48 protein-coding genes, 1 tRNA gene and 2 pseudogenes are annotated in these 54,870 nt (G+C 70.1%); 21 read left to right on the top strand and 30 right to left on the bottom strand.

Annotated elements, in window-relative coordinates; all coding sequences use genetic code 11:
• Positions 1 to 190: 190 nt before the first annotated feature.
• From J7E87_RS33705 to J7E87_RS33695, 3 genes and pseudogenes are all read left to right on the top strand, one after another.
• Positions 191 to 313 (top strand): annotated as a pseudogene (locus tag J7E87_RS33705) (EamA family transporter); the annotation flags it as partial.
• 125 nt (positions 314 to 438) lie between these two features.
• A complete protein-coding gene (locus J7E87_RS33700; RefSeq protein WP_215098461.1) occupies positions 439 to 1,212 on the top strand; it encodes a DUF817 domain-containing protein in 774 nt (257 codons plus the stop codon).
• A gap of 20 nt (positions 1,213 to 1,232) precedes the next feature.
• Positions 1,233 to 1,340 carry a VOC family protein gene (locus J7E87_RS33695; protein ID WP_374195256.1) on the top strand — a complete coding sequence of 36 codons (108 nt, stop codon included), beginning with the start codon at positions 1,233 to 1,235 and terminating at the stop codon, positions 1,338 to 1,340.
• 38 nt (positions 1,341 to 1,378) lie between these two features.
• On the opposite strand, the gene J7E87_RS33690 is transcribed toward J7E87_RS33695, so the two are convergent.
• From J7E87_RS33690 to J7E87_RS33670, 5 genes are all read right to left on the bottom strand, one after another.
• Positions 1,379 to 2,146 carry an SDR family NAD(P)-dependent oxidoreductase gene (locus J7E87_RS33690; protein ID WP_215098466.1) on the bottom strand — a complete coding sequence of 256 codons (768 nt, stop codon included), beginning with the start codon at positions 2,144 to 2,146 and terminating at the stop codon, positions 1,379 to 1,381.
• 8 nt (positions 2,147 to 2,154) lie between these two features.
• Positions 2,155 to 3,318, bottom strand: a complete 1,164-nt coding sequence (locus tag J7E87_RS33685) for a serine hydrolase domain-containing protein (protein WP_215098465.1) — start codon at positions 3,316 to 3,318, stop codon at positions 2,155 to 2,157.
• 307 nt (positions 3,319 to 3,625) lie between these two features.
• Positions 3,626 to 4,393, bottom strand: a complete 768-nt coding sequence (locus J7E87_RS33680; RefSeq protein WP_215098460.1) for an energy-coupling factor ABC transporter ATP-binding protein — start codon at positions 4,391 to 4,393, stop codon at positions 3,626 to 3,628.
• Positions 4,381 to 5,142 (bottom strand): cobalt ECF transporter T component CbiQ, encoded by a 762-nt coding sequence (cbiQ, locus tag J7E87_RS33675; protein WP_215098459.1) that lies wholly within the window; start codon positions 5,140 to 5,142, stop codon positions 4,381 to 4,383. Before cbiQ ends, J7E87_RS33680 begins: the two co-directional genes overlap by 13 nt.
• Before the next feature lies 1 nt (position 5,143).
• Positions 5,144 to 6,220, bottom strand: a complete 1,077-nt coding sequence (locus J7E87_RS33670) for an energy-coupling factor ABC transporter permease (protein WP_215098458.1) — start codon at positions 6,218 to 6,220, stop codon at positions 5,144 to 5,146.
• 155 nt (positions 6,221 to 6,375) lie between these two features.
• Here J7E87_RS33670 and J7E87_RS33665 point away from each other — a divergent pair, with 155 nt between their 5' ends.
• Positions 6,376 to 6,720: an SsgA family sporulation/cell division regulator gene (locus J7E87_RS33665; RefSeq protein WP_215098457.1), complete on the top strand. Its 345-nt coding sequence runs from the start codon at positions 6,376 to 6,378 to the stop codon at positions 6,718 to 6,720.
• A gap of 150 nt (positions 6,721 to 6,870) precedes the next feature.
• On the opposite strand, the gene J7E87_RS33660 is transcribed toward J7E87_RS33665, so the two are convergent.
• Together J7E87_RS33660 and J7E87_RS33655 are read right to left on the bottom strand one after the other, a co-directional pair.
• The gene (locus J7E87_RS33660) at positions 6,871 to 9,036 is read right to left on the bottom strand and encodes an MMPL family transporter (RefSeq protein WP_215098456.1); all 2,166 of its coding nucleotides are present in this window, start codon (positions 9,034 to 9,036) and stop codon (positions 6,871 to 6,873) included.
• 98 nt (positions 9,037 to 9,134) lie between these two features.
• Positions 9,135 to 9,707 (bottom strand): TetR/AcrR family transcriptional regulator, encoded by a 573-nt coding sequence (locus J7E87_RS33655; protein ID WP_215098455.1) that lies wholly within the window; start codon positions 9,705 to 9,707, stop codon positions 9,135 to 9,137.
• 134 nt (positions 9,708 to 9,841) lie between these two features.
• Between J7E87_RS33655 and J7E87_RS33650 the strand changes: the two genes are divergently transcribed.
• Positions 9,842 to 13,153 carry a S41 family peptidase gene (locus J7E87_RS33650; protein ID WP_215098454.1) on the top strand — a complete coding sequence of 1,104 codons (3,312 nt, stop codon included), beginning with the start codon at positions 9,842 to 9,844 and terminating at the stop codon, positions 13,151 to 13,153.
• Positions 13,154 to 13,259: 106 nt separating this feature from the next.
• On the opposite strand, the gene J7E87_RS33645 is transcribed toward J7E87_RS33650, so the two are convergent.
• From J7E87_RS33645 to J7E87_RS33630, 4 genes are all read right to left on the bottom strand, one after another.
• Positions 13,260 to 13,457 (bottom strand): hypothetical protein, encoded by a 198-nt coding sequence (locus tag J7E87_RS33645; RefSeq protein ID WP_215098453.1) that lies wholly within the window; start codon positions 13,455 to 13,457, stop codon positions 13,260 to 13,262.
• A gap of 98 nt (positions 13,458 to 13,555) precedes the next feature.
• Positions 13,556 to 14,446, bottom strand: coding sequence for an SDR family oxidoreductase (locus J7E87_RS33640; protein ID WP_215098452.1), 891 nt, complete (start codon positions 14,444 to 14,446; stop codon positions 13,556 to 13,558).
• Entirely contained in the window at positions 14,443 to 15,321 is an 879-nt protein-coding gene (locus J7E87_RS33635) for an alpha/beta fold hydrolase (RefSeq protein WP_215098451.1), read from the bottom strand. Before J7E87_RS33635 ends, J7E87_RS33640 begins: the two co-directional genes overlap by 4 nt.
• Complete coding sequence (locus J7E87_RS33630; protein ID WP_215098464.1) at positions 15,318 to 16,886, bottom strand: NAD(P)/FAD-dependent oxidoreductase; 1,569 nt, start codon at positions 16,884 to 16,886, stop codon at positions 15,318 to 15,320. Before J7E87_RS33630 ends, J7E87_RS33635 begins: the two co-directional genes overlap by 4 nt.
• 167 nt (positions 16,887 to 17,053) lie before the next feature.
• Here J7E87_RS33630 and J7E87_RS33625 point away from each other — a divergent pair, with 167 nt between their 5' ends.
• The 3 genes from J7E87_RS33625 (at position 17,054) to J7E87_RS33615 (ending at position 19,060) form a co-directional block, all read left to right on the top strand.
• A complete protein-coding gene (locus J7E87_RS33625; protein ID WP_215098463.1) occupies positions 17,054 to 17,704 on the top strand; it encodes a MerR family transcriptional regulator in 651 nt (216 codons plus the stop codon).
• 118 nt (positions 17,705 to 17,822) lie between these two features.
• Positions 17,823 to 18,338 carry a Pycsar system effector family protein gene (locus J7E87_RS33620; protein ID WP_215098450.1) on the top strand — a complete coding sequence of 172 codons (516 nt, stop codon included), beginning with the start codon at positions 17,823 to 17,825 and terminating at the stop codon, positions 18,336 to 18,338.
• 17 nt (positions 18,339 to 18,355) lie between these two features.
• Positions 18,356 to 19,060: a Crp/Fnr family transcriptional regulator gene (locus J7E87_RS33615; RefSeq protein ID WP_215098449.1), complete on the top strand. Its 705-nt coding sequence runs from the start codon at positions 18,356 to 18,358 to the stop codon at positions 19,058 to 19,060.
• 11 nt (positions 19,061 to 19,071) lie between these two features.
• On the opposite strand, the gene J7E87_RS33610 is transcribed toward J7E87_RS33615, so the two are convergent.
• The 7 genes from J7E87_RS33610 to J7E87_RS33580 form a co-directional block, all read right to left on the bottom strand.
• Entirely contained in the window at positions 19,072 to 20,745 is a 1,674-nt protein-coding gene (locus J7E87_RS33610; RefSeq protein WP_215098448.1) for a hypothetical protein, read from the bottom strand.
• A complete protein-coding gene (locus J7E87_RS33605) occupies positions 20,742 to 22,031 on the bottom strand; it encodes a protein phosphatase 2C domain-containing protein (protein ID WP_215098447.1) in 1,290 nt (429 codons plus the stop codon). The genes J7E87_RS33610 and J7E87_RS33605 overlap by 4 nt, the downstream gene beginning before the upstream one ends.
• Positions 22,032 to 22,207: 176 nt before the next feature.
• Positions 22,208 to 22,882 (bottom strand): hypothetical protein, encoded by a 675-nt coding sequence (locus J7E87_RS33600; RefSeq protein WP_215098446.1) that lies wholly within the window; start codon positions 22,880 to 22,882, stop codon positions 22,208 to 22,210.
• Positions 22,883 to 22,895: 13 nt separating this feature from the next.
• On the bottom strand, positions 22,896 to 24,659 hold the full coding sequence (locus tag J7E87_RS33595) for a hypothetical protein (protein WP_215098445.1): 1,764 nt from the start codon (positions 24,657 to 24,659) through the stop codon (positions 22,896 to 22,898).
• Positions 24,634 to 26,901, bottom strand: a complete 2,268-nt coding sequence (locus J7E87_RS33590; RefSeq protein WP_215098444.1) for a hypothetical protein — start codon at positions 26,899 to 26,901, stop codon at positions 24,634 to 24,636. Before J7E87_RS33590 ends, J7E87_RS33595 begins: the two co-directional genes overlap by 26 nt.
• Positions 26,898 to 27,704 (bottom strand): hypothetical protein, encoded by an 807-nt coding sequence (locus tag J7E87_RS33585; RefSeq protein ID WP_215098443.1) that lies wholly within the window; start codon positions 27,702 to 27,704, stop codon positions 26,898 to 26,900. Before J7E87_RS33585 ends, J7E87_RS33590 begins: the two co-directional genes overlap by 4 nt.
• A 219-nt stretch (positions 27,705 to 27,923) precedes the next feature.
• Positions 27,924 to 28,721, bottom strand: coding sequence for an exodeoxyribonuclease III (locus J7E87_RS33580; RefSeq protein ID WP_215098442.1), 798 nt, complete (start codon positions 28,719 to 28,721; stop codon positions 27,924 to 27,926).
• Between the two features lie 61 nt (positions 28,722 to 28,782).
• On the opposite strand from J7E87_RS33580, the gene J7E87_RS33575 reads away from it, so the two are divergent.
• The gene (locus tag J7E87_RS33575; RefSeq protein WP_215098441.1) at positions 28,783 to 29,268 is read left to right on the top strand and encodes a GNAT family N-acetyltransferase; all 486 of its coding nucleotides are present in this window, start codon (positions 28,783 to 28,785) and stop codon (positions 29,266 to 29,268) included.
• A gap of 110 nt (positions 29,269 to 29,378) precedes the next feature.
• Positions 29,379 to 30,341, top strand: a complete 963-nt coding sequence (locus J7E87_RS33570; protein ID WP_215098440.1) for a serine protease — start codon at positions 29,379 to 29,381, stop codon at positions 30,339 to 30,341.
• 33 nt (positions 30,342 to 30,374) lie between these two features.
• Here the strand turns inward: J7E87_RS33570 and J7E87_RS33565 are convergent, their stop codons facing one another.
• Together J7E87_RS33565 and J7E87_RS33560 are read right to left on the bottom strand one after the other, a co-directional pair.
• Positions 30,375 to 32,660 (bottom strand): MMPL family transporter, encoded by a 2,286-nt coding sequence (locus tag J7E87_RS33565; protein WP_215098439.1) that lies wholly within the window; start codon positions 32,658 to 32,660, stop codon positions 30,375 to 30,377.
• 301 nt (positions 32,661 to 32,961) lie between these two features.
• On the bottom strand, positions 32,962 to 34,224 hold the full coding sequence (locus J7E87_RS33560; RefSeq protein ID WP_215098438.1) for a PQQ-binding-like beta-propeller repeat protein: 1,263 nt from the start codon (positions 34,222 to 34,224) through the stop codon (positions 32,962 to 32,964).
• A 113-nt stretch (positions 34,225 to 34,337) separates the two neighbouring features.
• Between J7E87_RS33560 and J7E87_RS35725 the strand changes: the two are divergent.
• Positions 34,338 to 34,790 (top strand): annotated as a pseudogene (locus J7E87_RS35725) (tyrosine-type recombinase/integrase); the annotation flags it as partial.
• A 153-nt stretch (positions 34,791 to 34,943) separates the two neighbouring features.
• Here J7E87_RS35725 and J7E87_RS33550 read toward each other — a convergent pair.
• From J7E87_RS33550 to galU, 7 genes are all read right to left on the bottom strand, one after another.
• A tRNA-Ala gene (locus tag J7E87_RS33550) sits at positions 34,944 to 35,017 on the bottom strand.
• An 80-nt stretch (positions 35,018 to 35,097) separates the two neighbouring features.
• Positions 35,098 to 36,186, bottom strand: coding sequence for a gephyrin-like molybdotransferase receptor GlpR (gene glpR / locus J7E87_RS33545; RefSeq protein ID WP_215098437.1), 1,089 nt, complete (start codon positions 36,184 to 36,186; stop codon positions 35,098 to 35,100).
• A 136-nt stretch (positions 36,187 to 36,322) separates the two neighbouring features.
• Positions 36,323 to 36,934 carry a GNAT family N-acetyltransferase gene (locus J7E87_RS33540; protein WP_215098436.1) on the bottom strand — a complete coding sequence of 204 codons (612 nt, stop codon included), beginning with the start codon at positions 36,932 to 36,934 and terminating at the stop codon, positions 36,323 to 36,325.
• A gap of 17 nt (positions 36,935 to 36,951) precedes the next feature.
• Complete coding sequence (locus tag J7E87_RS33535; RefSeq protein ID WP_215098435.1) at positions 36,952 to 37,611, bottom strand: MogA/MoaB family molybdenum cofactor biosynthesis protein; 660 nt, start codon at positions 37,609 to 37,611, stop codon at positions 36,952 to 36,954.
• Positions 37,608 to 38,087: a cyclic pyranopterin monophosphate synthase MoaC gene (moaC, locus tag J7E87_RS33530; protein WP_215098434.1), complete on the bottom strand. Its 480-nt coding sequence runs from the start codon at positions 38,085 to 38,087 to the stop codon at positions 37,608 to 37,610. Before moaC ends, J7E87_RS33535 begins: the two co-directional genes overlap by 4 nt.
• A gap of 73 nt (positions 38,088 to 38,160) precedes the next feature.
• Entirely contained in the window at positions 38,161 to 39,462 is a 1,302-nt protein-coding gene (gene glp / locus J7E87_RS33525) for a gephyrin-like molybdotransferase Glp (protein WP_215098433.1), read from the bottom strand.
• A 4-nt stretch (positions 39,463 to 39,466) separates the two neighbouring features.
• The gene (galU, locus tag J7E87_RS33520) at positions 39,467 to 40,369 is read right to left on the bottom strand and encodes a UTP--glucose-1-phosphate uridylyltransferase GalU (RefSeq protein WP_215098432.1); all 903 of its coding nucleotides are present in this window, start codon (positions 40,367 to 40,369) and stop codon (positions 39,467 to 39,469) included.
• Positions 40,370 to 40,463: 94 nt separating this feature from the next.
• Between galU and J7E87_RS33515 the strand changes: the two genes are divergently transcribed.
• Positions 40,464 to 41,084: a 5-formyltetrahydrofolate cyclo-ligase gene (locus J7E87_RS33515; RefSeq protein WP_215098431.1), complete on the top strand. Its 621-nt coding sequence runs from the start codon at positions 40,464 to 40,466 to the stop codon at positions 41,082 to 41,084.
• Here J7E87_RS33515 and J7E87_RS33510 read toward each other — a convergent pair.
• The gene (locus J7E87_RS33510; protein WP_215098430.1) at positions 41,074 to 43,806 is read right to left on the bottom strand and encodes a penicillin acylase family protein; all 2,733 of its coding nucleotides are present in this window, start codon (positions 43,804 to 43,806) and stop codon (positions 41,074 to 41,076) included. The two genes, J7E87_RS33515 and J7E87_RS33510, sit on opposite strands and share 11 nt — an antisense overlap.
• Before the next feature lie 220 nt (positions 43,807 to 44,026).
• Here J7E87_RS33510 and J7E87_RS33505 point away from each other — a divergent pair, with 220 nt between their 5' ends.
• The 6 genes from J7E87_RS33505 (at position 44,027) to mscL (ending at position 49,908) form a co-directional block, all read left to right on the top strand.
• A complete protein-coding gene (locus J7E87_RS33505; RefSeq protein ID WP_215098462.1) occupies positions 44,027 to 45,538 on the top strand; it encodes a potassium/proton antiporter in 1,512 nt (503 codons plus the stop codon).
• A 300-nt stretch (positions 45,539 to 45,838) separates the two neighbouring features.
• Complete coding sequence (locus J7E87_RS33500) at positions 45,839 to 47,134, top strand: MFS transporter (RefSeq protein ID WP_215098429.1); 1,296 nt, start codon at positions 45,839 to 45,841, stop codon at positions 47,132 to 47,134.
• 69 nt (positions 47,135 to 47,203) lie between these two features.
• On the top strand, positions 47,204 to 47,554 hold the full coding sequence (locus J7E87_RS33495) for an FmdB family zinc ribbon protein (RefSeq protein ID WP_215098428.1): 351 nt from the start codon (positions 47,204 to 47,206) through the stop codon (positions 47,552 to 47,554).
• A 76-nt stretch (positions 47,555 to 47,630) separates the two neighbouring features.
• Positions 47,631 to 48,509: an S-methyl-5'-thioadenosine phosphorylase gene (locus tag J7E87_RS33490; RefSeq protein ID WP_215098427.1), complete on the top strand. Its 879-nt coding sequence runs from the start codon at positions 47,631 to 47,633 to the stop codon at positions 48,507 to 48,509.
• Positions 48,510 to 48,717: 208 nt separating this feature from the next.
• A complete protein-coding gene (locus tag J7E87_RS33485) occupies positions 48,718 to 49,311 on the top strand; it encodes an RcpC/CpaB family pilus assembly protein (protein WP_215098426.1) in 594 nt (197 codons plus the stop codon).
• 132 nt (positions 49,312 to 49,443) lie between these two features.
• Positions 49,444 to 49,908, top strand: coding sequence for a large conductance mechanosensitive channel protein MscL (mscL, locus tag J7E87_RS33480; RefSeq protein WP_215098425.1), 465 nt, complete (start codon positions 49,444 to 49,446; stop codon positions 49,906 to 49,908).
• A 16-nt stretch (positions 49,909 to 49,924) separates the two neighbouring features.
• Here the strand turns inward: mscL and J7E87_RS33475 are convergent, their stop codons facing one another.
• Positions 49,925 to 50,131 (bottom strand): hypothetical protein, encoded by a 207-nt coding sequence (locus J7E87_RS33475; RefSeq protein WP_215098424.1) that lies wholly within the window; start codon positions 50,129 to 50,131, stop codon positions 49,925 to 49,927.
• A 718-nt stretch (positions 50,132 to 50,849) separates the two neighbouring features.
• Between J7E87_RS33475 and J7E87_RS33470 the strand changes: the two genes are divergently transcribed.
• The 3 genes from J7E87_RS33470 (at position 50,850) to J7E87_RS33460 (ending at position 54,182) form a co-directional block, all read left to right on the top strand.
• Entirely contained in the window at positions 50,850 to 52,061 is a 1,212-nt protein-coding gene (locus J7E87_RS33470; RefSeq protein ID WP_215098423.1) for a low temperature requirement protein A, read from the top strand.
• A 70-nt stretch (positions 52,062 to 52,131) separates the two neighbouring features.
• Complete coding sequence (locus tag J7E87_RS33465) at positions 52,132 to 53,223, top strand: P1 family peptidase (protein WP_374195255.1); 1,092 nt, start codon at positions 52,132 to 52,134, stop codon at positions 53,221 to 53,223.
• 185 nt (positions 53,224 to 53,408) lie between these two features.
• Positions 53,409 to 54,182 carry a DUF6227 family protein gene (locus J7E87_RS33460; RefSeq protein WP_215098421.1) on the top strand — a complete coding sequence of 258 codons (774 nt, stop codon included), beginning with the start codon at positions 53,409 to 53,411 and terminating at the stop codon, positions 54,180 to 54,182.
• Between the two features lie 89 nt (positions 54,183 to 54,271).
• Here J7E87_RS33460 and J7E87_RS33455 read toward each other — a convergent pair whose 3' ends face one another.
• Positions 54,272 to 54,742 (bottom strand): hypothetical protein, encoded by a 471-nt coding sequence (locus J7E87_RS33455; RefSeq protein ID WP_215098420.1) that lies wholly within the window; start codon positions 54,740 to 54,742, stop codon positions 54,272 to 54,274.
• Positions 54,743 to 54,870: the final 128 nt, after the last annotated feature.

Below are 54,870 nucleotides of genomic sequence, written 5' to 3'. Positions count from 1 at the left end.
GCCCCGACGAGGAACTGACGCACCAGCAGCAGAAGTCACACAACTACTAACGATCAACTACTGGCGCAGGACACTAGCCCCCGTCGTGACGTGGCCACCGGTCCTGATGCATCTGTTGGCCCCGCCGCCGACTGATCAGCGTTCAACCCTGCGCTGACCAGGGAACTAATTACTGCTTCAGCAAGAGTTGACTTCGATCATCGTTGGCGCGGCGATCGGGGCGCTGTTCTTCAAGGAGCGCTTCGGTGGTCCGAGGATCGCGGCGGCGGGGCTGATGGTGGTGGGCATCGGCCTGATGCTGCGCGCGAATTGACCCGACCGGACCGCCGGTCGAACCCGGGGCCCGATCCGCGGTCGACCTCGCCGCCCGAACCTCGCCCGAAACTCGATCGAACCGCCGGTCGAACCGCGGGGCGTGCTCCTGGCGTCCTCCCCGGCATGGGGATGATCACGCACTGGACACGCCAGCTGCTCCGCTTCGGGCACTTGCAGGCCCGCTGCTGTGCCTTCGCCTTCGCGCTCGTCGGCGGCATCGCGGTCTCCGGCCTGCTGCCCGACCTGCCGATCGCGCGCTACGACCTGGTGCTGCTGTACGGAATCCTGCTCGCGGCGCTGGCCAGGAAGCTCGGCTGGGACAGCGCGCGCGACACCGCCGTGATCGCCGGATGCCATCTCATCGGGCTGCTCTTCGAGCTGGTCAAGGTGCGGATGGGGTCCTGGAGTTACCCCGAGGAGGCGCTGACGAAGATCGCCGGTGTGCCGCTGTACGGCGGATTTCTGTACGCGGCTGTGGGCAGCTACGTCTGCCGCGCCTGGCATCTGTTCGACCTGCGCCTGGACGGTTACCGGCCACGGATCATGACGGCGCTCGCCGGTGCGGTCTATCTGAACTTCTTCAGCCACCACTGGCTGCCCGACCTCCGCTGGGCGCTGGCCGCCGCGCTGCTGTGCGCGACCGCAGGAACCTGGGTGCGCTACCGCGTCGGGGCGCAGGAGTACCGGATGCCGCTCGCCCTGTCGTTCGTGCTCATCGGCTTCTTCCTCTGGGTCGCCGAGAACATCGCCACGTACGCGGGCGCCTGGAGCTATCCGGACCAGCTCACCGGCTGGCAGCCCGTGTCCGTGGCGAAAGTCGGGGCGTGGGCGCTGCTGATCTCGGTCACCTTCGTGCTGGCGGCCGGGCAGCGCCGTGCAGAGCCTCGGCTGTTATAGGCGGGCAGTACGGTCCAGTCATGGCAGTCCGGATCGATTTGACGCTCGACTGTACGGACGCGCAGCTGCTCGCCACCTTCTGGAAGCAGGCGCTGGGGTACATCGACGAGCCACCGCCCCCGCCATGAGTTCTGCGTGGCCGCGGGACCGGCGCGCTCAATGCGGGTCACTCCCCCGCTGCGGCCTCGCCGAACACCGTGTTCACCGCCAGCAGTCCGCCATCGACCCGCAGCGTCGTGCCCGTGATCCAGGCCGCGTCGCGCGAGGCCAGGAAGGCCACCGCGGCCGCGATGTCCTCCGGTTCGCCGATCCGGCCCAGCGGGTAGAGGCGGCTCACCGCGTCGAGCTGTGCCTCGCGCCCGGACCAGGAGGGAGTACGGACCGTGCCCGGGTTGACCTGGTTGACGCGGACGCCGCGCGCCGCCGCGTCGCCCGCCAGGGTGCGGGTCAGCGAGGCCAGGCCTGCCTTGGCCGCACTGTAGGCATGGTTGCCGAAGTCCTGCTCGCCGTTGACGGAGCCGATGTTGACGATCGCGCCGCGGCCCGACGCGGCGAGGTGGGGCAGCGTGGCGCGGGCGCACCGGAAAGCGCCGGTCAGGCTGATGTCCAGGTCGCGATGCCAGGTGTCGTCCGGCTGATCCTCGAACTTCGGGGTGTCGAGGCTGCATGAGAAGGCGTTGTTGACCAGCACATCCAGGGTGCCGAAGTGCTCGACGGCGTACGCGACGGCCGCTTCGACCGCCGTACGGTCGGCCACGTCACAGCCGAGGGACGCGGCCCCCCGAATGTCCCCCGCGGTCTTCGCGGCGCGCTCGGCGTCCACGTCGGTGACGAGGACCCGGGCTCCTTCGGCGGCGAGCCTGCGCGCGGTCGCCGCGCCTATGCCGCGCCCCGCCCCTGTGATCAGTACGCCGTGCCCCTCGAAACGTCTCATCTGGCTGCTCATATCGCTGAACGTACCGCCCTGATCAGCGCCTGCGCCCGCGGATCCGCGGTAACTCCCTTGCGCATGCCGTTGGTTGCGTAGGCGAACGCGATGCCCGACTCGGGATCCGCGAAGCCGAGCGAGCCGCCGCGGCCGGGGTGGCCGAAGGAGCCGGGGCCGAGCAGCGGGGCCGCGGCGCCGTGCAGCATGAAGCCGAGTCCGAAGCGGGTGGGGACGACCAGGACGCGGTCGGGGCCCGCCGATTCCTCGGTGCGGGCCAGGGTGAGGGTGGCCGGGGCGAAGAGCCGGGGTCCGCCGTCGACCGCGCCGATCGTCGACGCGTAGAAGCGGGCCAGCGCGCGGGCGGTGGAGATGCCGTTGGAGGCGGGGAGTTCGGCGGCGCGGAACGCCGGGTCGTTCTCGTCCGGGGCCGGGTCGATCGCCCCGAAGGCGCGGCGGGTGAGGGACTCCGGGTCGCGGTAGGCCTCGGAAACGGCGCGCTTGGGGCGCAGTTTGAGGCCGCCGCCGTCGGGCGCGGCGGGTTCCTCGACCGGACCGATGCGGCCCACCCGGCGCGCCTCGTCGTCGGGCAGTCCGATCCAGAAGTCGAGGCCGAGCGGGCGGGCGATCTCCTCGGCGACCCAGCGGCCGATGGTGCGGCCGGTGACGCGGCGGACCAGTTCGCCGAGCAGCCAGCTGTACGTCTGCGCGTGGTATCCGTGGTCGGTGCCTGGCTCCCAGACGGGGCGCTGTGCGGCAATCCTCGCCGGGCCGGTTGTGCCGTCGGCCGCCTCGGCCGGGGTGAGCGGGCGGTCGAGGACCGGCAGCCCGGCGCGGTGCGAGAGCAGTTGGCGTACGACGACCCGCTCCTTGCCGGCCGCCTTGAACTCCGGCCAGTACGTGCCGACCGGGCCGTCCAGGTCGATCTGGCCGCGCTGGTGGAGCAGCAGCACGACGGCCGCGGCGACGCCCTTGGTCGCGGAACGGACGATCTGCGCGGTGTCCACGGCCCACGGCTCGTGCCCGTCCACACCCCGGGTGCCGGCCCACAGGTCGACGACCTTGCGCCCGTCCCGGTAGACGGCGAGTGCCGCGCCGCGCTCGCCGCGCTGCTCGAAGTTGCGTACGAAGGCGTGCCTGACCGGCTCGAAGCCGGGTACCACCGTGCCCTGGACATCCATACCGGACACAACCTCCACGCCTGCGGGTCTCATCCCTCCATGGTGCGGGTGGGGGGTGCGGCGGACGCCGCGGGGGGTGGAGCTGGGGGCAAGCCCCCAGACCCCGTAGGACCTTCCGGCCTGTCCTCAATCGCCGGACGGGCTTGAATTTCCACCGGACCGGCGAGAATCAATCCCGTGGGGGTCCCCCCGGACGAAGTCTGGGGAAGATTGAGGCGCGGGGTCCGGGAGGGAGCCCCGAACCAAGCCCCGTGGGGGTCCGGTCCCCCCGGACGAAGTCTGGGTGAGATTGAGGCGCGGGGCCCGGTCAGGCAACCGCTCGCGGGTTGAAGCCGAACGGCAGCTCCAGGCGGTGCGCCCGCATCAGGTCGTCGTCGGCCAGCAGCTCCCGCGTAAGCCCGTCCGCCGCGATCACGCCCTCGCTCAGGACCACCGCCCGTGGGCACAGCTCCAGCGCGTACGGCAGGTCGTGCGTGACCATCAGCACCGTGACGTCCAACGACCGCAGGATGTCGGCCAGTTCGCGCCGGGAGGCCGGGTCGAGGTTGGACGAGGGCTCGTCGAGTACGAGGATCTCCGGCTCCATTGCGAGAACCGTCGCGACCGCGACCCGACGGCGCTGGCCGAACGAGAGATGGTGCGGCGGCCGGTCCGCGTACTCCGCCATGCCCACCTGGGTCAGGGCCGATACGACCCGCGCCTCCAGCTCCGCGCCGCGCAGCCCCGACGACGCCGGGCCGAAGGCCACGTCCTCCCGGACCGTCGGCATGAACAGCTGGTCGTCCGGGTCCTGGAAGACAATGCCGACCCGGCGGCGGATCTCGGCGAGATTCGCCTTGGCGACCGGCAGGCCCGCGACCGACACCGAGCCGACGCCGCCCGCCAGGATGCCGTTGAGGTGCAGGACGAGCGTGGTCTTGCCGGCGCCGTTGGGTCCGAGCAGGGCGACCCGCTCCCCGCGCCCGACCGTCAGATCGACGCCGAACAGCGCCTGATGGCCGTCGGGGTAGGCGTAGGCGAGGCCCCGCACTTCAAGCGACGCAGTCATTTCAAGAGACGCAGTCATAGGGTCCATCCCAGCAGACAGACGGCGAGCGCGGTCAGCGGGAGGGCCACCGCGTACGACCACTGGGCACGCGATGCGGTCACCTGGTCGATGACCGGCATGGTCCCCTCGTACCCCCTGCTCACCATCGCCAGATGTACGCGCTCGCCGCGCTCGTAGGAGCGGATGAAAAGCGCGCCCGCGGACTTGGCGAGGACGCCCCAGTGACGCACTCCGCGCGCCTCGAAGCCGCGCGACCTGCGCGCGATCGACATCCTGCGCATCTCGTCGGTGATGACATCGCCGTAACGGATCATGAAGGACGCGATCTGGACCAGCATCGGCGGCAGTTTGAGCCGCTGCAGTCCCAGCAGCAGCGAACGCAGCTCGGTCGTCGAGGCGAGGATCACGGACGCGGCGACGCCGAGCGTCCCCTTGGCGAGGATGTTCCACGCGCCCCACAGGCCGGGGACGCTCATCGAGATGCCCAGTACGGAGACCTGCTCGCCCGGCACCACGAACGGCATCAGCAGCGCGAAGGCCACGAACGGGATCTCGATCAGCAGACGGCGCAGCAGGAATCCGGCGGGGATGCGGGCCACGGCCGCGACGGCGGCGAGCAGCGCCGCGTACAGGCCGAAAGCCCACGCGGCCTCGCGCGGCGTGGAGACCACGACAAGCACGAAGCAGAAGACGGCCACGAGCTTGCAGTGCGCCGGCAGGGCGTGGACGGGCGAGTGCCCGTGCCGGTAGAGCTTGTGGGTGTGGCCCGACGCCATGTCAGACGGTCTCGCGTACGGGGGCGGACGCGGGCTCGTCCGTACGGCGGCGGCGCACCGCGTAGAAGACGCCGCTGCCCGCCACGACCGTCGCGCCGACGCCGATGACGCCCGCGAGACCGCCGGAGATCCGGGCATCGGAGACGTCCTTGACGCCGTAGTCGGCGAGCGGGGAGCCGGCGGCGGCATGCTCCGCGACGTGCCTGTCGATGCCCTGGTCGGCGGCGACCTTCTCCAGGCCGTCGGGGCTGGCGGAGGCGTAGAAGGAGGCGACGCCCGCGAGGGCAAGGGCGGTGACCAGGCCGGTGGCCCACAGCTTCTTCGGCGAGCGGGCGGCGACCGGCGCGGTTGCGGCGGGCTCGGCGTCGACCAGTTCGCCGCCGACGCGCAGCTTGAGCGGGGTGGTGAGACCGCGCGCGCCATAGACGAGGTCGGGCCGGACGGCGACGACGGCGCCGACGGTCAGCATGGTGATCACGGCTTCGCCGATGCCGATCAGGACATGGACGCCGACCATCGCGGTGAGGACCTTGCCGACGGGCACGTTCGTCGTCCCGCCGATGGCGTAGATCAGGGTGAAGGCGCCGGCCGCGGCCGGCACGGATGCGAGCGCGGCGACGAAGGACGCGACAGTGATCGAGCGGCGGGTCCGCGGCAGCACCTTGACCAGGCCGCGGAAGAGCGCGTACGCGACGACGACCGTGACCACACCCATGACGGTGATGTTCACGCCGAGAGCGGTGAGGCCGCCGTCCGCGAACAGGATGCCCTGCATCAGAAGGACAACGGCTATGCAGAGCACGCCGGTGTAGGGGCCGACGAGGATCGCGGCGAGCGCGCCGCCCAGCAGGTGTCCGCTGGTGCCCGCCGCCACAGGAAAGTTCAGCATCTGTACGGCGAAGATGAATGCGGCGACCAGCCCGGCAAGCGGCGCGGTCCGCTCGGCGCCGACGAGCGCGACCGCGGAGCCGCCCAGCTCACGGCGGGCGCCGCGCAGGCTCACGGCGACAGCGCCGGCGGCTGTGACTCCGGCGGCCACCGATACCGGGGCGTTGATGAATCCGTCGGGGACATGCATGGCGGGCTCCGCTTCGGACAGATGAATAAGTGTTCAATCATAGTGCCTTATTGCAAATCGTTCGCAAGAGCGCCTCGGTCACGAATAACGGTCGTGCCTTCGTCCCGAATTGTGGGACATTAGAGGACAAAGCAGGCGAATGTGAGGAGCGCGCCATGTCCACAGTCGTCGAAGATCATGCATTGGCCCGGATAGTCACCGACGCTCCGCAGTACCGGTCGGCCCGCGTCGCCCTCCGCTACGATCCCGGCGACCCGGATTCGGTGCGCTTCGCCTTCCCCGGCGGCCGGGAGTGGGCCTTCCCCCGCGCACTGCTGGAGACGGGACTGCGCGCGCCCGCGCGCCTGGGCGATGTCGAGATCTGGCCCTGCGGCAGGGTCCAGGCGGTTGTGGAGTTCCATACCCCGGATGGCGTAGCGGTGGTGCAGTTCGACACGACGTCGCTGATCCGCTTCCTGCGGCACACATACGCAGTGGCCACACCCGCCACCCAGAGGTGACGAGCGCGGCCACTGTGTTCCGCGACGGCCCCCGTCCCCACGGTGTGCCGTCGCGCTGCCGGGGGCGTGCACCTGAGGTGTAAGCACGGCTCCACCGGAGCGGCTGCGCCGCGCCCCTGTGGCGCCCCCGGGGCCTTGGTGCCCGGTGCGTCAGACGCGTACCAACTGCCGCTCCGCGTCCGGGCCTTCGGGACGGTCGGCCAGCTCCTTGCGCAGCTTCTCGCCCTCCACGTCCACATTGGGCAGTATCCGGTCCAGCCAGCGCGGCAGCCACCAGGCCTTGTGGCCCAGCAGCGCCAGCACCGCCGGCACGATCGCCATGCGGACCACGAACGCGTCGAAGAGGACCGCGATCGCGAGGCCGAAGCCGATCATCTTGACCATCTGCTCGCTGGAGCCGATGAAGCCGGAGAAGACCGCCATCATGATCACCGCGGCGGCGGTGACCACACGTGCCCCGTGCCTGAAGCCGGTGACGATCGCCTCGCCGGGCCGCTCCCCGTGGACGTATGCCTCACGCATCCGCGTGACCAGGAAGACCTCGTAGTCCATCGCGAGACCGAAGACGACGCCCACCATGAAGATCGGCATCATCGACATGATCGGGCCGGTCTGCTCCACACCGAACAGCGAGCCGAGCCAGCCCCACTGGAAGACGGCGACGACCGCGCCGAGTGCCGCGACGACGGAGAGCAGGAAGCCGAGGGCCGCCTTGAGCGGCACCAGCACCGAGCGGAAGACCACCATCAGCAGCAGGAAGGCGAGTCCGACGACGAGCGCCAGATAGGGCAGCAGCGCGTCGTTCATCTTCTGCGAGAAGTCGATGTTCATCGCCGTCGCGCCGGTGACCAGCACATCGTCGCCGCTGCCGGACCGGATCGAGTGGACGAGGTCCTCGGTCTCGACCGAGGACGGCCGGTCCTTCGGGATGACCGTGATCATCGAGGTGTCGCCGGCCTTGTTGGGGCTCGGCGGGGTGACGGCCACGACGCCATCGAGACCCTTGATGTCCTTGACCGTACGGTCGGCCGCGCTCTTGTCGCCGTCGACGACCACCAGCAGTGGGCCGTTGAAGCCGGGACCGAAGCCGTCGGACAGCAGGTCGTACGCCTTGCGCTGAGTGGTGCTGACCGGCTGCGCGCCGTCGTCGGGCAGACCCATTTCCAGCGAGGCGGCCGGTATGGCGATGGCGCCGAGGCCCACCACTCCGGCGAGCAGCACGGTGACCGGGCGGCGCAGTATGAGGCGTGCCCAGCGGGTGCCCATGTTCGGCTTCTCGCCGGCCGGCTTGCCCTTGCGGACCTTGCGGCCGAGCACCTGGTTGCCCGCGAAACCGAGCAGCGCGGGGATCAGGGTCAGCGCGATGAGGACCGCGATCACGACCGTGCCGGCCGCGGCGAAGCCCATCTTGGTGAGCATCGGGATGTTGACGACGGCGAGGCCGACCAACGCGATGACCACGGTCAGGCCCGCGAAGACGACCGCGGAGCCCGCTGTGCCGACGGCCCGGCCGGCCGCGTCCTCGCGTTCGCGGCCCTCGGCCAGCTCGGCCCGGTAGCGGGAGACGATGAAGAGCGCGTAGTCGATGCCGACCGCGAGGCCGATCATCGTTGCCAGCGTGGAGGTGGTGGAGCCGAGTTCCAGTACGTTCGCGAGCGCGGTGATCGTGGAGATCCCGATGCCCACGCCGATGATCGCGGTGAGCAGCGGAAGCCCGGCAGCAACCAGCGAGCCGAAGGTGATGACCAGGACGACCGCGGCGATGCCGACGCCGATGATCTCGCCGGCCCCGGTCTCCGGGACGGTCTGCAGCGCATCGCCGCCGATCTCCACCGTCAGCCCGGCGTCGCGCGCCTCGTCGCCGGTCTTCTCCAGCGCCTCACGGGTCTCGTCGGTCAGCTCCATCGAGCTCACCTTGTACGAGACCGATACGTACGCGGTGCCGCCGTCCTTGGAGACGGCCTTGCCGGTGTACGGGTCGGTGACGGAGCCGATCTGGTCGGAGCCGTCCTTCAGCGCGGCGACGGCCTCGTTCACCTCGGCCTTGTTGGCCGCGTCGGTCATCTTGCCGCCGGCGGGCGCCTTGAAGACGACCCGGGCGGTGGCGCCGTCGGCGCTGACGCCGGGGAAGCGCTCTTCCAGCAGGTCGAAGGCCTTCTGCGCCTCCGTGCCCGGGATCGAGAACGACGAGGAGGTGGCGGTGGACGCGGAGGCCGCGCCGACCCCGGCGAGCGCCAGCAGCGCGACCCACAGCAGGGCGACGAGACGGCGGCGCCGGAAGGCGGACCGCCCGAGTTTGTAGAGAAACGTGGCCACGAGGGCGTACTCCCGAGTGTGAGGTGAACAGGGCATGGGGAGCCGGTCCGACGACGAGAGCGGCGCGCGTCAGGTGCTGTGCTGGCTGTGCGGGGAGATCAGATGCCGAGTGCGGGGAGGACCACGGCATTGATGTAGGAGGCGATGAAGGCCCGGTCGGCCGACCGGTCCTCGATCAGCGGACGGGCGATGAAAGCGCCGACAAGCATGTGCGGGACGTAGTTCAGGGCGGGGGTGTCCGCGGGGAGTTCGCCCCGGTCCACGGCGCGCTGCACCAGTGCGTCGAGCCCGGTCATCTCCGGGTCGATCAGCAGGTCCCGCAGCGCCTTGTGGAGGTCGGGGTTGTCGTGGATGGCATGGGCCAGACCCCGCATCAGCGCGGAGTCCTTCTCCATCTGGCAGTCGTCCATGCGGTCGACCATCGCGAGGAAGTCGCCGCGCAGGGAACCGGTGTCGATCTCCGCGATGCTCACCGGCTTGGTATGGCGCAGCGCGCGAGCCACCAGCTCCGGCTTGCTCCGCCACTGGCGGTAGAGCGTGGCCTTGCTGGAACGCGTGCGGGCCGCGATCGCGTCCATCGTGAGGCCTTCGTAGCCGGCCTCACGCAGCAGGTCGAGCACGGCTTCGTACAGCTCTGCCTCGCGCTCGGGCGTGATCCTGCTGCTTGCCATGGTCGACCTCCATCCTGAACGAAACGGTTTCGTACAGTACGAAGATAACCCCGAGCCTCTGCGAAACGAAATCGTTTCGGTCGTGTTCTGCGTCACAAGTTGCCGCACCCCTCCGACACGGAAAGCATTGGGGGGTGAGTGACGACGTCGCGTATCTCCGTTTCCCGCACCTGCACGACGACTTGCTGTGCTTCGCCGCCGAGGACGATCTCTGGATCGCGCCCCTGGCACCCGCCGGGCGCAGACCGGACCGCGCCTGGCGGGTCACCGTCGACCGGACCAGAGTCGGCCATCCGCGCTTCTCCCCCGACGGGGCGCAGATCGCGTACACGACCTGGCGCAGCCTCGACCCGGAGATCCATCTGGCACCCGTCGCCGGCGGGCCGGCCAGGCGGCTGACCTACTGGGGCTCGACCGACACCCGGGTCTGCGGCTGGGACCCGGACGGCAACATCCTGGCCGTCTCCTCACACGCCCAGCCCTTCTCGTACTTCTCCTGGGCCTACAAGGTGGCCACCGACGGCTCCCCCGGCCGGCGGCTCCCCTGGGGCCCGACCTCCGACATCCAGGTCGCGGACATCGAGGGAGAACACCGCACCCTGCTCCTCACCGGCAAGCCGCCGCACGAGCCGGCCGCGTGGAAGCGGTACCGGGGCGGAGCGACGGGCCGGCTCTGGGTGCACGGGGAACGGCTGCTCGCGGATCTGTACGGGCACCTGGACAGCCCGATGTTCGTCTCGGGGCGCATCGCGTTCCTCTCCGACCACCAGGGCGTGGGCAATCTCTACTCCTGCCTGCCCGACGGGACCGATCTCCGACGCCACACCGACCACGACGCCTTCTACGCCCGGCACGCCTCGAGCGACGGCCGCAGGGTCGTGTACCAGTGCGCGGGTGACCTGTGGATCGTCGACGATCTGACAGTGCCGGACGCGGAGCCGCGCAAGCTGGAGGTACGGCTCGGCGGCCCGCGCCCCGGACGCCGCTCCTACCAGGTGCCCGCCTCCAGAAACGTGGAAGCGATCTCGGTCGACACGACCGGGCGGGCCAGCGCCGTCAACGTACGCGGCAGCCTGTACTGGCTCACACACCGCGACGGTCCGGCGCGCACGATCGCGGACACCCCGGGCGTACGGGTCCGGCAGCCGGGGATGCTCGGCGGCGGCGGACAGGTCGCCTATGTCACGGACGCGGAGGGCGAGGACGCCGTCGAGATCGCGTATCTGCCGCGGGCCAGCGGCGAACGGGAGCCGCGCAGGCTGGCCTCGGGGAAACTGGGACGCGTCCACGAGATGGTGTCGGACCCGGACGGGGAGCGGCTCGCTGTCGCGTCGAACGACGGCCGGCTGCTGCTGCTCGACGCGAGCGAGGAGTCCGGGGACACCTCCGCGGCCGAAGGCGCTGTGGACGCAGAGGTGACGGAGCTGGTCCGCTCCGTCAACGGGCCCGTCAACGATCTGGCCTTCTCGCCGGACGGTGCCTGGCTGACCTGGTCGCATCCGGGCATCGGCCGCTCACTGCGGCAGATCAAGATGGCCCGCATCATGGACCGTACGATCGTCGACGTCACCAACGGCCGCTTCGAGGACGAGAATCCGGTCTTCACACGCGACGGCCGCTATCTCGCCTTCCTGTCCTGGCGGGGCTTCGACCCGGTGTATGACGTGCACACCGGGGACCTGTCCTTCCCGCTGGGCTGCCGCCCCTATCTCGTGCCGCTGTCGTCCGCGACACCGTCGCCCTTCGCGGTGCTGCCGGACGGACGGCCCGCGGCCGGCGGACTCGACCCGCTGGACGACGAATCCGGGAACGGCGACGGCACGGTCACGGTCGAGGTCGAGGGGCTGGCCGACCGGGTCACCCCCTTCCCCGTCGCCGCCTCCAAGTACTCGGCGCTCCATCCGGTCAGCGGCGGCGGCCTCGTCTGGATGCGCTGGCCGATCTCCGGGGCGCTCGGCGAGACGTTCGCCAACCCCGCGGACACCACCGGCCGCCCCACCCTGGAGCACTTCGACATCACCAAGGCCCGCAAGACCGAACTGGTCGGCCATCTCGACTGGTTCGCGGTCAGCGGCGACGGCAGCCGGCTGGTGGTCGTGGACGACGGGGAGCTGCGCGCGGTCCCGGCCACCGAGCCGGGGGACAGCGACACGACGGTCTATCTGGACCTGCGCCGGATCCTGCACGAGGCGGACCCACCGTCCGAATGGCGCCAGGCGTACGACGAGGCGGGCCGCATCACCCGCGCGTACTTCTGGGAGCCGGGGATGTGCGGCATCGACTGGGACGGTGTGCTCGACCAGTACCGTCCGCTGGTCGAAAACATCGCGACGCCGGACGAGTTCGCGGATCTGCTGCGCGAAGTGCTGGGCGAGCTGGGCACGTCCCATGCGTACGTCACGCCCGCGCGGCGCAACGAAGGGCCGCCCCAGTACCAGCGCGCGATGGGCCTGCTGGGCGCCAACCTGGTCTGCAGGGACGGGAACTGGGTGGTCAGCCGGATCCTGCCGGGCGAGTCGTCCGACTCCAAGGCGCGTTCGCCGCTGGCCGGCACGGGCATCCGCGAGGGCGCGATCCTCACACATGTCGACGGCCGCCCGGTGGACCCGGTGGCGGGCCCCTATCCGATGCTCTCGGCGGCGGGCGGCACGACGGTCGAGCTGACCTTCCGGCCTGCGGAGGGCGAGGGTCCCGCCCGGCGGGTGGCGATCATCCCGCTGGTGGACGAGCGGCCGCTGCGGTACCACGACTGGGTGGCCAAACGCCGCGAGGTGGTACGGGAGTTGAGCGGCGGCAAGTGCGGGTATCTGCATATCCCGGACATGGGCGGGTCGGGGTGGGCGCAGTTCAACCGCGATCTGCGGCTGGAAGTGTCCCGGCCGGCGCTGATCGTGGACGTACGCGGCAATGCGGGCGGCCACATCAGCGAACTGGTCGTCGAGAAACTCACGAGAAAGATCCTCGGCTGGGACCTGACGCGGAACGCGCAGCCGGTCTCGTACGCGTCGAACGCCCCGCGCGGCCCGATTGTCGCCCTCGCCGACGAGGCGACGGCGTCGGACGGCGACATGATCACCGCGGCCATCAAACTGCTGCGCCTGGGCCCGGTGGTGGGCAGCCGCACCTGGGGCGGCGTGGTGGGCATGACAGGACGGCACCGCCTGGGCGACGGCACGGTGATCACGGTCCCGATGAACGCCGCATGGTTCGACGAGTACGGCTGGTCCATCGAGAACCACGGCGTGGACCCGGACCTGGACGCGCTGCGCACCCCCCTGGACTGGGCGGAGGGCCGCCACGTCCAGCTGGACGACGCGATCCAGCTGGCCCTGGACCTCCTGAAGACCCACCCGCCGGCGGAGCCGCCGGACTACTCGCAGGCCCCGAACCTGCGACGCCCGAAGCTGCCGCCGAGGGGGCGCGAGGGGGCTGGGCGTCGCGGGTGACGCCCTGATGCGCCCCGGGACCGGTGCGTACCCACGGCGCAAGGACCGGCGGCATGCACGAAGGGGCGGACCCGCCCGAACGGGTGCGCCCCTTCGCTGTCTGAACTCAGATGTCGTAGTCCTGCCTGAACTTGTCCTCGGCGTCCTGCATGGCCTCCTCGGTGGACCGCTCCCGGGGCTCTTCCGTCGGCTTGCCCTTGGCCGCCGAAGACCGCTGCGACGCTTCCTTCTTCGCGCCCCCCTCGGCCGGCGCCCGCTCCTCGTGCGCGTCGGCCTTGTCCTTGAACTGGTCTGCCATGCCCATGAACGTTCACTCCTAGAAGGTGTGAGAAGGGCGGGAGCCATCGCGCCCCCTGCGCCTCCACACCAGCGTGGCACGCACGGACATGCCTCGCATTTCGATCACGGACGCCGCGTACCCGCCTCCCGCGCCGCCTCGTCCGCCGCCCCGCCGGCCCCCACGAGCCCCTTTCCGACCCCCCGCAGCCGCGGCTCGAAACGCCGCATCTCCCGCTGGCCGGCCATCCCGATGAGCCCCGGCAGACAGCCCCGCACCGACTGCATCCCGCGCAGCCACCACTGCGCGTACACATGCGCGGACCGTCGTTCGATCCCGGCCACGATCCGGTCCACCGCCGGGCCCAGCGGATACGTGCGGTTCGAGGGCCAGGGCAGCCGCTGCCGCAGCTCCCGCATCACCTCGTCCTGGTCGGCCCCGCGCACCATGTCCGTATCCGTCCAGGACAGATAGGCGACACCCACTCGCACGCCCTTGTACCCGACCTCCGCCCGCAGGCTGTGGGCGAATGCCTCGACGCCCGACTTCGACGCGCAGTAGGCCGTCATCATCGGCGCCGGCGTGATCGCGGCCAGTGACGCGATCTGCAGGAAGTACCCCCGGCTCTCCATCAGCACCGGCAGGAACGCCCGGCCCGTGACCGCGCTCCCGATCAGATTGACCTCGATCACCCGCCGCCACGCGACCGGATCCGAGTCCACGAAGGGACCTCCCGACGCCACACCCGCGTTCGCGACCACGATGTCGACCTTGCCGAAGCGCTCCTTGACCTCCTGCGCGACCCGCGCCATCGCCTCGTGGTCGGTCACATCCGCATGCCACCAGTCACTCTCGGTGCGCAGCCTGCCCGAGACCTGCTTCAGCTCGTCCGGCTCGAGGCCCACCAGCGCCACCCTCGCGCCGCGCGCCGACAGCTTGCGGGCGAGCAGCTCGCCCACGCCCCGCGCCGCGCCGGTGACGACCGCGACCTGTCCCTCCAGGCTCGTCCTGCTCATGCGGCCTCCTCCTTCTTGTTCACGAACGCGGCGACCAGTTCACGGATCTTCGCGGTGACGGCCTCGGGGGCCTCCACCGGCGTCATGTGCCCGATCCCGGCCAGTTCCACCAGCTCACGGCAGTCGGGCAGCTCTACGGCCAGCCGCCGCGCGTGCACCACCGGTGTGAGCCGGTCCGCCGTGCCCGCCACCACAATCGTGGGCACCCGCAACTCCCGTACGCCCGCGTCGAGATCGAGCTCCGCGAGCACCCGGGCCCAGGCCACCCGGGACGGCCGCGGGCAGGCGTGCACGATACGGGCGCACTCCGCCACCCGTTCCGGCGTCGAATCGGGGCCCATCGTCGCGTACTTGAGGATCCGCTTGGAGACGCGCGTCACGGGTCCGAGCGGGGCCCGCGCCCCGAGAACCATCCGAGTGATCCGGGTCCGCAGCCGCCCGGCGCGCATCGGCAGCAGCAGCGACTCGTCGACCAGCCGCGAACTGCCCGTACTGCACAGCAGTACCGCGGCCGCGTGCTCCGCGAAGGCCGGCCGGCCGGCGGCGGCCATCACGGTCATCCCTCCCATGGAATGCCCGGCGAGCAGGGCCTTCTCGCCCGGAGCCAGTACGGCGCCGAGCACCGCTTCCAGGTCGTCGGCGAGGACGTCCGTACCGACCGCGGCGAACGCGGTACGGCCGTGGCCGCGCTGGTCGTAGACCACGACCCGGTGGTCCCCTGCCAACTCCCTTATCTGCGCGGCCCAAAAGAGTGTGGAACAGGTCCAGCCGTGGGCGAGCACGACGGCGGGCGCGCCCTCCGGACCGTACACCTCGACATGGATCGGCGACCCGTCGGCGGAGACGGCGGTCAGGGTCCGGCTCGTCCGGCTCATCGCACGGCCTCCGTGGTCTCGGCAGCGGTCTTCGCGGTCTCGGCGGCGACTTGCGCGGGCTCGGCAGCGGACTGCGCCGACGCGTCCGTCGCAGGTACCCGTACGACCTCGTACTCGGCGAGGTTCACCTCACGCGTCGCCCTGCGGAACTCACCTGTCGTCCCCGGCCAGATGGTGGTGTTACGGCCATTGGCGTCCATGTACCAGCTGGTGCAGCCGCCGGTGTCCCATACCGTCCGCTTCATCCGCTCCTGTACCAGCCGGTTCCAGGCCCCCACGGCGGACGGCCGGGCGGCGAGCGCGGCACGGCCCCCCAGCACGTTCAACTGCCGCATGTAGTCGGCCATGTAGTTCAGCTGCGACTCGATCATCAGGATCATCGAGGAGTTCCCGAGGCCCGTGTTGGGGCCGATGATCGTCATCCAGTTGGGGAAGCCGGCCGCGGTGGCGCCGCGCAGCGACTCCATCCCGTCCTTCCATGCCTCCGCGAGCGTGATCCCGTCGGCTCCGACCACCCGCTCGGCGATCGGCAGGTCGGTCACATGGAAACCGGTGCCGAAGATGATCGCGTCGACCTCGGCTTGCGTGCCGTCGGCAGCGACGACCGTCGAACCGCGCACCTCCACAAGCCCCGAGGCCACCACATCCACATTGGGCTCGGCGAGCGCCGGGTAGTACTCGCTCGACAGCAGGATCCGCTTGCAGCCGATGCGGTACGAGGGCGTCAGCTTGGCCCGCAGAGCCGGGTCCTTGATGGCCTTGGCCATATTGGCCTTGGCGAGCGATTCGACGAGTCCCAGCTGCTTGGGCCGTTTGGTGAACGCGCTGACCTGCAACTCCCTTATCCCCCACAGCAGTCCGCGCCGCGCCGCCCCGGTGAACGGCAGCTGCCGGTGCAGCCAGCGCTCGGCCTCGCTGATCGTGCGGTCCATCCGCGGCATCACCCACGGCGGGGTCCGCTGGAAGAGCGTCAGCTGCCCGACCTCCGGCTGGATCGACGGCACGATCTGGATCGCCGACGCGCCGGTCCCGATCATCGCGACGCGCTTGCCGCGCAGGTCGTAGTCGTGGTCCCAGCGGGAGGAGTGGAAGACCTTCCCGGGGAAGCCGGCAAGGCCGTCGATGTCCGGCATCTTCGGGTCGGACAGCGGACCGGTCGCCGAGACGACGACGTCGGCGGTGATCGTGCCCTGCGAGGTCTCGATCTCCCAGTGCAGCTCGTCGCCCACCCAGCGCATCATCAGCACTTCATGGCTGAGGCGGATGTGGGGGCGCAGCCCGAAGGTGTCCGCGACATGCTCCAGATACGAGCGGATGTGTTCCTGCCCGGAGAAGGTGCGCGGCCAGTCGGGGTTGGGCGCGAAGGAGAACGAGTAGAGGTGCGAGGGCACGTCGCACGCGCACCCCGGATAGCTGTTGTCCCGCCAGGTCCCGCCGACCGAGTCCGCCCGTTCCAGGACGACGAAGTCGGTGATCCCCTCGCGGCGCAGCCGGACCGCGGCCCCCAGGCCGCCGAATCCGGATCCGATCACCGCCACCCGTACGTGCTCGTGCTGCTGGCCCATGCCGCCGCCTCCCGCTGGAACGTCATCACCCTGCCGGACCATGCCAGCAATCACTGGCATGATGGGGAGAGTAGAGCAGTGGGATACTGAGCGGTAGGGGCAGGACCTGACAAGTTACCGGCGGTACAACATAGGCTTCCCCTGTGGCAGACGGACGTGAGTACCGCATGGAGGAGCTGGCCGAAGAGGCCGGCATCACGGTGCGCACTCTGCGCTTCTACCGGGAGCGCGGGCTGATCCCGCCGCCGCGCCGCGAGGGCCGTATCGCCTGGTACGACGAGCACCACCTGGCCCGGCTCCGTACCATCGCCGCTCTCCTGGAGCGCGGCCACACCCTCAACGGCATCGCCGATCTCGCCACCGCATTCGAGAGCGGCCGCGACGTCGGTGACGTCCTTGGCCTCGGCGCCCCCACCGAGGAGGAGCCGGTCCGCCTCACCCCCCAGGAACTCGCCGACTACTTCGAGGGCGAGGTCACCCCGGAGAACCTTGCGGTCGCGCTGGACCTCGGCTACCTGGCCACCGACGGCGACGAGATCGTCCACATCAGCCGCCGCCTGCTCGACGTCTCATCCGCCCTGGTCCGCGAGGGCGTCCCACTGGCGACCGTCCTGGACGCGGGCCGCCGGGTCCGCGACCACGCGGACGCGCTGGCGGAACTCTTCGTCGGAATCCTGCGCGCTCACGCCCCGAAGGACGAGGTGGACAGACTGCGGCCGCTGGCGAAGAGCGTGGTGGACGCGGAGCTTTCGATGGCGATGGACCGGCACCTGCACCAGCTGCCCGAGTCCGGCCCTACCGAGGCGCGCCCCCACTGATCGCTTTGATCAGTTCTGATCAAAGTGCAGTACTGCAGCGGGAGTTCATGACCGGCGCGGGCAACCCTGGCTATGGTGCGATGGACCACGACGACAGCCAGGATGTGGAGGAAGCCGCGTGCCACAGGGGGAACCGGTGTCGCGGGACGAAGCCGTCAGGACCGCCTGGCAGATTCACTCCACGCTCGGCGAATGGACCCGCACCATCGACGCCAAGGCGTCCTTCGCCCTCGCCATGGAGTCTGCCGCGCTGGCGGGTGTGGCCGCCATGTCGGGCTCCGGCCGCAGGCTGAGCGAGATGTCCGGACTGGTCGCTCAAATCGGTCTGTGGCTGGGCGTGCTCCTCCTGGGGTTGTCCGCCGCGCTCGCGGTCCTCGCCGTGCTGCCGCGCCATGGCCACCAGGGCCGGTCGGCACCCGCGCAGGGGCAGTTCATCTTCTACGGACATCTGCGTCACTGGACTCCGGAGCAGCTCGCCGACCAGCTCGGCCGGCACGACCCCCTCCCGGCCCTGACGGGTCAACTGGTGACCATGAGCGAAATCCTGTGGACCAAGCACCGCCGGGTCCGGCAGTCGCTCGGCTGCGCTCTGGCGGGCGGTGTCCTGATCGCCGTGGTCGGCGCGTTCGGCTGATACCTCGAGGAGCGTCCATGACCGCGCGGCACACCGACCGGTACCGGTCGAACCGGGTTCCGTTCTGGAGCCTGCTCGACGATGCCGCCCGGCTCGCCCTCCGCCGCATCGGCGATCTCGAGACGTTCGCGGCCAAGGACAACCTCCTCCAGGAGAACGACCTCACCGACCATCTGCTCGTGGTCAGACGGGGTTGCGTGAAGGTCACCGCGCTTTCCGCCGACGGCTATCAAGCCGTACTCGCCATACGGAACGCGGGTGATCTGCTGGGCGAGCAGGCCGGGTTGGACGGCGGACCGCGCTCCGCCACCCTCACCGCCCTGACCACTGTGGAAGCGCTGGTCATGCCCGCGAGCGCCTTCAGGGACGCGGCGCGCCACCACTCGGCCATCGCCGCCGCGATGCAGCAAGTGCTGTCGGCGCGACTGCGGGACGCCGACAGCCAGCGCACCTCGACCGGCGGCGAGGCGATCCAGGCCCGCCTCGCCGCACTCCTGCTGGAGCTGGGCGAGAGATACGGCAGACGCGGCGACTCCGGCGCTCTGCTGATCGCCCTGCCGCTCTCGCAGGACGACATCGCCGGACTTGTGCTTGGCTCCCGCCGTACGGTCAGCCGCATCCTCGAGCAGTGGCGCGGCAACGGCTGGGTGACGACCGGGCGCAACCGGCTGGTCGTCGAGAACCCCGACGCGCTGAAGCGGGAATGCGGCGAAGGGCCCTGACCCGGGCACGGTCACACCTCGTCCCAGGACAGGGTCCGCAGCCCGTACTCCTCGGCCAGCGGGTTCCACGCAGCCACGAAGTCCTTCTTCGCGCGCGTCGCTTGTACGTTGGCGCGGTCCGCGTCCGCCCAGGCGTCCGCGGACGTCACCCGGCTCGTCGTGCATCCGTCGGCCATGTCGGTGGCCAGTCTGGAATAGGCCCTGTCCGCCTCGGCCGAACTCTTCCAGCCGGCCAGCAGATCCGCGGTCAGCCCGTCCGGCAACTGGTCGAGGCCTGCCTCCTCCAAGGCGCCGACCAGCCGGTCGCGGTTGCCGGCCGCATCGTCGAACACCCCTTTGGCCGCTTCGAGTTCACTGCCCCCGGGACATCCCATCACTCTCACCACGGACTCCGAGACGCTGCCTCGGTTGCCGTCGTTCTCCGTCAGCAGGCTCTCCAGAGTCTGCGCCTGTTCCTCACGCGTCTGAGTGGCTCCGGACCCGGGATCCTCGGACCCGTCTTCCCCACGAGCGTTGTCGAGCAGCTTGCTGCCCAGTGCGACGCCGATGACGAGAAGCGCCACCAGGACGAAGACCCAGCCGTAGCTCTTCTTGGGGCGCGCGGCGGGAGGACGGCGCGGCGGCACGGCACCCGAGCGTGCCGGGGCCGGGGTCCGGGCCGGGTTCGGTGTCCGGGCCGGGGCCGGGGTCTGCGCGGGCGTCCCCGCCGTTGCCGTAACCGCGTTCGCTGTCTGCGCCGTTGGCACGGTCCGCCGGGGCGGCGGCGTCCATGCCGGGCTGTTCACCACCGTCGGCGTCGGGGTGGCGGGCGCCGGCCGCGCCAGCGTGGCGGGAGCCGTGCTGACGGCGCTGCGCAGCGGACCGAGCCAGTCGGCGAGCGCGGGCCGCTGCCCGGGCACAGCGGCCAGACTGCGCTCCGCCAGCTGCCCCACCGCGCGGTCGGCCGACCGCAGGATGTTCACGTCCGATCCAACCTGATCGCCGATGAACAGCCGGGCGGCGAGCAGACCGAACTTGTAGACATCGCCTGCCCGGGTCGTCGGCTCCTCGGCCCCGGGCAGGCTCCAGCCCGGGGTCTGCACCGGCTTGAGCGCCCACTGGCCGCCCAGCACCATCGCGTCGCAGTCGATCAGGAAGCAACTGGGTGAGCCCTGCAACGAGAACAGCAGGTTCTTCGGCGACAGGTCCCCCACGACCACACCGAGCCCGTGCAGCCGGTCCAGCTTGCCCGCCAGATCCAGCAGCAGCTGGAAGCGCTGCCGGGGCGTGAACGAGATCCCGACGACCTTTCGCAAGTAGGCGTCTTTGTTCAGCAGAAACTCGAAGCCCGACGTCCTCCTCTCCGGTGAGGTCGTCAGCACCCGGAAGTAATGCTCCGGGATCTGCCTCATCAGGAATCCGTGTACATCGTTCCCCTGTCTCACCAACGCGGCGGGCCACGCCGTGTGCTCACCCAGCCAGCGGGCCGTCCCGTCCGCCTGGCGCGGCAGAAAAGCAACCATCCGCTCCAGTACGTCGGCCCTCAGCTCGCTCCTGCTCTTGCCGTCGTACTCCTTGTACACGACCGGCCATTCACCGTTGATCAGCCGCTTCTGAACGGCCCAGACGGTGCCCTGGCCGCCCTTGCCGAGCTGGGCTCCCCTGACGAGGGACGCCAGTTGGACCCCGGCGGCGGGGCCGCTCATGGCATCCCTTCCGTGAGGCGATGACGCGGCCAGACCGCCAGCAGGGTGCGGTCGTCGTCGAACGTCTCCCGGGAGAAGTCCAGCAGATGGGCGAGCGTGCGGGGCTCCCGCGGCGGATGCGACAGCCCCGCGGCCATCAGTTCGCCGACCATGCCCGCGCCGTCGCCCAGCGGCACGCCGAATCCGTCGGTGCCCACCAGGAGCACCCCGTCCGCCGGCAGTTGGTACGACCTCGGACGGAGCGCCGATGGCAGCCGCGGCAGCGCCAGCACCGCGGAGGACGAAATCTCGTCGTCGCTCTCCACGCCCAGCAAGGGGTGATAGAGCCCCTCGACCAGTTGCCAGGCCGCCGTGTCCCCGACCTGGACCAGGTCGACCCTGAGTGTTCCGTCGGCCAGTGGGAGGACCCTGCCTGCCACCAGGGTGGTCGCCAGGGTGGCGATGGCCTCCCTGCGATGCTCCTCGGAGGGCTCACCTACCCGGGCCACCCGCATCAGCAGCTGGTAGGCGGCGGCCTGCACCACGCGCGTCCAGTCGGGCTCCTTCCGTTCCTCGTCGAGCTGGCCGAGCAGGTCGTTCACGGCGGTACGGCAGGCGAGGGCGGCGCCGATGTGCGACTGCGGGGCTGCGGACACTCCGTCGGCCACCGCGAACACGACCGCCTCGGTGGCCTCGTGCCAGGCGACCGTGATGTCGTCCTGGCGCGGGCGTCCGCTGCACCTGTGCTCGTCACCCCGTACGGAGGCGAGCCGGACCGTGAGGTAGCGCGTGGACCACCCGTCGAAAACCGTGTCGGGGCGGTACGGGTCCGCGGGCGGCGGCTTGGGCTCCGGAACGGCGGCGGCCCGCCCGAGGACGATCCGGTCCCATCGGCCGGGCGGCGGCTGTTGCCGCGGTGGGGCCTGGACGTAACCCGGCGCCGGACGGGGCGGTCGCGGCGGGGGTGGCTGCAGTGGTTGCTGAGGCGGTTGTGCGTGCCGCGGCGGGGGCTGCTGCAGTGGATGCTGAGGTGGTTGCTGCGCCGGCTGCTGCGGTGGTTGCGCGTGCCGCGGCGGGCGTTGCCGGCCAGGCTCCGGCCGCGGCGGGGCTTCCCCCGGCTGCTGATGCCGCGGCTGAGGCGGGTGCTGCTGCGGCGGCTGGTGGGACGGCTGATGTGGCGGCTGGTGGGACGGCTGATGCGGGGGCTGATGCGGTTGCTGCTGGGACGGCTGTTGTGGAGGCCTCGCGTAACCCGGCTCCTGGTACGGCGGCTGCGCGTACCCCGGCTCCAGAAACTGCTGCTGCACATACCCGCCCCCCGTCTGCCGAGGGGGCTGCTGGTACTGCCCGTCAGGCTGCCCGCCCGGTGCCCCCGGCGCGGGAGGCCCGGGGGACGGCGCCGGCGCCGGCGCGGAAGGATCGGAGGACGCGGCGGGCTCCTCCGGGTCCTTGGCCCGCCCTTTCCTTCCGAAGAACTCCACCGTCACACCTCGTCGATCGCGAGACGGAAGCCCTCGGGCTTCTCCACGATCAGCTCCGCCTGGCCCGAGGCCATCGCATTGCCCGACTCCACGACGCTCTTGGTGAGCGCGGTGAAGAACTTGGCGATGGAATCGCCGAGTTGCGACCCGGGCAGGGAGATGAAGGCGAACTCCGACTGCGTGGCGACGTTGAGGATGGTCTCGGCCTCGGCCTGTCCGATGCCGAAGGCGATGACGTTGGGCGCCGCGCCGGTGATCTTGCGGTCGGTGAGTCTGCGGTGCACCTCCATCCAGTTCTCACGCGGATTGGGCTGCCCGTCGCTGAGGAAGAACACCGCGGGACGGTGCACCCGGTACCCCTGGCTCTTGAGGCTGCGCACATCGTCGGGAACGCGCTGGAGCAGCGCGCTGAAGGCCGCCTCGTAGCTGGTCCCGCCGCCGGCCGAGAGCCGGGGCAGCTCGCTCTCACCCCTCAGGTCCGCGAGGATCAGGTGCTCCGTGACGGTGTTGGAGAAGCCCAGTACGGAGAACCGCACTTTGGCCGCCGCCATCGGTTCACCGAGCAAGGCCATGTGCAGCGATTTCATCCCGGCGTTGAGGTCGTCGACATGAGAGGCCATCGAATAGGACTCGTCAGCCAGTACGTACACCGGCAGCAGCTGCCCAAGTGTCTCCATGCGTGTTTCCTTTCTACTGAACGTTCTTGACGGGAGTCAGGCCCTGCGGGCAGTCCAGGCGGAGCTCCATTCCGCCCGCCAGGGCGCTGCGCCCGAGATGCAGCACGGTGTTCTGCAGGAGTACGGAGAACTGCACCGCCGACTGCGCGAGATCAGCCCCGGGAAGCGCCACGACGCCGAGTTCGGGCCGGCTGGCGAGGCGTTCCACGGTGTGTCCCCGAACCTCGCCGATACCGCAGGCCACCAGGTGCGGGTGGTACTTGTGCCGCATCAGCTCCGCACGTACATCGCCCCATTGGGGCGCGTCCTCGGCCTCTCCCACGGCGAGGAGGAAGACCACCGGCCGCAGTACCCGGGCCACCTGCTGCTTGAGCCGTTCCGTCTCCAGCGGCACCAGGTCCAGCAGTCGCCGGAAGGCCGGCGCGTAGCGGCAGCCCGGCCCGCCGCGCAGGTCGGGGATGCCCGTCTGCCAGGTCACCTCGGTGAGCGGCAGCAGCACTTCGGCCGTGTCCGCGTACGAGAGCACGGAGAGCCGCACCGCGGCGGCCACGTCCGGGCTGTTGGCCAGCAGGGTCTGCAACGACCGTAGGGCGTTGGCCAGTTCGGTCGCGCAGCCCGCCGCGGCAGCCGAGGCGTCGAGAACCACATAGACCGGCACCAGACCGGTGGCCGGCGCTCCGGCGGCGGGCGTGGCGGGCTGTGCGCCGGCGTCGCCCCACGTACGGACGGGAGCGGACCGGGACTGCGGGATCGCCGACGGCGCGCCACCGCCCTGCGTCCCGGCGAGATGGCCGTGCGCGCCGGCCGCATGGCGGCCCGGCCCGATGGCCGGCGCGGGACCGGGCGCGGACGCCTGCCCCGACGGCGACAGGACGCCCGCCACCCCCGCTCCCAGCACCCCATTGCGTACGCCCGGCAGATCGACGTCCCTGACCACACCCTTGTCGATCAGGTACTTGACCATCTCCACATGACGCTGCTCCTGGATCTCCACCTGGCCGGCCCGGGACTCCTCGAGTCGCAGCAGCAGCCCCATGGCCTCCTGGGTGTCATTGGGGTGCTTGGTCAGGTGTTCCCGGACCAGACTCTCGAAGTCGAGCTGAACGGCCGCGAGCACCTTGCGCTCCTGCTCCTCCCGGGCGATCCGCGCCTGATGCTCGATGTCCTTGATCGACTCGGTGTGCCAGGCCTGTCCCACGGCCGCCTTGTTCGAGTGCAGCCCCAGGGCGTCCTCCCGCTCCGCCTGCCTGAGCCGGCGGATGAATTCGCGGGAGGCGGCGTCCGGTTCCAGCTGGATGGTGCAGTGGTAGATGGTGATGCCCTCGGTGAGCTGCATGTCCTGGGCGAAAGCCCCGTTCATACGCGTCTGGGCGGCCAACGCCTCGGTGATGGGGAACTCGGCCGCGTAGAGGCGCATCCGGTGTGTCAGACAGCCGTAGATCACGGAGAGGGCGTCCTGGACGTTGCCACGCACCAGCCGCACCGGGTCATGGACCCGGAATCCGACATCGATCTTCGCCTCGAAGCGATGTCCGCCGTCCTGGCAGGTCAGCGGGGTCTCGGTCAGCTTGGCGGAACGCCGGTGGTCACTGAGGTCGACGGCGTAGCAGGCCCGGTTCTTGCCGAACCACCGCTGGCTGCGCGTACGGACGGTCTCGACCTCCCACGGAGCGCCTTCGACCGGATAGACGATCGCCACGCTCGGCGGAAGGTTCGGGAGCGCGCCCACCTGGCTCCGCGGGATCGGGCGGTCATTGAGAATCAGCGAGACGGTCACTCAGCACCTTCTCCAGGTCGAGCTGGGCATGAACGGTGGAGGCGGCCAGCGGCAGCGGCGCCAGGTTGTCCGGGTGCGTCCATTCGTCGGCGCACCGCCGCAGGATCCGGCCCGAGCGCTCGTCCCCGTAGGCGATCGCGCCGATCATCAGGCGGAACATCTCGCGCAGCTCCGGGTCGCGCTCGGCCAGCGCCGCCCAGTTCCGCATCACCTGCTCCGCCTCGTCGTCGAAGAACGCCTGGTTCAGCGCCGCACGCCAGAGCCTGATGAACGGCTCCTGCAACTCGGGCCTGCGGTGGGCCAGATACAGCAGCGCGGGCCGGTCGGGCACCTGCCCGCCCACGCTGCGCTCCTCGGTGTCGATGACGAGCTGGGCCGCCAGGATCAGGAAGGACAGCAGGGCCGTGGGGCGCGCCCGGTAGTCCGCCGCCTGCTCATGCAGCATGTTCAGCACGGCTGCCGTCAGCTCGAAGTCGTCCGCAAGCAGGTCGGCCAGGCTGCATCCGACCGCCACCGCCACGGTCACATTCCCGACCACGGCCAGCCGCCCGATCTCCTCCACCGGACGGTCCGTCACCGCGCCCAGACCATGGACGCGGGCAGCCGTCGCCTGTCCCAGCGGGCGGCTGCGGTCGCCGAGCCATGTCTCCACCATGGCGGCGGCCTGCTCCCGGACCCAGTCGTCACGGCAGCCGACGGACAGGGCATAGGCGACGGCCGCACGGCGGTACGCGCTGTCGCTGTACGCCCAACGGTTCAGGATCCGGCCGGACACATAGCCGAAGGAGTCGGCGGCGAGCACGCCCAGACCGGCGGCCGCGTAGACACGGACCTCCTCCGAGGGGTCCATGACCAACTGGCCGAGCCAGTCGAGAAGTTCGTCCTGGATCTCGTACTGGGTCCAGGCGTGCTTGATGACCATGCGCGGATAGTCCGGATCCTTGTACTCCAGCACGTCGCCGGGCTCGCCCTGGGACTTGGGCACCGCACGGGCCCGCAGCAGGGTCAGCTGTCTGCGCCGCGGCACCGCGAACAGGTTTCTGGGCTGCGGCAGACGACCGTCGGCCCCCGCCGCCCTGATGTACGGCGCGTCGTCCTCCAGCCGGTCACGCAGGGCGCGGGCCGCTCGCGCGACGTACTCCTGAGGCAGCCCGTTCAGCACCGCGAGCGCCAGTGCCAGACTGCGGGCGGCCAGGTCGGGCAGGCTCTCGGCCCAGATCTCGAAGTCCTCGGCCTCCGTGCGCGCCCGGCGCTCCCTGAGGCGCTCCGCGCTCAGCTCTCCCGACTCGTACTCCTCGCAGAGCGCGGCGGCGAGTTCAGCGGCCTGCCGACAGGCGGGTTCGCCCGCGAGCAGCTCCGCGAGGAGGTCGTACACATCGGGCCTTGCCAGCAGCCGGCCGGCGGCGCGTTCCCCCAGGCGCCAGCGGACATGGGCGCGGACGACGGCGTGCTGGTCCGGTTCCTCACTCACATCCAGTACGCCGCCGAGCAGTTCGCTGTCGGACACCTCGGTGCTGGCTACGGTCAGCACCATCCAGGCACCGGCCCGGGACAGCGCCCCCTGGACCTTCTCGAAGCCCTCTCGGTCCAGGTTGCCGATGTCGGCCGGGTGGTCGAGCAGGAAGGCCACGCCCCGCTCGATCCCGCCGCTGCCGCTCTCCAGCTGGTCGGCGAGCGAGGCGAAGTCCACATCACTGTCCAGGTGGTACACGGGGCCGCCCTGGCAGGCTCCCATCAGCAGGCGCACGGCCAGGGCCGACTTCCCGTACCCGTGCGCGCCGCGCAGGATCAGGAGGTTCTGCTTGCGCAGGGCCTCGCTCGCGACGCTGAAGCAGAGCGGCGGGTGGTACGCGAAACGCACCCGCTCCTCGATCAGCGGCGACAGGGTGCGCAGCCGCTTCTTCGTACCGCCCAGGAGCAGCACGTACTTGTCGCCGCCCACGATGTCGCCCTCGACGTTCGCCACCGCGTTCTGCAGATGGCCGTGGCGCAGCGATCCCTGTCCCATCCGGCCGGTGGCCTCGAAGGACTCGGCTCCGGGACCCGACTGCGGCGCTTCGGGCTGGGCGGCGGCGCCGTCCGGTTGTTCGCCCGGCGGTGTGCCGGATCCCTCGGCCCCGTGGACCGGGGCGGGCGGAGCGCTGTCCGTTGCCCCGCCCGCCGACGGCCCCCCCGTACCGGCCGCCGGCGGGCTTCCCCCTGCTCCGCCGGCGGCCGGGGCTCCCGGCGCGGGTACGGTCATGGCCGCACCGGCCCCGTGGTGTTCACGTTGACCGTCTTGTCACCCGCGAACTGGTCTCCCTGGACCGTTCCGGTGTGGAAGGTCACCGGGCGGTACGCGCCACCGGGCGTCTGCTGCCCGCCGGGGCCCGCGGAGGCCGCCGGGCCGCCCCGCTCGCCACCGCTGTCCCCTTCGCCCTTGCCCCCGTCGTCGTTCTCGCCGGCCGCCGGGAGGCCGGGAGGCGCCGGATACCCGGGCACGGTGATCCAGCTGTGCACGACCTCGCCGTGCTTGGTGGCGAACCGCATCGGCAGATACGCGGCCGGGTCGATACCGCGATGGCCGTGCCTGATCACCCCGCGGTAGGTCTCGTCCGAGACGATGAACACCATGCGGGCGGAGGGCGCCGAGACCAGAACGTCGCGCAGCGGCTGGGCATCCACCAGCCGGCAGGCGGTGTTGACCGCGTCGCCCGACCAGCCCTCCGCGTCCCGCACGGCGAGCCCCTGGTGCAGCGACACCCGGAAGCGGAGGGCGTGTGCCTCGCTGAACATCGCGCTCTTCTGGGCGAGTTCGTCGTCGAACTCACGGATGAACGGCCCGGCGAGCAGAATCGGCGAGACCGTGCCCGGCGCGATCATCAAAACGCCGTCGCCCCGGTCCTCGCACACAATGTCCTCGACCGGCAGCCCGGACCGCTCCATCGCGCTCTTGAGTGTCTCGTACATCGCCGCGCGCACTGATCGCTGGAGCGGATCGGTGCGCACGCTGAAGTTCTCGATGTCGAGGACCACGATCCAGCGGTGTGTGGCGTGACCAGCCATTTGGCGTACCTCCCGAAGGCTGCTGTCGATCAGCTGCCTCAGTAGTACGACATCGCCGCGGCACGGGTATACGCCAGTTGACTCATAGCTGAAATTGACCGAAGTGGATCAAAAATTCAGCGCCGCCGGACTCTTTTCGACCGATCAAGTCCAATGTCTCTTCAGTTGAGTTGAACGGGCGTACGGGAGCCGACCGCGAACGCGAATCCCCTGCAGCTCCTACAGCTCGTACACCGCGGTCACCGGCGCGTGGTCGCTCCACCGCTCCCCGTGCGTCGCCGCACGCTCCACCCACGCCTTCACCGCGCGCCCCGCCAGGCCCGCCGTCGCCACCTGGTAGTCGATCCGCCAGCCCGTGTCGTTGTCGAAGGCCCGCCCGCGGTAGGACCACCACGAGTACGGCCCCTCCTGGTCCGGGTGCAGCGCCCGAACCACGTCCACGTACTCCGCCTCGCCGAAGACCCGGGACAGCCACTCCCGCTCCTCGGGCAGGAAGCCGGAGTTCTTCTTGTTGCCCTTCCAGTTCTTGAGGTCCGTCTCCTGGTGCGCGATGTTCCAGTCGCCGCACACCACCACCTCGCGCCCGTCCGCCGCCGCGCGGGCCTTCAGTTCGCGCAGATAGGGCAGGAACTCGTCCATGAACCGGATCTTCTCGTCCTGGCGGTCCGTCCCCACCTCGCCCGAGGGCAGATACAGGCTCGCCACGGTGACACCCGGCAGGTCCGCCTCGACGTACCGCCCGCTTCCGTCGAATTCGGCCGACCCGAAACCGATCCGCACCGCGTCCGGCTCACGCCGCGTGTAGAGGGAGACACCCGCGCGCCCCTTCGCCGCGGCCGGGGCGTGCACGGTGTGCCAGCCGTCCGGCTCGCGCACCTCGTCCGGGAGCTGGTGGGCCTCGGCCCGGACCTCCTGGAGGCAGATCGCGTCGGCGTCTGTACCGGCCAGCCACTGGGCGAAGCCCTTCTTGGCCGCGGCGCGGAGTCCATTCACATTCACGGTTGTCACGGTGAGCATCCCGGCACCCTACCGAGCACCGCACCGGCAGCCCGCATTCGCATACCCGTACGATCTGCCCATGGATTTCCGCGCCACGCCGTTCGACCACCCCGACGCCGTCAAACTCAACGACGAGGTTCAGCTCGAATACGCCGAGCGGTACCAGGACGCGGGCGATGTCACACCGCTGGACCCCGCGATGTTCCTGCCGCCCCGCGGCCTCTACCTCGTCGCGTACGACGACCAGGGCCGGCCCGTGGCGACCGGCGGCTGGCGCGCCCAGGACGCGAACCCCGAGGGCTACTCCGACGGAGACGCCGAGCTCAAGCGCATGTACGTGGTCCCCGAGGCGCGCGGCCTCGGTCTCGCCCGTCGCATCCTCGCCGCCCTGGAGGACGACGCCCACGCCGCCCGCCGCACCCGGATGGTGCTGGAGACCGGCGTCATGCAGCCCGAGGCGATCGGCCTCTACACCTCGGCCGGCTATCTGCCGTGCACGAAATTCGGCCACTACCGGGAGTACGTGAACAGCCGCTGCTTTGCCAAGCCCTTGTCGCGCCCCTGACATAAACACGCTTCCCGTGGCACTCTGCCTCACGCACGCCGATCCGCACCGCCTCATCCCCCACCCTGCCCGCGCGACACCACGCGCGGGCACGGCAGAAGGAGACATGCGTGAGACGCCATCGCACCCCCGCCGGGATCCTGCTGACCGTGGCCGCCCTGCTCGCCGGCGCTCTGTCGGCCACCGCCGCCGACGCGGCCCCCGCTCCCTCGCCCGCCCCCACCGTCTTCAAGCAGCGGCAGACGCAGGGCTTCTGGACCGCTGAGCGGATGCGCAACGCCACCCCGCTCGATCTGCTGCCGCTGACCCGCGACGGGCTCAAGGCGCTGGGGACCCCCAAGCGCGGCGGCAAGGAGACCGTCATATCCCCCACCGACGTCTCGCCCACCGCCTTCCCGCAGGCCGGCGGCGCGTGGACGGGTGGCGGCGCCGTGGTCAAGACGTCCGGACGGGTGTTCTTCAGCTTCCAGGGGCGTACGGCCTCCTGCTCCGGCAACTCCGTCACCAGCCAGAACGGCAGCACCGTGATCACCGCGGGCCACTGCGTGAAGTACCAGGGCAGCTGGCACACCAACTGGGTCTTCGTGCCCGCGTACGACAACGGCCAGGCGCCGTACGGCCAGTGGTCCGCCACCAAGACCCTCTCCACCGACCAGTGGGCGGCGAGCGAGGACATCAACTACGACGTCGGCGCGGCCGTCGTCGCCCCGCTGGGCGGCAAGACGCTCGCCGAGACGGTCGGCGCGCAGGGCCTGAGCTTCAACGGCGGCTACAACAAGGCGATGTACGCCTTCGGCTTCCCCGCCGCCGCTCCGTACGACGGCACAAAGCTCGTCTATTGCAGCGGGAACTCCTCCAAGGACTTCCTGTTCTCCAGGGACCACAGCCTGGGCTGCAACATGACGGGCGGCTCCAGCGGCGGCCCCTGGTTCACCTCGTTCAGCGAGGCCACCGGCACCGGCCTGCAGGCCTCGGTGAACAGCTTCGGCTACATCTTCCTGCCGAACCGGATGTTCGGTCCCTACTTCGGCAATGAGGCCAAGGCCGTCTACGACAAGGCCCAGGTCTCCTGAGCCACTTGAGCGACCCGGGCCGGCGGGGGCCGCTCAGCCCCCGCCGGGCCGGGGCACGGCCGCCGTCTCGTGCTCGCCCTCGGTGTCCACATGCGGCAGGATCCGGTCCAGCCACCGCGGCGTCCACCAGGCGGCCTGCCCCAGCAGCGTCATCACCGCCGGCACCAGCAGCAGCCGCACCACGGTCGCGTCGATCAGCACGCTCACGGCGAGGCCGAGACCCAGCATCTTCACCACGATGTTGTCGCTGATGATGAAGGCGGCGAAGACGCTGACCATGATCAGCGCGGCGCAGGTGATCACCCGCGCGGTGATCTCCAGCGCGTGCGCGACGCTCGCCTGCGGGTCGCCGGTCCGCAGCCAGGCCTCATGGACGCGGGAGAGCAGGAAGATCTCGTAGTCCATGCTCAGACCGAAGACGATCGCGAACATCATCATCGGCACATAGCTCTCGATGGGCACCTTGCCCGAGACCCCGAGCGCCGGGCCGCCCCAGCCCCACTGGAAGACGGCCACCACGACTCCGTACGAGGCGGCGATGGAAAGGACGTTCAGCACCGCCGCCTTGACCGCGACCAGCACCCCGCGGAAGACGATCAGGATGATGACGAAGGCGAGAGCCACCACCACGGCGATGATCAGGGGCAGCCGGCTGGAGACGATGTCCAGGAAGTCGACCTGGGCGGCGGTCGTGCCGGTCACATAGCCCGCGGCGGACGTGCCGGAGACAGCCTGCGGCAGGATGTCGTCCACCAGCCGGTTGACCAGCTTTGTGGTGTCCTCGTCCTGCGGCGCCTGCTGCGAGTAGGCGGTCGCGACCAGTACGTCCCCGTCCGAAGTCGGCTTCAGCGGCGTGATGGTGGCGGCCCCCGGCACATCGGTGAGCGCCTTCTGGGCCTGCGAGGAGAGCGCCGCCCGGTCGGCGGACGCCACCGAGGTCTGATCGATGACGAGGGTCAGCGGCCCGTTGGAGCCCGGCCCGAAGGCCTCGGACATCAGGTCGTACGCCCGCCGGTCGGTGAAGGACTTCGGGTCGGCGCCGTCCCCGATATGGCCCAGCTGGATGGAGAACAGCGGTACGGCGAGCACCGCGATGGCGGCCACCCCGCACGCCAGGAACTGCCACGGCCGGCGCTGGACGCGCAGCGCGTACCGGTGCCAGGTGCCGTGCACCTCCTCACCCGGCTTGGCGCCGGTCTCGGCGATCGGCGTACGCACCCGGTACTTGTCGATCCGCCGGCCGATCAGCCCCAGCAGGGCGGGCACGAGCGTGAGCGCGCCGATGACGGCCGTCACCACGGTGACGGCGGCGGCCACCCCGAGTTTGGAGATGAAGCTGACTCCGGAGACGGACAGTCCGGCCAGGGCGATGATGACCGTGCACCCGGAGACGAGCACCGCCCGTCCGCTGGTGGCCACCGCCTGGCCGGCCGCGTTCACCGGGTCCGCGCCGTCCATGAGGTTCTGCCGGTGCCGGGTGATCAGGAAGAGCGCGTAGTCGATACCCACGCCCAGCCCGATCATGGTGGCCAGCGTGGGTGAGACCGTGGCGAAGGTGAACGCGGCGGCGATCATCCCGAGCACGGCAAGCCCACAGATGACGCTGATCAGCGCCGTCAGCAGCGGCACAAGGGCGGCGAGCACACTGCCGAAGCCGACCAGCAGCACCACGATCGCCACCGCGAAGCCGATCACCTCACTGGTCCGGTCGTCGGCCGGGGGCCGGGCCAGCTCACCCAGCGCGCCGCCGTACTCCACATCCACTCCGGCCGTCCGCAACGGCTGGACCGCCTCGTCCACCCCGTCGAGATACGACTCCTCAAGGGTGGAGGGCTGCTTGTCGAAGCGCACCGTGATGTACGCCGTTGAACCGTCCGAGGACAGCGGACCGACGTTCTGGCCGGCCGGCTGCGGCGGCGCGGTGCCGCCGGGCGGCGGCAGCGGATTCTGCGCCGAGATCACATGCGGCAGCTTCTGCAGATCGCCGATCGCGGTGGACATCTGCGAGCTGTAGGCGGTGAGCGGCTTCGAGGTGTCGTGCAGAACGATCTGGCTGCTGTAGCCCCCGGCGGAGGGCTGGTGCTTCTCGAGCACGTCCAGCCCCTTCGTCGACTGGACGCCGGGCAGCGAGAAGTCGTCGGAGTATTCACCGCCGTACGCGTGATGGAGGATCTGAAGTCCGGCGAGGGCGACCAGCCAGGCGACCAGGACGAACACACAACGGCAGGCGCACCATTCACCGAGCCTGCGCAGGAGCCCCTTATGGGGCGCGGGTTCGGACCGGCGGGCGGCCTGCGGAGGCAGCTCAGCCTTCGTCATGCGTCTCTCCCGACACGAAACCGAAGCGGACATTCCGCATTAAAAGCCCGATCCGCCAGGACGGCATGCCCAGCGGCCACGCACCATCGCGATGCGCAAAACGACGAAGTCCCGCCCGATCGTGATGATCGGACGGGACTTCGTCAGTTGTTGTTCCTCAAGCTGGACGTGGACGGAGAGCAGCTGAGCCGGTACGAGGCCGGGCAAGCCGATGTCAGCGTCGACGCCGAAGACGTCCGGGGCTCTACAGCGGGCGGGCTTCGCAGTTCCCTGAGGCCGCTGGTTGGTCTGGGTAGCCCGTTCACTTTGTGGTCAGGGCCAGCGTCATGGGGATGTCGGCGTTGTACTTGTCGAACGCTCCGGTGTGGTGCAGGTAGAGCTTTCCCCGCTCGAAGAGCGCCGGATCGCCTGCATCATCGGCAACCATGCTGTCGTCGGGCTGCGCCAAGCCATCCGGCATCTGCAGCAGAGTGGTCTGCTTTCCGTCCCGTGGAGCCAGATGCACGACCCGGCTGCCCCGCATGCCTGTCGGCTGCATGTAGGCGATGAGGCCGTCGCCCTCGGCGCGGATCGGCACCAGGGTCCGCGCGAGGTCGGTGGCAGCGGTGGATACCCACTTGCGCTTCCCCGTATGGACATCGAAGGCAGCAATCGCGTTCGCCTTGAAGAAGGAGTGCGGGTCGCTGGAGGTGTAGATGGTGTCCTTCGTCGTGACGATGGCGTTGCAGGTGGTGCCGTACATCTCGCAGCCGGCCACGTAATCGTCTCCGATGTCGATGGTGGCCTCCAGCTTCCCGCTTGTCGACACTGTCAGAAGTCCGTCCGCGTCCAGGAGGTCTGCGCCGGACATCACGGCAAGCACGAGAGGTTCGTTGGAGACGATCCACGCTCCGGCCTTCTTCGGAAGCGTGTACCGCCAGATCGTCTTCCCGGTGTCCGGGCTTCGTTGACCCACCTTGAATCGCCCGTCGCAGCCGCCGATCGTGAGCAGCTGCCGACCGCCTGAATGTTCCTCACCTGTGCAGCCCTGTGTGGGCGCGTCCCACATCTGTTTGCCGGTCGAGAGCTGATAGCCGACAGATGCACCCGGCCACCCGGCGGCGGCAATGTCCTCGCTGATGGCGACGGACAGGTGCAGGCCCAGGTTTGCCTTGTCGTTGGGGATGGACTTGCGCCACACCACAAGGCCCTTGTTGACGTCGATGACAGCGAACTCTGTGCAACGGTTCTTCGTGCCGATGTGCACCACGGCGATCCTGCCGGTGCTGGTGATGGTGCGTGAGGCCTCACAGAGGTTGCCGCTCAGTGGGATGGTCCACCTCGGCTTCCCCGTGGCGGCGTCGTAGCCCTTCACGGCGCTGGGAGCGCCTGAGGCGTACGTCGTGGAAGTGATCCAGGTGCCTTCAGCGGATACCCGCTGGTCATCGTCGGCAGGTGTCTTGGGTCCGGCAACGCGGAACAGCTCCTTGCCCTCGGTGCTGCGGGATGCCGGTGAAGCCGTCGCAGGCTTGCCATCCTCCTGGCTGTGGGAGTCGGCCCGGCCTGCCTGGCCGTCGTGCAGCAAGGCTGCCGTGCCTGCACCGATCAGGGCGAGGGCTGCGAGGACTGCTGCAATGACGAGGGCAAGCCTGCCCCTGCCTCCCCCGCGCCCTCCGCTTGGAGGAACCGGGGCGGGCAATGGCTGGCTGTACGCGTGGGCAGCCGCTCCTCCACCGGGATACGAACCTGGATACGTTCCCGGCTGCTGTGGTGGACCGAAAGTGCCGTGAGGTGGGCGGTTTTGAGGCAGGGGCGGCACTGACGGATGTGACATGCGGGGTTTCGTCTCCTCGGTGGCTGGCAGACGATCTTACGGCCCACCAAGCCCTCGCCCCTGGATACGGGCGGTTGGAGGGTATTGGGGGCCCTGCAAGCACACGCCTCGTGTTCTCGACGCGGTACGGCCCTCCAATCGAGCCGAGGAACTTCAACCGCGCCTTCACTGCCCGGTCGACCAAGGCGAGCGTCCGCAAGATCCGCTCGCACGACACCCGCCATACGTGCGGATCGCTGCTTGCCGCTCTCGACTTGCACCCTCGCATCGCGATGCAGATCCTCCGGCACAGCAAGATCGCCGTGACGATGGAGATCTACACGCACAACCCGTCCGAGGCCACACGCAAAGCTCTGCGGAAGCTGGGCAAGACCTCGGCGGGCAACATCAGACCTAGTTGCTGTACTTCGCTGATGTACGACAAGAGAGAGCCCCTATCGGATCACTCCGATAGGGGCTCTCAGCTGCGGTGGACCTGTGGGGATTTGAACCCCAGACCCCCTCGATGCGAACGAGGTGCGCTACCAGACTGCGCCACAGGCCCTTGCAACGAAGGAAACTCTAGCATCCCCGTCGGGGTGCTTGGAAATCCGTTCCTGCGCTGGTCACGTGCCGGTCATCGGCTCACTCGTTGGCGGCGCGGGGCCTGTCCTCGTCCGCGTACTGATCGAAGAGCGGGGTGCGTCCGCGATCGCGCCCGCGCCGCGGCGCGGGCGCGCGCCGGCTCGGCGCGGGGTCCGCCGCCGGGGCCGGCCCGGAGGTCGGTTCCGCCGTCGAGGAGCGGGCCGCGCTCCACGTTTCCGGGTCGCTCACGTCCACGCCGCTCGTGGCGCGCGGGGCGACGGGCGCGGTGACGTACGTCGGCAGCGGGACCGGGACCGGCTCCCAGCTGTCGCCGCGTGCCGGCCCGCGTTCGCGCTGCTGGTCGACCCACTCCGCGTGGTCCGTCTGCTCGACCAGCGCTCGGCGGCCCGCCTCCTGCGGGGAGAGCGCGGCCGATTCGGGCTCGGTGCCGGCCGCGAGCTCCTCGTCCGGCTCGGCGGTGGCCGCCGCGTCCGGGTGCCGACGGGAACGGCTCTCGCGCAGCCGCTGCGCAGCCGCCTCGGCCCGTCGACGGTCCATGGTGAACGCGAAGCGCCGGCGCTCCTTGGTGCGCAGATGGACGATGTACACGCTGAGAAGTATGGCGGGGGCGGCCGGGGCCCACAGGAAGCCGAGTCCGCCGACCGCGGCGACGATCGCGCCGAGAGTGAACGCGAGGAAGAGGACCACGGTGGTACGTCTGCGGCGGGCCAGAACCTTCGTGCGCCGGGCACGCTCGGCGGCGGAGCCGTTCGGCCGCGGGCGCGGACGCGGCACCGGGCGTCGCGCCTGGCCCTGAGCCGGGACGGGCGCCTGGCGGGCCTGGATCTCCATCCGGGCTTCGGTACGGGCCGGGGGCGCGGCGAAGGCCCGGACGTCCACGGAACTCAAACGGTCCGTGGCGGCATCCGGGTCCGCCTCGGGCTCAGCCTGCTCGGCGGTGCGTTCCCGCAGCTCCTTGGCGTACCGGCGCTCCATCGCACCGCGTCCGGACAGCAGCCGGATGGCGGTGGAGAAGCGTTCCGTCGGACGGGCTTCATTGAGCTCGTCCTGCCTGCGGAGCCACATCGGCACCAAGTAGGCGGCCCAGGCCCCGACGATGACTGCGTAGATGAGGCCGCTGCTGCTCACACATCACACCGTAGAGGGGTTTGCGCAAGGGCATCCGCCAATTGGCCCGGTGTGTCGCACGATCTGGCTGATATCACGGACTTTTTTTGTGATTGTTCAGATCGGAACATGGTCGACAGCGATCATTTTCGAACGTTTATTTTATTTCCCGCCACGCACTGGGTCGTGCCTGGTGCCAGCGGCGGAGCAGCCCTTCGGGCACCTCTTCGGCCGTGAGCGCGAAGACCAGATGGTCCCGCCACGCACCGTCGATGTGGAGATAACCAGGGCGCAGTCCCTCTTCGCGGAATCCGAGTTTCTCCACCACCCGGCGACTGGGAGCGTTCTCGGGCCGAATGCAGACCTCGATGCGGTGCAGTCCGACCGAGCGGAAACAGTGGTCGACGGCGAGCGCGACGGCGGTCGGCATGACACCGCGGCCCGCGATCTCCCGGTCCACCCAGTAGCCGACATGGCCCGAGCACATCGAGCCCCAGGTGATCCCGGCGACCGTCAACTGGCCCACCAATCGGCCCCGGTACTCGATGACGAAGGGCAGCATCCGGCCCGCGTTGGCCTCGGTGCGCAGATGGCGGACCATCTGCCGGTACGTGGGCCGGTGCGCGGTGGGCCCGCCCGGTGCGGGCGGCGGAATCGTCGCCTCCCAGGGCCGCAGCCAGTCACGGTTACGCCGGTTCACCTCGCGCCAGTCCCGCTGGTCGCGCAGCTTTATCGGGCGGAGGACCACATCGCCGTCCGCCAGCATCACCGGCCAGGAGTGGGCGTTCAGCTTGTGCTCCCGGGAGTCCCCCCGGACGGAGCCTGGGGGGTAGGTCTTGGATGGTCGCCGCCGCGGATCTGGTCGACGGCGTGGAGCAGCAGCTGCTCCAGTACGGCCAGTCCGTCGCGCACCCCGCCGGTGGAACCCGGCAGGTTGACGATCAGCGTGCGTCCGGCGACTCCGGCGAGCCCGCGGGACAGCGCCGCGGTCGGCACCTTCTCGCGTCCGTACGCGCGGATCGCCTCGGGGATGCCGGGGATCTCATGATCCAGCACCCGGCGGGTGACCTCTGGGGTCTTGTCGGTGGGCGAGATTCCGGTGCCGCCGGTGGTGAGGATGACGTCGTAAGCGGCGGCCACCCCGTCCCGCAGGGCCTGCTCGACCGGGTCGCCGTCCGGGACAACGCGCGGCCCGTCGACCTGGAACCCGAGCGCGGCCAGCCCTCCGGCAAGGATCGGGCCGCCCTTGTCCTCGTACACACCGGCGGCGGCGCGGTTGGACGCGGTGACGACCAGGGCCCGCCGGGCATCGTCGGGGCCGGGCAGCGGCCGGCCGTAGACCGGATCCGGCGCGTGCTCTGCCTGCCCGGGCGCCGAGGACTCGGGGCGCGGCCCGTGGCTGTCGCTGTGGCCGTACACCTCGCCGGCCCGTGGCACCGGGCTCATGACCGGCTCCAGTCGCCGGACTTGCCGCCCGTCTTCTCCTCGACCCGGATGTCGGTGATCACCGCGCCCTTGTCGACGGCCTTGACCATGTCGACGACCGTGAGCGCGGCGACCGAGACGGCGGTCAGGGCCTCCATCTCGACACCCGTACGGTCGGTGGTCTTCACCGTGGCGGTGATCTCGACGGCGTCGTCCGCGACCGACAGGTCGAGGGTGACGCCGGAGACGGCGAGCGGGTGGCAGAGCGGGACGAGATCCGGGGTGCGCTTGGCGCCCATGATGCCCGCGATACGGGCCGTCGCCAGCGCGTCGCCCTTGGGCACGCCCCCGCCCCGCAGCAACTCCACGACCTGCGGTGATACCAGGACCCGGCCGCTGGCACGAGCGGTGCGCGCGGTGACGTCCTTTCCCGAGACGTCGACCATACGGGCCGCCCCCGCGTCGTCGATGTGCGTCAGCCTGCCTTGCGTACTCATTTTGCTGTGGCGCTCCCGGTCCCGGCCGCTCAGGGCCTGTGTGGGCAGACACGGTACCGCCACCGTAAGCAGGTCAGCCGAGGAGGACCACTTCCACCTCCGCTCCCGGCTCGACCGAGGTGTAGGGCTCCGGGACGACGATCAGGCAGTCGGCATGGGCGAGGGCCGCGATCAGATGGGAGCTGGAGCCGCCGACCGGCGAGACGGTGCCCGACTCGGGGTCGTACGCACCCCGCAGGAACTGCCGCTTGCCCGCGGGCGACGACAGCGGCTTGTCGGCCTTGAGCAGGGCGCGCGCTTTGGGACGATGCACGTCCCTGAGCCCCATCAGGGCCCGGATCGCGGGACGTACGAACAGCTCGAAGGAGACGTACGAAGAGACCGGATTGCCCGGCAGCGCCAGCAGCGGGGTGTGCTCCGGGCCGATCGAGCCGAAGCCCTGCGGCTTGCCCGGCTGCATGGCGAGCTTGCGGAAGTCGATCCCGCTGCCCGGTACGTCGGCGTCACCCACCGAGGCGAGGGCCTCCTTGACGACGTCGTACGCGCCGACGCTCACGCCGCCCGTCGTGACCAGGAGATCGGCGCGGATCAGCTGGTCCTCGATGGTGGCGCGCAGCTCCTCCGCGTCGTCGGTGACCGCGCCCACCCGGTAGGAGATGGCGCCCGCGTCGCGGGCGGCGGCACACAGCGCGAAGCTGTTCGAGTCGTAGATCTGGCCCAGGCCCAACTCCTCGCCGGGCTGTACCAGTTCGCTGCCGGTGGAGAGCACCACTACGCGCGGACGGGGGCGGACGCGCACGGTGCCGCGGCCGATCGCGGCGAGCAGGCCGATCTGCGGCGGGCCGAGGACGGTGCCGGCCTCCAGCGCCAGGTCACCCGCCTGGACGTCGCTGCCGCGGGCGCGCACATAGGCGCGCGCCTTGGCCGGCCGGTGGACGCGGACCTCGCCGCTCGCGCCCTCCGGGGCCTCGCCGGCCGGGCGCATCGTGGTGGCGGCTCCGCCGCCCGTGCCGCCGTCGGTCCACTCGACAGGGACGACCGCCTCCGCGCCGGGCGGCAGCGGGGCGCCGGTCATGATGCGGGCGGCCTGGCCGGGTCCGACGTGGGGCAGCTCGCCGCCGCCGGCCGCCACATCGCCGATCACCGTGAGGACGGCGGGAAACTCCTCACTCGCGCCCTCGACATCCGCTGTGCGGACCGCGTACCCGTCCATGGAGCTGTTGTCGAAGGGCGGCAGCGCGACCGCCACGATGACGTCCTCGACCAGGACGCAGCCCTGGGCGTCGGGCAACTGCAGCTCGATCGGGTCCAGCGGGCGGATAGCGCCGAGGATGTCCTCCAGGTGGTCGTCCACCGACCAGATCGAGCTGCTCACGGTGTTACATCTCCTCGGTCACATAACTGCGAAGCCAGGTCCGGAACTCCGGGCCCAGGTCTTCACGTTCGCACGCGAGTCTGACAATCGCCCGCAGATAGTCCCCACGATCGCCGGTGTCGTAACGGCGGCCCTTGAAAATCACCCCGTGCACCGGTCCGCCCACCTTCTCGTCCTCGGCGAGTTTCTCGAGTGCGTCGGTGAGCTGGATCTCGTTGCCCCGCCCCGGCTCAGTTTCACGAAGTATGTCGAAGACGGCAGGGTCAAGGACATAGCGGCCGATGATGGCGAGGTTGCTGGGGGCCTCTGACGGGTCGGGCTTCTCGACCAGGTTGGTCACCTTGACGACATCGGACTCGCCGGTGGTCTCGACCGCCGCGCAGCCGTACAGATGGATCTGGGCGGGGTCGACCTCCATCAGCGCGATCACGCTGCCGCCCTCCCGCTCCTGGATCTCGACCATCCTGGCCAGCAGCGGATCGCGCGGGTCGATCAGGTCATCGCCGAGGAGGACCGCGAAAGGCTGGTCGCCGACGTGCGGGGCGGCGCAGAGCACGGCGTGACCGAGGCCGCGCGGATCGCCCTGGCGGACGTAATGCATGGTGGCGAGGTCGCTCGACTCCTGGACCTTCGCGAGCCGGCGGGCGTCGCCCTTGCGGGTGAGCGTCTCTTCCAGCTCGTAATTCCGGTCGAAGTGATCCTCGAGCGGCCGTTTGTTGCGGCCCGTGATCACGAGCACGTCGGAGAGACCGGCCGCGACCGCTTCCTCGACGACGTACTGGATCGCGGGCTTGTCGACGACAGGCAGCATCTCTTTGGGAGTGGCTTTCGTGGCAGGCAGGAACCGGGTTCCGAGGCCTGCGGCGGGGATGACAGCCTTGCTGATCCTGGGGTGCGACTGAGTCATGCGCAGCACCATATCCGTCGAGTATGGGCCGAAGATGAGCCTCCGGTTAACTTCCGGCTCATAAAGACATGTACGAGAGGTTTGTGAACGGGTAATGAGCGGTGACTTGTCCGGAAAGAGTGCGGTTCGACGCGAACTCCTCAACGCCCGGAGCCTACTGCCGCCCGAGGACGTCCAGCGGGCCGCCGAGGTTCTCGCCCGACTGGCAGTTGATCTTCCGGAATTGGCGGAAGCGGGCACGGTTGCCGCATACGTCTCCGTCGGGCACGAACCCGGCACCCGCGAGCTGCTCGACGCGCTGCGCGCGCGGGGCGTACGCGTCCTGCTGCCGGTCCTGCTGGCGGACAACGACTTGGACTGGGGAGTGTACGAGGGCGCGGAACATCTGGTGCGCGCGGGGCGTGGACTGCTGGAGCCGGACGGCGCGCGGCTCGGCGTGGGCGCCGTGCTGGATGCGGATGCCGTGCTCCTTCCGGGGCTCGCCGTGGACACCCGCGGTATGCGGCTCGGCCGCGGCGGCGGGTCGTACGACCGGGTCCTCGCCCGCCTCTCGGGGGCCGGCGCCGACCCGGCGCTGGTGGTGCTGCTGTACGCGAACGAGGTGGTCGCGCGGGTCCCGAGCGAACCGCACGACCACCCCGTGGACGCGGTGGTGACCCCCGAGGCCGTCAGGCGCTTCACAGGCCCGACGGACTCGAAGGACTCTACGGGGTGAGCTTGAGGGTGTCGGCAGTCTTCTGGGACACGGCCTGCGAGCTGTAGGCCCAGTCGAGGAGCTCGCCGTCCGCCCACTTGTCCGTCTGGTCGGTGTAGTGCGCGTTGTACGCGTGCCCCGACGCACCGGTCAGGTTGATCCAGCGGGACTTGTCCCAGTCGCCGACGTTGACGACCATCCGCATCGACGGCACCCAGACGACTCCGTAGCCGCCCGCGGCGTTCCAGCCGGTGGCGTTGACCGCGGCCTCGCCGCCGCCCAGATTCCACGGTCCGCGGTTGAGCACGAACTGCAGGAAGCCGGGACCCTCGGTGCCGAGCGTCTGGTTCTTCAGCGTCAGCTGGTGCAGCCGGCCCCAGCTCCAGCGGGAGGCATCCTTGCCGAGCTTGGCCGTCAGCTCCCAGCGAGCGTCCTCCATGGCCCGCGCTAGCAGCTGATCACGCGTGGTGGTGGCCGAGTCGGTACGGCTGGCCGGCGACTTCCACCACTCGTTGTTCTCGTCCTTGAGGATCCTGCGCACGAGCTCGTACCAGCGGTCGCCGCCGTCCGGCTGCGCCGAAGCCGTGTCCCGCTGGCCGCACTCGCGCACCGGCTCGCTCAGCTCGTCGTCCGGGGCCGAGCTGTCTGCCGGGCGGACGTTGAGGCACTCGCCCTCGACCCGCAGCTCCTTGGGCAGCTTGTTGCCGAAGGCGAGCTTGAGGACATTGCGCCAGACCCCGTTGAAGTACGCGGCGGCCCCGGAGTCCTGCTCCTGGGTGTAGTCCCAGCCCTCCAGCAGCTTCTGCGCCTCGCGGACATGGCCGTCCGAGACGTCGATCTTCAGCAGATACGGGGTGAGCAGCTTGGCGATCTCGCTGCTGTTGTCCATCTGCATGGTGCGCATGTCTTCGGTCGAGATCTTGCCGCCGCCCTGGACCTTCGACTCGATGAGGTCGTTGATCCGCTGACTGCGGACGCCGTAGCCGTAGTCCTTGGTGATCAGATACGGGTACTTCTCCGCGTCGACGACCGCCTGGTTGGCGGTGACGACATAGCCGCGCTCGGGGTTGTACTCGTAGGGCAGCTCATCGAAGGGGATGACGCCCTTCCACTTGTACTTCGGGTCCCAGCCGGGAGCGGGCATGGTGCCGTCGCCCTGGGCGCGGACCGGGATCCTGCCGGGGGCCTGGTAGCCGATGTTGTTCTTGGAGTCGGCGTAGACGAGGTTCTGCGAGGGAACCTCGAAGTTCTTGGCGGCCGCGCGGAAGGTCTTGAAGTCCTTGGCGCGGTTGAGCTCGAAGACCGCGTCCATCGTCTTGCCGGGCTCCAGGGCGGTCCACTGGAGGGCCACGGCGTAACCGGCTCCACGGTCCGGTGCGGCGTTGGAGACCGGGGCTTTCTGGCCGACCTTCTCCAGCTCGTTGCTGCGGTCGGAGACCAGCGGGCCGTGACCGGTGGAGCGGACCGTGATCGTCTTGGAGCCGCCGCCCGCGATCTTGATGACCTCCTTGCGGATGGCCAGCTTCGTCTCCTGGTTGCCCACCTGGTAGCTGTCGCCGGCGAGCTTTTCCAGGTAGAGGTCGGTGACGTCCGCGCCGAGGTTGGTGAAGCCCCAGGCGATGTCCTGGTTGTGACCGATTATCACGCCGGGCGTACCGGAGAAGGTGTAGCCGGCGGTGTCGTACTGGCAGGAGGCCGAGACCGTACGGCAGTGCAGCCCCATCTGGTACCAGAGGGAGGGCAGCGCCGGCGCGAGATGCGGGTCGTTGGCCAGCATTGGCTTGCCGGTCGTCGTGTAGTTGCCGGAGACGACCCAGGAGTTGGAGCCGATGCCGCTGCCGCTGGGGCCGAGCAGCGCCGGGATCGTGTCCAGGGTCTTCGACAGCGCGGCCAGCTGGGAGTTCAGTCCCTGGGCGGCGCCTGCCGGGCTGTTCACTCCGCCGTCGCCGCCGGAGAGGTCAGAAGGCTTGGCGTCCGGGTCGAACTTCCCGGTGGCGCGGTTGATTCCGCCCGTCTCGACGATCGGTTTGTTGCGCCCGTACGGATACGACGGGTACAGCTCCTTGATCTGCTTCTCGGTGAGCCTGCTGGTCAGCAGCGAGCGGTCTATCTCCTCCTGCATATTGCCGCGCAGGTCCCAGGCCATCGCCTTGAGCCAGGCCACCGAGTCGACCGGCGTCCACTGCTCGGGCTTGTAGTCGTTGGCGAACGACAGGGCGGCGTACTCGACGGAAAGGTCCTTGCCCCCGCGGCCCTTGAGATAGGCGTTGACGCCGTCCGCGTAGGCCTGGAGGTTCTTCTTCGTCTCCGGCGTGAGCTTGGTGTCGAACTCCTTCTGCGCCACCCGGCGCCAGCCGAGGGTGCGCAGGAAGGCGTCCGTCTCGACCTGCTCGGAGCCGAACATCTCGGAGAGCCGGCCGGCCGTCATATGGCGGCGTACGTCCATCTCCCAGAAGCGGTCCTGCGCCTGGACGAAGCCCTGGGCGCGGAACAGGTCTTCGTCGCTGTCCGCGTAGATCTGCGGGATGCCGTAATTGTCGCGCTTGACGTCGACCTGGCCGCGAAGACCGTCGAGTTTGAGCGTCCCGGCGGTCTGCGGGAAGGAGGCGCGCACGGTACTGATGCTCCAGTACGTGCCGTATCCGACACCCGCGACAAGCGCCAGCACCAGGACGATCACGAGCAGGCGGGCGCGTCGCCCCTTCTTCTTCTTGGGGGAAGAGGCGGTTGTGTTGGCGGGCATCGCTGTCCTTCGAGGGGCAGGGTGGTCCTGGAGTGCTGGAGCAACTGTAGGCGCAGCACTCCACCCGTCCGGACGCGGTATCCGATAGGCGGCAACCCGGCCCTCAACCCGCACAGATGATCGACCGCATCAAGGAAACGTTAAAGATTAGGTAAGGTAACGAAGTGTCGCCTGTCGGAGGAACGGTCCGGCATGTACGCGCGAGGGGAAGGATCGGCCACTGACTGTCCACCAGCTCAACGAACTCCTGCTCATCTGCTCGCTCGTTCTGCTCATCGCCGTCGCGGCGGTGCGCATCTCGTCCCGCAGTGGGCTCCCCAGCCTGCTGCTGTATCTCGGGATCGGGATCGCGATCGGGCAGGACGGCATCTTCGACGTCAGATTCGACGACGCCAGGCTGACCCAAGTGATCGGCTATGCCGCGCTTGTGGTGATCCTGGCCGAGGGTGGCCTGAGCACGAAGTGGAAGGAGATCAAACCCGCGTTGCCCGCGGCGGTCATGCTGTCGACCGTCGGCATCGCGGTGAGCGTGGGCATCACGGCGGCGGGCGCGCACTATCTGGTCGGGCTGGAGTGGCGGCAGGCGCTCATCATCGGCGCGGTCGTGTCCTCGACGGACGCCGCCGCCGTCTTCTCCGTACTGCGCAAGGTGCCGCTGCCGCCCCGGGTGGCCGGTGTACTGGAGGCCGAGTCGGGCTTCAACGACGCCCCTGTGGTGATCCTGGTGATCGCCTTCTCGACGGCGGGGCCGATCGACGACTGGTACGTACTGATCGGGAAGATCGCGCTGGAGTTGGCGATCGGCGCGGCCATCGGCCTGGCGACGGGCTGGCTGGGCGCCTTCGGGCTGCGGCATGTCGCGCTGCCCGCGTCGGGTCTGTACCCGATCGCTGTGATGGCGATCGCGGTGGTGGCCTACGCCGCCGGCGCCATGGCGCACGGCAGCGGCTTCCTCGCGGTCTACCTCGCCGCGATGATCCTCGGGAACGCCAGACTCCCGCACGCGCCGGCCAACCGCGGATTCGCCGAAGGCCTCGGCTGGATCGCCCAGATCGGCATGTTCGTACTGCTCGGCCTGCTGGTGACCCCGCACGAGCTGCTCAAGGACTTCTGGCCCGCGATTGTGGTCGGTCTGGTGCTCACCATGGTGGCGCGGCCGCTGGAGGTCTTCGTCAGCCTGCTGCCCTTCCGGATTCCATGGCAGGAACAGGTGCTGATGTCGTGGGCGGGGCTGCGCGGCGCCGTGCCCATCATTCTCGCCACGATCCCGATGGTCTACGGCATCGACGGCAGCCGCCGGGTCTTCAACATCGTCTTCGTCCTGGTCGTCGTCTACACCCTGGTGCAAGGGCCGACGCTGCCCTGGCTGGCGAGAGCGCTGGGCCTCAGCGGGTCGGCCGACGCCGCCGATCTGGGCATCGAGTCGGCGCCGCTGGAGCGGCTGCGCGGACATCTGCTTTCGGTGTCGGTCCCCCAGGAGTCGAAGATGCACGGCGTGGAGGTCGCGGAGCTGCGGCTGCCCGCGGGTTCTGCGGTGACCCTGGTCGTACGGGAGGGGAAGAGCTTCGTACCGCTGCCGTCGACCGTCCTGCGGCGGGGCGACGAGCTGCTTGTGGTGGCGACGGATCCGGTGCGGGACGCGGCGGAACGGCGGCTACGGGCGGTGGCACAAGGCGGAAAGCTGGCCGACTGGCTGGGGACAAGCGGAAACGGCCGAGGAAGATCCGGCTAATCGCAGGCGTACCTCTGGGATGTGGCCCATTTCCCAGGCACAATTGCGAGATCTGCCTGTAGCATGAAGGCACACTGATCGACCAACTCTGCCTGACGCAGAGCTGGCGCGACCGTATGGCGGCCGCGGAGCCCTTGCAGTGGGCCCCGGTATCTACCGCAGATCCGCGCAAGAGGACAGCTCTCGGCGGCTCCCGTGCGTCTCGTATCACGAGTACGACGCGTCTCGTACGACGCGATTCGTATGACGAGTACGACGCGCACCAGGGGAGCGCCACCAGGCGGCAGAAAGGCACGGACCGTGGCATCCACGGTCGAGACCCGTCCTGGGTACGGGCAACTCCTGCGCACCCCCGGCGCCTGGACGTTCCTGCTCCCCGGCTTCTTGGCACGCCAGCCCTTCGCGATGCTGACCATCGGCATCGTCCTGCTGGTCCAGCACACCACCGGTTCCTACGGCAGCGCCGGCGCCGTCGCCGCATTCACCGGTGTCTCCATGGCGCTGTTCGCACCGCAGAGCGGCAAGCTCGCGGACCGGTTCGGGCAGCGGGCCGTCCTGCTGCCGGGCGTGCTGGTGCACGCCGCTTCCGTATCCGCCCTGACGGCGCTCGCGCTGGCGGACGCGCCCCTTTGGGCGCTGTTCGCGGCAGCCGTGCCGACAGGTGCGTCTCTACCGCAGGTCGGCCCGATGGTGCGGGCCCGCTGGGCCGCCATGCTCGGCCGGAACACCTCTCAGGCCGAGAGCGCTGGAGGAGGCTCGCCACTGATGTCGACGGCGGCGGCCTTCGAGTCCGTGACGGACGAATTCACCTTCGTGGTGGGACCGGTGCTCGCGACCGCGCTGTGCACGGGCGTGCACCCGGCGGCGGGACTGATCGCCGAGGCGGCGCTGACGCTGGCCGGCGGTCTCTTCTTCGCGGCCCAGAGCCGTACGCAGCCGGCGGTCCGGCCAGCGGCGACAGCCGCCGAGCCGCACGTCTCCGCCCTGTCCATTCCGGGGGTGCGAGTGCTGGCCGCGGCCTTCCTCGGCATCGGCTCGGTCTTCGGCGGAATGCAGGTCGCACTGACCGCCTTCTCCGAGGAGATCGGCAACCCCGGTGTCAACGGTCTGCTGTACGGAGTTTTCGCAGCCGGAAACATGCTCGCGGGCATCGCCTGCGGCGCGATCGCCTGGAAGAGCGGGCCGCGGCGGCGCATGGTGCTCGGCTACGCCGGGCTGACGCTGGCGGCCTCCGCACTGTGGGCGGTGCACTCCGTGGCACTGCTGGCCGGGCTCGGGCTGCTGGTCGGCCTGTGCATCGCGCCCGCCCTGATCAGCGGCTACACCCTGGTCGAATCCCTGGTGCCGGCTTCGGCCCGTACCGAGGCCTTCACCTGGCTGACGGGCGCGGTGGCGCTCGGCCAGGCGGCAGCTGTGACGGTGGCCGGACAACTGACGGACGAACACGGCGCGAGCGCCGGATTCCTGGTCCCCCTGGTGGGCACCGTGCTGGCCCTGATCACCCTTGTGGCGCTGCGATCGCGGCTCTCCGCGAGGGCTTCCGGGCGGATCGCGGCGCGTGGGATGGGTCACCGAGTGCCGGTGACAGTGGACTGATCCAGCGGAATACGTCACTATGGACCGTCGTTAGCACTCATTGAGTGAGAGTGCCAGGAGGAAGACAAAGTGCCGACCTACCAGTACCAGTGCACCGAATGTGGCGAGGGCCTCGAGGCGGTGCAGAAGTTCACCGATGACGCACTGACCGTGTGCCCCAGCTGCGAGGGACGCCTGAAGAAGGTGTTCTCGGCGGTCGGCATCGTATTCAAGGGGTCCGGCTTCTACCGGAACGACAGCCGTGGGTCGTCGTCCAGCAGCTCGCCGGCGACGGCGTCGGGCGCGAAGGCTTCCGACTCGAAGTCGTCGGAGTCGAAGCCTGCGGCTTCCACGTCTGCCTCGTCTTCGGGTTCCTCTTCATCGGGTTCGTCGAGCTCTTCGAGTTCGTCCACGAGCTCCAGCGGCAGCTCCGCCGCCTGAGGTCTGCTTCCAGGGTCCCCGCCGTTGCGCACGGCGGGGACCCTTGGCGTTTTCGCGTACGGATAGTGTGACCGCCATGGCGACCAACGCGACCGACGCGGGTACTGCGAGTACTGCGAATACCCCGACCGCAGAGATCGGTGTGATCGGCGGCTCGGGCTTCTACTCCTTCCTGGAGAACGTCACCGAGATCCAGGTGGACACTCCGTACGGCAGTCCCAGCGACTCGCTGTTCCTCGGCGAGATCGCCGGGCGGCGGGTCGCCTTCCTGCCACGGCATGGACGCAGCCACCATCTGCCGCCGCACCGCATCAACTACCGCGCGAATCTGTGGGCGCTGCGGTCGGTGGGCGTACGGCAGGTGCTGGGCCCGTGCGCGGTGGGCGGACTGCGGCCGGAGTACGGGCCGGGGACGCTGCTCGTACCGGATCAGTTCGTGGACCGTACGCAGTCGCGTGTGCAGACGTTCTACGACGGGCTGCCGCTGCCGGACGGGACGATCCCGAACGTCGTGCATGTGTCACCGGCCGACCCGTACTGCCACGACGGGCGCAAGGCGGCGCTGGAGGCGGCCCGCGGGCAGAAATGGGAGCCCGTGGACGGCGGGACGCTGGTGGTGATCGAGGGGCCGCGCTTCTCGACCCGGGCGGAATCGCGGTGGTACGCGGCGATGGGCTGGTCCGTGGTCGGCATGACCGGGCACCCGGAGGCGGTGCTCGCCCGTGAACTGGCGCTCTGCTACACGTCGATGGCGCTGGTGACGGACCTGGACGCGGGTGCCGTGTCGGGCGAAGGCGTCTCCCACGAAGAGGTGATGGAGGTCTTCGCCGCCAATGTGGACCGGCTGCGGACGGTGCTGTTCGACGCGGTGGCGGGGCTGCCGGCGGACGGGGAGCGGGACTGCCTGTGCACGCGGGCGCTGGGCGGCCTCGATCCGGGGATTCAGCTGCCGTAATCGCTCGCCCGGGTGAGGGAGTTGTCCACCGGGCCGGGGTCGTCCACAGGCGTCTGCGGGATGCGGGCGGAGGGTGGATGGTGAGGAGCGGTCGGACCACGCGGTCGGACCAGGTGATCGGTCCGGGCGGTCGGTCCGAGTGATCGGTCCGGGTGATAGGTCCGGGTGATCAGTTCAACTCCACTCCTCACGACGGGCGGTGAGTGTCATGTCGCTTCTCCCTCCTTCTGTTCCTCCTTCTGTTCCTCCTTCTGTTCCTCCTTCTGTTCCGTCCTCTCTCCCTCCCTCCCCCGCGCCCGAGCCGCTCGGTGTGCCCCCGTTCGCTCCGTTGCGGGTGCGCGGCGGGGCGCATCGGCTGCGGCGGGCGATGCGCAGGCGACGGCGGGCTCTGGCGGCCGGTCTCGCCATGACGGCGGCGGCGCTTGCTGCTTCGGGCGCTCGCGGCGCGGACGGTTCCGGGGCGGAAACACTCGGCGCGGCACCGCAACGTGAGCGCCGGCCCGCCGCGGAGATGGTGTCGGCTCCGGTGCGTATCGCGGATGCCGCGACGGTCCGGTTGCTGCGCCGGGGAGACCGGGTCGATGTGATCGCCGCTGCCAACTCCCCTGCGGGGCAAGGGCCCGAGGCGCGTGTGGTGGCGTCGGGGGTCAGGGTGGACGAAGTCCCCGGGCCGGGCGAGCCGTCCGCTGAGGGCTCTTCTCCGGACAGTGGTGCGCTGGTTGTGCTGTCCGTGCCACGGGCGACGGCCGCGGCATTGGTGGGCGCGGGGGCGACATCCCGGCTGGCGGTGACGGTGTGCTGACTGCTCGTGCTCGTACGGACAGGTCGCCAGGTCGCCTGCTCTCATGTGCGGATTGGACAGCGCGGTTACGCGCTGACGTAGGTTTCGGAGCGTTTGGATCCCTGTCCCGCACATGTGAAGAGAGGCTCAGTGGTGAGCGAGAAGAAGGTCAGCGTCCTGGAGGGCTTCAAGGTCTTCCTGATGCGCGGGAATGTGATCGACCTGGCCGTCGCCGTGGTCATCGGCGCGGCGTTCACCCAGATCGTGAACTCCGTGGTGAAGGGCGTCATCAACCCGGTGGTCGGCGCGTTCGGGACGAAGGCGCTCGACTCCTACAGCTCCTGCCTGAAGGGCACCTGCAAGACGGTGAACGGCGAGGTGGACGGCATCCAGATCCTGTGGGGCTCGGTGCTCAGCGCCACGCTCACCTTCCTGATCACCGCGGCCGTCGTCTACTTCCTGATGGTTTTGCCCATGTCGAAGTACCTGGCCAGGAGGGCCGAGCGGGAGGCCGCCAGGGAAGGCGTGAAGGAAGTGGTCGAGCTGACCGAGCTCGAGGTCCTGAAGGAGATCCGCGACGCGGTCGTGGCGCAGCGCGCATCGGGCCACGACCGGTAGCGCAGGCGGCGAAGGCTCAAATGTGATGCGGCGGCTTCTCGTCGAGGAAGTGCGCCAGGTCGGCGGCGCTGTCGCCGCCCGCGAGAGGCCGCTCGCCCCACCCACGGTCCGTATCGTCCGCGGATTGCTGGTCCAGCGGATCGTCGAAGATCAGCTTCGGCTTCGGGGACTGCTGCCGTGGTTGCTTCGCATCACGCGGTCCGGGGGCGGGGGCGGTGCTCATACGTCCAGGGTACGGCGACGGGGGCAGGGTCGAGCCGGGCGGGCTCGCTGCCGGCACGGGGGGCCCGGGCAGGTGCGCCGGGTCCACCGGTCGTTGCCGGCACCGGATCCCGGGCGGGTGTACGGAATCCGCGGCTCGCCGCCCGCTCGGGCCCGGGCAGGTGTGCCGGATGCCCCGTCGCTGTCGGCACCGGTGTGCCGGGATGCGCCGGTCGCCGAAACCACTGGTGGGGCGGATCTCGCCGGTGGCCCAGGACAGCCGCCCGGCCCACTCGCTCCGGCGGCCGCCCGGCTCTCGCCCGGTCCGAGGGGCTCACCCGCGCGCCCGTTCAGCGGGGCCAGCCCGGTCCGCCCGGCCCGGTCCGAGGGGCTCACCCGCTCGCCCGTTCCGCGGAGGCCGGCCTGGTCGTCCGCCCGGCCCCCTCCGGCACGCAGGGCCCGCGCCCTGTTCTCGCCCGGCCCGCCTGGTCCGAGGGGTCCGCCCGGCTCACCCGTTCCGCGCGGCCCCGCCGGTCCGAGGGGTCCGCCCGCCTGCCCGGTCCGCGAGGTCCGCCCGGCCTGCAGGACCAGCCTGGTCCGAGAGGTCCGCCCGCCTGCCCAGTCCGCGGGGTCCCCCGGGCGCCCGGAGCGCGGAGTCCCCGGCGCGCGGAGCCCGGAGTCCCCGGCGCGCGGGGCGCGTCTCGCCGGTCAGCCTCGCCTCGTTCTGCTGTGCTAGTGAGATGACGTCCACATCCGGCCCAGGCCCCATCGGCTCAGACGCCTCCACGCCGATGCGTCGTATGACCCCCCGCAGCCGCGACGAGGCGCACCGCGCCGCCACACCGCTGGAGCTCTTCTTCGACCTCTGCTTCGTCGTCGCCGTGGCACAGGCCGGCGTGCAGCTCGTCCACGCGCTCGCCGAGGGCCACCCGGGCGCCGGCGTCATCGGCTACGGCTATGTCTTCTTCGGCGTGTGGTGGGCCTGGATGAACTTCACCTGGTTCGCCTCGGCGTACGACGTCGACGACGTGCCGTACCGGATCGCGACCCTGGTGCAGATCGCCGGCGTACTGGTCTACGCGGCAGGCGTGCCCCGCGCCTTCAACGACAACGACTGGACCATCGCCGTCATCGGCTATCTGATCATGCGGGTCGCGCTGACGACCCAGTGGCTGCGGGCGGCGGCCGCGGAGGAGGGACCGGCCCGGAGGACCGCGTTCAAGTACACGGCCAGCCTGGTGGTCTGCCAGTTGGCCTGGGTGGGGTTGCTGTTCGTGCCCGAAGGGGCCAAACGGTGGCTGTTCATCGTTGTGGCCGCCGCGGAGCTGCTGATCCCGCTGGTCGCCGAGCGGAGCCAGCAGACACCGTGGCACCCGCACCACATCGTCGAACGCTACGGATTGTTCACCATCATCGTGCTGGGCGAGACGATGTTCGCGAGCACCATCGCCGTACAGTCCGCGCTCAACGAGAACGAGGCCCTCGGCGAGCTGCTGCCCATCGCGGGCGGCGGGCTACTGATCATCTTCTCCGCGTGGTGGATCTACTTCGCCGTACCGGCGCACGAGCGGCTGGTCTCCAATCGGCAGGCCATTCCATGGGGCTACGGACACGTCCTGATCTTCGGATCCGCCGCAGCGATCGGCGCGGGCATCGAGGTCTCGATCGAACACGTGATGGGCAAGGCACACATCTCCGCGTTCGCGGCGAATGCCGCCGTCACCGTCCCGGTCGCGCTCTTCCTGTTCACGGTCTGGCTGCTGCACGAGCGTTACTTCGAACGGACCCTGCCACAGCAACTCACCGTGCCCGTCGCGACCCTGGCAGTCCTCGCCTGCACATACGCGGGGGACTGGGCCGTCCTGGCCACCGGGCTCGTCACCGCTGCGACAGTCGCGGTCGGTGTGATGCTCGCCGCCCGCCCCACGGCTGCCCGTGGGGCGACCGCCTGACGACCGACCAACGACCGCCCGGCCGCCATGCCACCGACTGACAGTCCCCGACGCAACTGCCGTGATACGCATGGGCGTTATGGACAGACATGACACGCTGGCAGGCGGATGGGCCGCAGGACGGGCCGGAGGACCGGCGGACGGTGGGCTCACGGACGTGGCCGGTCTTCGGGTCGGCCACGCCCGCGTGCCCGGCGACCGTGCCCTCAGCGGCACCACCGTTGTGCTCGCACCCACGGGCGGCGCGATCGCCGCCGTCGATGTACGCGGCGGTGGCCCCGGTACCCGGGAGACGGACGCCCTCGATCCCCGCAATCTGGTCCAGCGCGTCGAGGCGGTCGTACTGACCGGCGGCAGCGCGTACGGCCTCGACTCCGCCGCCGGGGTGATGGCCTGGCTGGAGGAGCAGGGCCGCGGCGTCCGCGTCGGCCCCGACCCCTCGCACGTGGTGCCGGTCGTCCCGGCCGCCTGCGTCTTCGACCTGGGGCGCGGCGGCGACTGGCGGGCCAGGCCGGACGCCGCGACGGGACGCGCCGCGGTGGAGGCGGCAGCCCGTACGGACGAGGGCGCGCCGGTCGAGGAGGGCGGCGTCGGCGCGGGCACCGGCGCGGTCGTTGGGCAGTTCAAGGGCGGTATTGGCACCGCGAGCACCGTCCTGGACTCCGGGGTCACCGTCGCCGCGCTCGTCGTGGCCAACGCCGCGGGCTCGGCGGTCGATCCGCGGACGGGCGCGCTGTACGGGCAGTACTTCGCATGCCGCGTCGTCTACCCCTCCCCCGACGTCCACGCCGCGGCCCAGCTCCGCCTCACCGAGGCGCGCGAGAGCAACGGGCAGCCCCCGCTCAACACCACCCTCGCCGTAGTCGCCACCGACGCCGACCTCACCCGCGCCCAGGCGCAGAAGCTCGCGGGAACGGCGCACGACGGCATCGCGCGCGCCGTACGCCCCGTCCATCTCCTCAACGACGGGGACACCGTCTTCACCCTCGCCACGGGCGCGGTCCCTCTTGACGCCTCCGCCCCGCTCGCCCTCAACGAGGTGCTGGCGGCGGGCGCGGACGTGGTGACCCGAGCGATCGTGCGGGCCGTGCTCACGGCCGACGGCGTCGAGGGACCGGGCGGGGTGTTTCCTGCGTACCGAGATCTGTACGACATCAACTGACGTACGCAGTAAGTCAGTTGGCCCCGGCGCACGGAAACCCCGGCGGATGCGCGGGAACACGCGTGAACGCGCGGGAACTTCCCTCACACCCCCTTCGTTTTCCCGAACCCGGGACGCGTTGTCAGACCCAGGGGCTACGTTTAGCAATCACCAAGTGACTTGCGGCGACGGCCTGGAGACCCATCTTGAACGATCCGTACGAGACAACCGAGACGCACCTCGAGCGACTCCTCGGTCGGGCGCTCAACTCCTTCGAGCTGCCCGACGCCACGGTCGAACGGCTGGAGTCGGCTCTGGCGCACGCCAGTTCGCTGCACTCCTCGCACCACAGCCCCGCGCTGCACCGCGCGACGTACCGCCATGCCTATCTGCTCAGCGACGGCAGCTCCCTGGTCCTGTGGGAGCTGGTGCACAACACCGGGCGCGGCGGCGCGGAGCAGCACGAGCTGTACACAGAGGAGTCGGAAGCCCGCCTGGCCGCCTCACGGCTGCCCGCGGGGTTCCCGGGCTTCGCCGGACCGGACGCGGGCCCCGGCCTGGATCCCGGCGCCGATCCGGGCGCCGACCTGGATGCCGACCTGGAGCTTCTCGCCAGCCTGATGGCGACGCCGCCCGCCCCGCTCCCCCGGACGTACGTCCCGGACAACTCAGCGGACCACGCCCGCCGCGTGCTGCGCCGCGCGGAGAACGCCGACCGGCCGGGCGAGGAGACCGCGAGACTGCTGCGCGCCGCGTTCGCCCACCACATCACTCAGGTCTTCGGCCGCCAGCGCCGGGTGGAGGGCAGGGACGCGGGCTTCACCCTCTACGAGCACGCGTTCCTGCTGCTTGACGGGACGGAGACGAGCCTGTGGGAGGTTGAGCACACGGCGACGCCGGACGGCCGCCATATGTGCGAGGTGTACGGCGCGGAGCACACCGCGCGGGAGGCGATGGAGCTCCGGGCGCGGGTGCGTTAGCCGACGGATGCCTCAGCCCACGGATGCGTCACCCGATGATGCGTCAGCCGATGATGCGTCAGCCAATAGGTGATCGGCAGTTGCGTCGGTCAGGTGACCTTCCGGTAGGTCACATCGAAGTCGTACGTCCACGTCTCACCGTCGCCCGACCCTTCCCAGCGGCCGGTGATGGTCCTGCCGTCTGCGCCGATCGTGCCGGCGAAGCGCTGGTGGAAGGCGGGTGCGGCCCGCCGGATCGTCAAGATCCCGTCCTGTACGTCGGTCTCGTAGACCCGGGAGACTCCGCGCCCGTCGGCGTAGAGCATGGTGAACGTGCCGGCCGCGTCGTCCAGTCCGATGACCGACTCGACCGGGAAGGGCGCGTTGTCCAGCCATTCGCTGGGCATGGACGCGTCCGGCTCCAGATCCGCGTGCTGGTGGAGGAAGGCTCCGCCCGCCAGCCATGCGAAGGTCGTCCTGGCGCGTGCCACGAGTCGGCCGTCGATGGACGCGTCCATCAGCCACTCACCCACGAGGGGTTCCAGCCGTTGGAGCTCGGGGTGTGTCGCCGCCGGGATCACTGGCTTCTCCTCACTGGCTTCTCCTCACGGGCTTCTCCCTCATGGACTTCTCCCTTCTACTGCAGTGACCACGGCTCTACTGCAGTGACCACGGCCGGGCCTTCTCAGCTTGATCCTTAACCTCGGCC

Source organism: Streptomyces sp. ISL-1, from assembly GCF_018614585.1.
Lineage (GTDB): Bacteria > Actinomycetota > Actinomycetes > Streptomycetales > Streptomycetaceae > Streptomyces > Streptomyces maoxianensis.
Note: the sequence above shows the minus strand (reverse complement) of the source record. Positions and strands in the feature narration are given on the sequence as shown.

What these genes read in the sequence shown, in the direction of transcription:
- J7E87_RS33515 (WP_215098431.1), top strand. Translation starts at nt 40,464, where the DNA reads ATGAGCGGTGACTTGTCCGGAAAGAGTGCGGTTCGACGCGAACTCCTC.
- J7E87_RS33700 (WP_215098461.1), top strand. Translation starts at nt 439, where the DNA reads ATGGGGATGATCACGCACTGGACACGCCAGCTGCTCCGCTTCGGGCAC.
- cbiQ (WP_215098459.1), bottom strand. Translation starts at nt 5,142, where the DNA reads ATGGCGTCGGGCCACACCCACAAGCTCTACCGGCACGGGCACTCGCCC.
- J7E87_RS33615 (WP_215098449.1), top strand. Translation starts at nt 18,356, where the DNA reads ATGACCGCGCGGCACACCGACCGGTACCGGTCGAACCGGGTTCCGTTC.
- J7E87_RS33535 (WP_215098435.1), bottom strand. Translation starts at nt 37,611, where the DNA reads ATGAGCCCGGTGCCACGGGCCGGCGAGGTGTACGGCCACAGCGACAGC.
- moaC (WP_215098434.1), bottom strand. Translation starts at nt 38,087, where the DNA reads ATGAGTACGCAAGGCAGGCTGACGCACATCGACGACGCGGGGGCGGCC.
- J7E87_RS33465 (WP_374195255.1), top strand. Translation starts at nt 52,132, where the DNA reads ATGGGCGTTATGGACAGACATGACACGCTGGCAGGCGGATGGGCCGCA.
- J7E87_RS33685 (WP_215098465.1), bottom strand. Translation starts at nt 3,318, where the DNA reads ATGGATGTCCAGGGCACGGTGGTACCCGGCTTCGAGCCGGTCAGGCAC.
- J7E87_RS33470 (WP_215098423.1), top strand. Translation starts at nt 50,850, where the DNA reads ATGACGTCCACATCCGGCCCAGGCCCCATCGGCTCAGACGCCTCCACG.
- J7E87_RS33635 (WP_215098451.1), bottom strand. Translation starts at nt 15,321, where the DNA reads ATGAGCCGGACGAGCCGGACCCTGACCGCCGTCTCCGCCGACGGGTCG.
- J7E87_RS33665 (WP_215098457.1), top strand. Translation starts at nt 6,376, where the DNA reads ATGTCCACAGTCGTCGAAGATCATGCATTGGCCCGGATAGTCACCGAC.
- J7E87_RS33625 (WP_215098463.1), top strand. Translation starts at nt 17,054, where the DNA reads ATGGAGGAGCTGGCCGAAGAGGCCGGCATCACGGTGCGCACTCTGCGC.
- J7E87_RS33510 (WP_215098430.1), bottom strand. Translation starts at nt 43,806, where the DNA reads ATGCCCGCCAACACAACCGCCTCTTCCCCCAAGAAGAAGAAGGGGCGA.
- J7E87_RS33670 (WP_215098458.1), bottom strand. Translation starts at nt 6,220, where the DNA reads ATGCATGTCCCCGACGGATTCATCAACGCCCCGGTATCGGTGGCCGCC.
- J7E87_RS33565 (WP_215098439.1), bottom strand. Translation starts at nt 32,660, where the DNA reads ATGACGAAGGCTGAGCTGCCTCCGCAGGCCGCCCGCCGGTCCGAACCC.
- galU (WP_215098432.1), bottom strand. Translation starts at nt 40,369, where the DNA reads ATGACTCAGTCGCACCCCAGGATCAGCAAGGCTGTCATCCCCGCCGCA.
- J7E87_RS33575 (WP_215098441.1), top strand. Translation starts at nt 28,783, where the DNA reads ATGGATTTCCGCGCCACGCCGTTCGACCACCCCGACGCCGTCAAACTC.
- J7E87_RS33630 (WP_215098464.1), bottom strand. Translation starts at nt 16,886, where the DNA reads ATGGGCCAGCAGCACGAGCACGTACGGGTGGCGGTGATCGGATCCGGA.
- J7E87_RS33490 (WP_215098427.1), top strand. Translation starts at nt 47,631, where the DNA reads ATGGCGACCAACGCGACCGACGCGGGTACTGCGAGTACTGCGAATACC.
- J7E87_RS33585 (WP_215098443.1), bottom strand. Translation starts at nt 27,704, where the DNA reads ATGGCTGGTCACGCCACACACCGCTGGATCGTGGTCCTCGACATCGAG.
- J7E87_RS33485 (WP_215098426.1), top strand. Translation starts at nt 48,718, where the DNA reads ATGTCGCTTCTCCCTCCTTCTGTTCCTCCTTCTGTTCCTCCTTCTGTT.
- J7E87_RS33645 (WP_215098453.1), bottom strand. Translation starts at nt 13,457, where the DNA reads ATGGGCATGGCAGACCAGTTCAAGGACAAGGCCGACGCGCACGAGGAG.
- J7E87_RS33680 (WP_215098460.1), bottom strand. Translation starts at nt 4,393, where the DNA reads ATGGACCCTATGACTGCGTCTCTTGAAATGACTGCGTCGCTTGAAGTG.
- J7E87_RS33600 (WP_215098446.1), bottom strand. Translation starts at nt 22,882, where the DNA reads ATGGAGACACTTGGGCAGCTGCTGCCGGTGTACGTACTGGCTGACGAG.
- J7E87_RS33640 (WP_215098452.1), bottom strand. Translation starts at nt 14,446, where the DNA reads ATGAGCAGGACGAGCCTGGAGGGACAGGTCGCGGTCGTCACCGGCGCG.
- J7E87_RS33690 (WP_215098466.1), bottom strand. Translation starts at nt 2,146, where the DNA reads ATGAGACGTTTCGAGGGGCACGGCGTACTGATCACAGGGGCGGGGCGC.
- J7E87_RS33475 (WP_215098424.1), bottom strand. Translation starts at nt 50,131, where the DNA reads ATGAGCACCGCCCCCGCCCCCGGACCGCGTGATGCGAAGCAACCACGG.
- J7E87_RS33580 (WP_215098442.1), bottom strand. Translation starts at nt 28,721, where the DNA reads ATGCTCACCGTGACAACCGTGAATGTGAATGGACTCCGCGCCGCGGCC.
- J7E87_RS33655 (WP_215098455.1), bottom strand. Translation starts at nt 9,707, where the DNA reads ATGGCAAGCAGCAGGATCACGCCCGAGCGCGAGGCAGAGCTGTACGAA.
- J7E87_RS33695 (WP_374195256.1), top strand. Translation starts at nt 1,233, where the DNA reads ATGGCAGTCCGGATCGATTTGACGCTCGACTGTACGGACGCGCAGCTG.
- J7E87_RS33610 (WP_215098448.1), bottom strand. Translation starts at nt 20,745, where the DNA reads ATGAGCGGCCCCGCCGCCGGGGTCCAACTGGCGTCCCTCGTCAGGGGA.
- J7E87_RS33590 (WP_215098444.1), bottom strand. Translation starts at nt 26,901, where the DNA reads ATGACCGTACCCGCGCCGGGAGCCCCGGCCGCCGGCGGAGCAGGGGGA.